The sequence below is a fragment of the Pseudomonas sp. URMO17WK12:I9 genome (assembly GCF_900230165.1).
GTDB classification, from domain to species: domain Bacteria; phylum Pseudomonadota; class Gammaproteobacteria; order Pseudomonadales; family Pseudomonadaceae; genus Aquipseudomonas; species Aquipseudomonas fulva.
In genome coordinates, this window is sequence record NZ_OCMQ01000004.1 from 55,921 (window position 1) to 113,591 (window position 57,671).

A 57,671-nucleotide genomic window follows, 5' to 3' on the forward strand; every position below is an offset into this window, starting at 1 on the left:
CAGTCGCAGATGGGCGAAGAATAAGACGCCCCTACAAAAAAACCCGCCAATGGCGGGTTTTTTTATGAGCGCAGTGTTTACGCTTCGGCAGTCTTCGCCTTGGCGGCGGCATCCTTGATCAGGGTCTGCAGCTCACCCTTTTCGAACATTTCCAGCACGATGTCGCTGCCACCGACCAGCTCACCACCGACCCACAGCTGGGGGAAGGTTGGCCAGTTGGCATATTTGGGCAGGTTGGCGCGGATTTCCGGGTTCTGCAGGATGTCGACGTAGGCGAACTTCTCGCCGCAACCCATCACTGCCTGGGAGGCACGGGCCGAAAAGCCGCACTGCGGCGCATTCGGCGAGCCCTTCATGTAAAGCAGAATGGTGTTGTTGGCAATCTGCTCTTTGATCGTTTCGATGATATCCATGTAGCACCTCGGCTTGACTTTCCGACACGGGCGTCGGCACGGTGACGCATTGTAACGGAAAGCCGAGCAGCATGCTCGGCCTTGCCAAGGCTCAAGCGGCTTCGACGTACACCGGAACGCCGTTGAGCGCAGCATTGCCACAGACCGAGTCACGCAGCAGCTCGTCAGTAAGATCATTGGCGCTGACGCCGGGCTGCGCCTGGGCAGTCTGAAGGCGCACACCCTGACGGTCATGCCCGAAGCCATGGGGCAGGCTTACCACCCCGGGCATCATGCTTTCGCATGCCTGCACCTGCACCTGCACCGCCCCTGCTCGCGAGCGCACCCTGACCTGCTGGCCATCCTGCAGTTGGCGCTGACGCAGGTCATCAGGGTGCATCAACAAGTGATGGCGCGGTTTACCTTTCACCAGCCTGTGATAATTGTGCATCCAGGAGTTGTTGCTGCGTACGTGCCGCCGCCCGATGAGCAGCAGTTGCCCGGTTTCTGGCGGCGCCTGCCGGGCCAGACGCTGTAGATCATCAAGCAGCAGGCGCGGCGCTGCCTCGACGGTTTTGCTCGCAGTGCCCAGGCGATGTGCAAGGTTGGCCTGCAAGGGGCCCAGGTCCAACCCGTGCGGGTGTGCATCGAGGGTCTGGAGTGACAGCTGCCAGGGCGTCGCCTGCCCATAACGCCCGCTGCGCAAGGCTTTGTCGATCATCTGCGCTGGCGCTACGGTCGGCGACAGTTCACGCCCGGCGCGTCGCGCATACGCCTTGGCCAGGCCGACGAAGATTTCCCAGTCGTGCAGGGCGCCATCGGGCCTGGGCAGAATCGCTCGGTTGAACCGGCTCACATTGCGAACTGCCAGCAAGTTGAAGGTGGTGTCGTAGTGATCGTTTTCCAGGGCTGAAGTCGATGGCAGGATCAGATCGGCATGGCGCGTGGTTTCGTTGATGTACAGGTCAATGCTGAGCATGAAATCGAGCCCCGACAGTGCGCTGTCCAATTGCCGCCCGTTGGGCGTGGACAGCACGGGATTGCCCGCGACCGTGACCAAAGCCCGGACCTGCCCCTCACCCGGGGTCAGCATCTCCTCGGCAAGCGCCACTACCGGCAGTTCCCCGGCATATTCGGGCAGGCCGGACACCCGACTCTGCCAGACGTTGAAGTGACCACCCGACGTGCTCGCCACCACGTCCACCGCAGGTTCGGTACACAGTGCCCCGCCCTTGCGATCAAGGTTACCGGTGACCAGGTTGATCATCTGTACCAGCCAGTGACAGAGGGTGCCGAACACCTGGGTCGATACCCCCATGCGGCCGTAACAGACCGCCTTGTCCGCCGCGGCGAAATCACGCGCCAACTGACGAATGTCCTGCGCCGGGATGCCGCACAGGCTGCTCATGGCCTCGGCTGTCATGGGAGCCAGGGCGGCGCGGACATCGGTCAGCCCTGTAATCGGCAGATGCGAGCCGCGCGTCAGGCCTTCTTCGAACAACGTGTTGAGCAGCCCGCACAACAAGGCCGCGTCGCCGCCGGGGCGAATGAATAGATGACTGTCTGCGATCGCCGCAGTTTCACTGCGCCGCGGGTCGATCACCACCAGACGTCCACCCCTGGCTTGCAAGGCCTTGAGGCGTTTCTCCACATCGGGGACAGTCATGATGCTGCCGTTGGAGGCCAACGGGTTGCCGCCCAGCACCAGCATGAAGTCCGTGTGATCGATGTCCGGAATCGGCAGGAGCAGCCCATGGCCATACATCAGGTGGCTGATCAGGTGCTGAGGCAGTTGGTCCACAGACGTGGCAGAAAAGCGATTGCGGGTTTTCAACAGCCCTAAAAAGTAGTTGCCATGGGTCATCAACCCATAGTTGTGCACACTCGGGTTGCCTTGATACACGGCAACCGCATTGTTGCCGTGGGCCTGCTGCACGTCCCACAGGCGCTCGGCGGCGAGGTCAAATGCCTCCTCCCACCCAATCGCCTGCCACTGCTCGCCCACGCGCCGGTGGGGTTGGCGCAGCCGATCAGGATCATTCTGGATATCCTGCAGCGCCACCGCCTTGGGGCAGACATGCCCCCGGCTGAAAGGGTCCTGAGGGTCGCCCTTGATGGACTCGATCCGGGCAGGTTCGCCAGGCGCGTGGCTCACCACGATGTTCAAACCACAAATGGCTTCACACAGGTGACAGGCGCGGTGGTGCAGGGTACGGGTCATGGCCGCATGCCTCGTTGTCTTGATGGCTCGACTATGAACTGTGCCCTGCGCAGGGGCCAGCGTGCTTCGTGGTGTGAATTGGCCTTTATCACCCACACGGCAGACCCAGCCCGTTTGCCAATGCACCCTCAAGCCGTGTACAAACAGCCGTAGCAAATAAAACACAGCAATACAGTGCCCTGCGAAACCCCTTGCAACAGCGCCGGGGGCGCCAAGTGGTTTCACCCCTTGGTTTCAGGCGACATTTAATTATAGTATTGCGCCTTTCCCTATTCGTCCGCCCCGTGCGGCTTACGCCGCAGGTCACCGCCGTTGTCAAAAAAAACCGCACGGTCGGCCTGCATACTGTTGCAGATAAGGTAGTCAATCATGAGCGCTAGGCACTTTCTCTCCCTGCTGGACTTCACCACCGACGAATTGCTCGGGGTGATCCGCCGCGGCATCGAGCTGAAGGACCTGCGCAAGCGCGGCGTGCTGTTCGAGCCGCTCAAAAGCCGTGTGCTGGGCATGATCTTCGAAAAATCTTCGACCCGCACCCGCGTGTCCTTCGAAGCCGGGATGATCCAGCTTGGCGGCCAGGCCATCTTCCTGTCCCCACGCGACACCCAGCTGGGGCGAGGCGAGCCAATCGGCGACAGCGCCATCGTCTTGTCGAGCATGCTCGACGTGGTGATGATACGGACCCACGCCCACAGCACCCTGACCGACTTTGCCGCCAAGTCCCGCGTACCGGTGATCAATGCCCTGTCGGACGAGTCGCACCCGTGTCAGCTTCTGGCCGACATGCAGACGTTTCTCGAGCACCGGGGGGCGATCGAGGGCAAGACCGTCGCCTGGATTGGCGATGGCTTCAACATGTGCAACTCCTACATCGAAGCGGCCCGGCAGTTCGGTTTCCAGCTGCGCATCGCCTGCCCCGAGGGGTATGAGCCCGATCCCCGGTTCATGGCCATCGGCGCTGAGCACGTGCAGATCGTGCGCGATCCCCGCGAAGCGGTAAAAGGCGCCCACCTGGTGACCACCGATGTCTGGACTTCCATGGGTCAGGAAGAGGAAACTGCTCGTCGCCTGGCGCATTTCGCGCCGTACCAGGTCACCCGCGACATGCTCGACCTGGCAGCACCTGACGTCTTGTTCATGCATTGCCTACCCGCCCACCGCGGCGAGGAAATCAGCCATGATCTGCTCGATGACCCCCGTTCGGTCGCCTGGGATCAAGCTGAGAACCGCCTGCATGCACAAAAGGCACTTCTCGAATTTCTCGTCGAACCGGCTTACCACCACGCATGAGTCAACCTCTACTGCTCAACCTGCGCAACCTTGCCTGCGGCTACGGCGACCAGCGCATCGTCCAGAACCTGAATCTGCATCTGAATGCAGGCGACATTGGCTGCCTGCTTGGCTCGTCCGGCTGCGGCAAAACCACGACCTTGCGCGCCATCGCGGGTTTCGAGTCGGTGCACGAAGGCGAAATCCAACTGGCCGGCAACGTCATTTCCAAGGCGGGGTTTACCCTGGCGCCGGAGAAGCGTCGCATCGGCATGGTGTTCCAGGACTACGCCCTGTTCCCCCATCTGACGGTGGCGCAGAACATCGCCTTCGGTATCGCCAAGCACCCACGCCAAGCTGCGGTCATCGACGAGATGCTCGACCTGGTCAAGTTGGGTGGGTTGGGTGGCCGTTACCCCCACGAGTTGTCCGGCGGCCAGCAGCAGCGGGTCGCACTGGCACGGGCGTTGGCCCCAGAGCCGCAATTGCTGCTTTTGGACGAGCCGTTTTCCAATCTTGACGTGGAGCTTCGTCGCAGGCTCAGCCATGAGGTGCGGGACATCCTCAAGCAGCGCGGCACCAGCGCCATTCTGGTCACCCATGACCAGGAAGAAGCGTTCGCTGTCAGCGACCAGGTTGGGGTGTTCAAGGAGGGCCGGCTTGAGCAGTGGGATACGCCCTACAACCTGTACCACGAGCCGCAGACACCTTTCGTGGCCAGTTTCATCGGCCAGGGCTATTTCATCCGTGGCCAGATGACCAGCGTGGAAGCCGTCAGCACCGAACTGGGCGAGCTGCGAGGCAACCGTGCCTATCGCATGGCGCAGGGCAGCTCGGTGGATGTGTTGCTGCGCCCGGATGATATCGTGCACGCTCCCGAAAGCCCGTTGCGCGCTGTCATCGTGGCCAAGAGCTTTCTAGGCGCCTCAACGCTGTATCGCCTGCAACTCCCCACCGGCAGCCAGCTCGAAGCGATCTTCACCAGCCATGTGGATCGTCAGCCAGGCGAAGAGGTGGGCATTGCGGTAAAAGCCGACCACCTGGTGGTGTTCCCGGTGCCAGGTAGCATCGCTACCCAGACGGTGCAGCAGGCAACAGGGGTTCGTCGCCACAGCGGGCCAAACTGACCAGGCCCGGGCTACGTCTTGAGCGGACGCGCTACCGGCTCGATCCGAGCGGGTAGCGAGGGTGAATGGGCGCTGGCATCACGTTCTGCCGATACTGGCAAAGGTGCCCTGAGTATGCTCGGCCAAAGTCGTTGCCGCCAGTTCTACCTCCAGCCCACGTCGTCCAGCACTCACATGGATGGTCGCAAAACGCTGCGCCGCCTCGTCGATGAAGGTGCGCAGACGCTTCTTCTGCCCTAAGGGGCTGATCCCACCTACCAGGTAACCCGTTGCTCGCTGCGCCTTGACCGGATCGGCCATCTCGCACTTTTTGACGCCCGCCGCATGCGCCAAGGCCTTGAGATCGAGCGTACCCACCACAGGCACCACCGCCACCAGCAGCTCTCCTTTTTCGCTACAGGCCAGCAGCGTCTTGAACACCTGCTTTGGGTCCAGGCCGAGCTTATCTGCAGCTTCCAGCCCATAGGACGCTGTCTTGGGATCATGCTCGTAGCTGTGAACGTGATAGTGCGCGTGATGCTTTTTCAACAGATCCAGAGCGGGTGTCATACGAAGTTCCGGTGTAAGACAGATCGGCAGCTACTTTAGGTCAATTCCTACATCCCAGCCAATAAGCCCAAGCGCCCCGCTCTACAAAGGGGCGTCACGCTGGCGGCGGTTGCCCAAAACGTGACTGACCGTTCACTTTCGACCTTTGACATCAGCGTTTCTTGTCTATATTTTTTCGTTTCTGAATACCGGGGGTGCACCTTCACGGTGCATCTCATACCCGCCCAGGACCATCCGGAAGGTCCGGGCCTTGCTGTCGAGCCCCGCGCGACTCACAACAAAAACAACGAGGTCATACATGACAATTGCCCAAGGCCAACCCACGCTGTCCAGCCAGTGCCTGGCCGAATTTCTCGGTACTGCGCTGCTGATCTTCTTCGGTACCGGCTGCGTCGCCGCGCTCAAGGTCGCAGGCGCAAGCTTCGGACTCTGGGAAATCAGCATCATTTGGGGGGTGGGGGTCAGCATGAGTATCTACCTCACCGCAGGGATCTCCGGTGCCCACCTGAACCCTGCCGTCAGCATCGCGCTGACCCTGTTCGCCGGCTTCGAGCGGCGCAAGCTGCCTTTCTACATACTAGCCCAAGTGTGCGGTGCCTTCTGCGGCGCGGCACTGGTCTACACCCTCTACAGCAGCCTGTTCTTCGATTTCGAACAAGCGCACACCCTGCTGCGCGGTAGTGAATCCAGCCTGGAACTGGCGGCGGTGTTCTCGACCTACCCACACCCCTCCCTGTCCACGGCGCAAGCGCTGCTGGTTGAGGTGGTCATCACGGCGATCCTCATGGCCGTCATCATGGCCCTGACCGACGACAACAACGGCCTGCCACGCGGCGCGATGGCGCCGCTGCTGATCGGCCTGCTGATCGCGGTGATTGGCAGTGCCATGGGGCCGTTGACCGGCTTTGCCATGAACCCGGCACGCGATCTGGGCCCGAAAATCATGACGTTCCTGGCAGGCTGGGGCGAAATCGCCTTTACCGGCGGCCGGGATGTGCCTTACTTCCTGGTGCCGATATTCGGCCCTATCATCGGCGCCTGCCTGGGTGCTGCCACCTATCGTGGCTTGATTGCCCGCAACCTGCCTGCACCAGCGCCCACGCCCGCGACAGGCGACGGTCGCCAAGGCGATACGCAAATCAGTTGAGCACGGCAGCCAGACCCGCCACGACCCCTATTTTGCAAGGCCAACACCATGACAGACACTCAGGACAAGCAATACATCATCGCCCTGGACCAGGGCACCACCAGTTCGCGTGCGATCATCTTCGACCGTGACGCCAATGTGGTCGGCACCTCACAGCGTGAGTTCGTGCAGCATTATCCGCAGGCAGGCTGGGTCGAGCACGACCCCATGGAAATCTTTGCCACCCAGAGTGCGACCATGGTCGAGGCACTGGCCCAGGCTGGCATCAGCCATGCCCAGGTCGCGGCCCTGGGTATCACCAACCAGCGCGAGACGACCGTCGTCTGGGACAAGGAAACAGGCCGCCCGGTGTACAATGCCATCGTCTGGCAATGCCGGCGCAGCACCGAAATCTGCGCCCAGCTCAAGCGCGACGGCTTTGAGGACTACATTCGTGAAACCACGGGCCTGGTCACCGACCCGTACTTTTCCGGTACCAAGCTCAAGTGGATCCTGGACAATGTCGACGGCGCCCGGGAACGCGCCGAACGTGGCGAGCTGCTGTTCGGCACCGTCGATACCTGGCTGATCTGGAAGTTTTCCGGCGGCAAGGTGCATGTCACCGACTACACCAATGCCTCGCGAACCCTCATGTTCAACATCCACACGCTGCAGTGGGATGAAAAACTGCTCGACATCCTGGGCATTCCTGCGCAAATGCTGCCAGAAGTGCGCTCCTCCTCCGAGGTCTATGGGCACACCAAAAGTGGCATCGCCATCGCCGGCATTGCCGGGGACCAGCAATCGGCACTGTTCGGGCAGATGTGCGTGGAACCGGGGCAGGCGAAGAACACCTACGGCACCGGTTGCTTCCTGTTGATGAACACGGGCGACAAGGCCGTCACGTCATCCCATGGCCTGCTGACCACCATTGCCTGTGGCCCGCGCGGTGAAGTGGCCTATGCCCTGGAAGGGGCCGTGTTCAACGGTGGCTCGACGGTCCAGTGGCTGCGTGATGAGCTGAAGATCGTCAATGACGCGTTGGATACCGAGTACTTCGCCAGCAAGGTAAAGGACAGCAATGGCGTCTACCTGGTGCCTGCCTTCACCGGCCTCGGCGCCCCCTACTGGGACCCTTATGCCCGCGGTGCGCTATTTGGCCTGACCCGTGGCGTCAAGGTGGATCACATCATCCGCGCAGCATTGGAGTCCATCGCCTACCAGACCCGCGACGTGCTCGATGCCATGCAGCAGGACTGCGGCCAGCGCCTGTCCGAACTGCGCGTCGACGGCGGCGCCGTGGCCAACAATTTCCTCATGCAGTTCCAGGCCGATATCCTCGGCACGTGTGTCGAGCGCCCCAAGATGCGTGAAACCACGGCGCTGGGTGCAGCCTACCTGGCGGGCCTGGCTTGCGGTTTCTGGAGCAGTCTGGACGAGCTGCGCAACAAGGCGATCATCGAGCGGGAGTTCAGCCCGCAACTGGATGAAACGCAGAAAGAGAAATTGTACGGCGGCTGGAAAAAAGCCGTCGATCGCACCCGCGATTGGGAAGATCACGACGCCTGATCGCTTTAGGCAACGGCGCAGTCCGCTCCCAGGTCAGCGCCGGATCCACCCTTCGGACGCCACGCTGGTCGTCATCCCCGTCCTACGGCATCATTGCAGCATTTGTCAGGCTGCTCCGAAGGACGTCCATGAATTTGCCTCCACGCCAACAACAAATCCTCGAACTGGTCCGCGACCGCGGCTATGTCAGTATCGAGGAAATGGCGCAGCTGTTCGTCGTTACCCCGCAGACGATCCGCCGCGACATCAACCAACTGGCAGAGCTCGACCTGTTGCGCCGGTACCACGGGGGCGCAGCCTACGATTCAAGCGTCGAAAACACCGCCTATGCCATGCGCGCCGACCAGATGCGTGATGAAAAGCAGCGCATCGCCGAGGCTGTCGCGCGGCAGGTGCCCGATCATGCCTCGCTGTTCATCAATATCGGGACCACCACCGAATCCATCGCCCGCGCTTTGCTCAACCACAGCCAACTGAAGGTCATTACCAACAACCTGCACGTCGCCTCCATCCTGGCGGCCAAGGATGACTTCGAGGTGCTGGTGGCGGGCGGCACCGTGCGCCGTGACGGCGGTGTCGTAGGCCAGGCGAGTGTGGACTTCATCAATCAGTTCAAGGTCGATTACGCCCTGGTCGGCATCAGCGGCATCGATGAAGACGGGAGCCTGCTGGATTTCGACTATCAGGAAGTGCGCGTGTCCCAGGCGATCATCGCCAATGCTCGGCAGGTGATTCTGGCTGCGGACTCCAGCAAGTTCGGGCGCAATGCCATGGTGCGCCTGGGGGCCATCAGCCTGGTCGACTGCCTGGTGACTGACCAGGCACCGACCCCTGCCCTGGTCCAACTGCTCAATGACCACAAGGTACGTGTCGAAGTGGTTTAGAAGATCGGCGCCGGCGCTGTGAGCATGGGCGCCCGACACACGCTGACTTTTTCGTTAATGTTCATTTGCTTGTCACCTGATCAGTATTTTCTATGAATACGGACTGGCGAGTCGCCTGCGCTTGCGCTAGTATTTTCGGAAACGAACATAAATGTTCACTTTCGATACGAACTGCTCCAGGAGGCCTTCCCTGTGTCCCAGCCCGATTCGACCAGCGCTCCCGTCGCCGACTGCTATGACCTGGTGGTGATAGGCGGTGGCATCAACGGTGTGGGCATCGCCGCCGACGCAGCCGGCCGCGGCCTGAAAGTCTTCCTGTGTGAAAAGGACGACCTGGCCAGGCACACCTCGTCAGCCAGCAGCAAGCTGATTCACGGAGGTCTGCGCTACCTCGAGCATTACGAGTTTCGTCTGGTACGCGAGGCCCTGGCCGAACGCGAAGTCCTGTTGGCCAAGGCACCGCACATCGTCAAACCCATGCGCTTCGTGCTGCCCCATCGCCCCCATTTGCGCCCTGCCTGGATGATCCGTGCTGGCCTGTTCCTGTACGACCACCTGGGCAAGCGCAAGCGGCTGGGCGCCTCGCGCAGCCTGCGATTTGGCGCTGGCTCCGCGCTCAAGCCGGCCATCACCCGTGGTTTCGAATATGCCGACTGCTGGGTCGATGATGCTCGCCTGGTGGTCCTCAACGCCATGGCTGCCCGTGAACATGGCGCGCACATTCACACCCAGACGCTGTGCCTGGGCGCCAAACGTGTCGGCGCCCTCTGGGAAGTGGAAGTGCAACACGCCGACGGCAGCACCCGGACGGTGCGTGCCAAGGGCCTGGTGAACGCCGCCGGCCCATGGGTTGCGCAGTTCATCAAGAACGACCTGAAACTGGACGCCCCTTATGGGATCCGTCTGATCCAGGGGAGTCATCTGATCGTCCCTAGGCTGTATGAAGGCGAGCACGCCTACATTCTGCAGAACGAAGACCAGCGCATCGTTTTCTGCATTCCGTACCTTGATCGTTTCACACTGATCGGCACCACCGACCGTGAATACACGGGCGATCCTGCCAAGGTGGCGATCACCGATCAGGAAACCGACTACCTGCTCAACGTGGTCAACGCCCACTTCAATCATCAGCTTCAGCGCAGTGACATTTTCAGCACCTATGCAGGCGTTCGCCCTCTGTGCAATGACGAATCGGACAACCCATCGGCCGTTACCCGCGACTACACTTTGGCACTGTCGGCCGCCCACGGTGAAGCCCCCCTGCTCTCGGTCTTCGGTGGCAAGCTCACCACTTACCGCAAGCTGGCCGAATCGGCCATGGCCGAACTCAAGCCGTTCTTCAGCCAGATGGGCGGTAGTTGGACAGCCGAATCAACCCTGCCGGGCGGTGAGGACATGACCACGCCGCAGGCACTTGAAGAAGCCTTGCTTGCTCGGCATACCTGGCTTGCCCCGGCCATTGCCCAGCGCTGGGCACGCACCTATGGCAGCCGCGTCTGGACGCTTCTGGCAGGCGTTGAAGGCCCGCAGGACCTGGGTCAGGCCATCGGTGCAGGGCTGTTTGCCCGCGAGGTGGATTACCTGCGCGAGCATGAGTGGGCTACCAGCCTTGAAGATATCCTGTGGCGTCGTACCAAGCTTGGGCTGTTCACCACCGAAGCCGAACAGAACACCCTTAGCCAGTACCTGGAAAAGGCAACGCAGCGCAGTCACGCTGCCTGACCCAGATGTACCGCCTGTCAGCACATGCTCACAGGCGGCTGTAGGCCTCGACGGCCAGCTCGTGGTAAAGCGCCTGCTCGTGCGCATCGAGCTCAGCCTTCAAGGCAGCAGCCTGTTGAAGATAGACCTGCTCCCCGTGTTCGCCGACGGTGCGCTCGGCGGTTTCGAGCCGTTGGTGAAACGGTGCAGCCAGCGCCTCGAAACGTTCGCGGTAATGACTGCGTACAAACGACTGCCAGAACTCGCGTTGCGCCAGTGCCGCGGCCAGTACATCCAAACTCTCGCCCGCCAGTACCCGCTCTCCGGCCAGCCTGATCTGCCGACTGCTGACATCGCTGAATTCCGGGTAATTCATGTAACTTGGTTGAGCCGGTAACCCCAAGCGGTTCGCCAGATTGACCCGGTAAGCCAGGTACACCTCGATGTCATCCACCCTCGCATAGGGATCGCGCCGCATACGCTCGATATGCCGAGCGGCGATACTGTCCACCTGGTCCAGACGATACAGCGAACGCCCAAGGCGCAGGAGTTCGCGCTCAGTCTGCCCGGCACTCGCCCCAGCCGTATGAACGGCAATAAGCGTTCTCACCTCAAGTTGACTGAGCAGTAGCAACAAACGGTCTTCGCAGGTCTGCGGGCCTTGGGTCTGCAGGTAGACCGATTCGCGGACATCCGTACTTTCAGCACACAATTCGAGAATGCGCCATATGCGTGCGCGGTAGTATGGCGGGCGTTCATGGAAATCGTCAGATTCGGCAAAGTCGGCAAGGAACCGGAAGAGATCGGCCGAGCCCTCATCGTCAAGCAAGGCGTTCCAGATGCCTTCATATCGATGGCGAATGTCTGGCTTGGCCGGTCCAATCCAGCTGTCTCGCAGCTCGTCGTCAATGGACACCTGGGCATGGGTGCGCGGCGCGAGCGAGCCCTCGTTTACAGTGGCGAGTGCTTGCTGACTGGCTTCGTCCAACGGATTGTCGTGCAGGGACATTTGCTGGATGTGTTCTCCGAGCATCTGCAGATGCTCGTTGACCTCACGAATCTGGTTTTCCCGGATGTCCATCAGGCCGCGCCACAGTAATTGATGGCGCTGCGGGATGTTCAACAGGCCTGTGTTGCGCAGTGAAATCGTACGCAGATGACGTAGGGGAGACAGGTTCGGTATTCTGCCGATCGGATTACCGCTCAAGCTAATGTACTCAAGGTGGGTCAGTCTGGTCAGTGCCGTGTCACTGTCAGGTCGAAGTACGATTCGATTGTCATCGAACCGCAATACCCGCAACTGCTCCAGGTCACTGAGGCCGGTCGGCAGCTGCGTCAACTGGTTGCCGCGCAGATCGAGCACCTGCAGGTGCGGGAAGCGCTTGAGAAAGTTGTCGCTGACGTTGATAAGCGCCAAGTTGCGCAGGCTCAATTGCCGCACGTGATTGAAATCGATGTCGTCAGGCAGGTCAGGTAGCGTGCCCACCTGCTCGCCCTGTATACGCAGCACATACTCATCGTTCCCGGACCCAACTGTCTTGCGTCGCCAAGCGCGGCGGATCTGGGTGGCAACCCTGCGTCGGCGGCGCCCATCGATGAAACCATTGCGTTGGCTCTCCCAGGAGGCGAGGGACTCACGCAAACGTGCCAGTCGCCCTTCGAGATCGCTCAAGTGGTCCCATAAATTCACGTCGCGCTCGGTCAATTGCTCCAGGTAGGCGTCCATCTGGCTCTCGGTCAGCGTCGGGTAGATGCGGTGTATGCCCCGGCGTAGTGCTTGCCGGCTGCTCTCCCCTCGCCCGCTGAGGGGGTAACCAATACGACCATCCTGGAGTCGGCGAGGCGGGTTGAATCGGCCACCCAGAGCCACCATGCCCAGTGACTGGGCCGTTTTGCCCCGATCGACAGCCGCCCTGTGCAGCAGGTTTTCCGCCAATTCGACAGCCGTAACCGATGAACCGCCGAAGGCGGTTTTCTGGGTTTCATCCAGGGTCTGCAGCAAACACGCCAGCAGTCCTTGATCCACGGCCTGAATCGAACGTGCCTGCAACTGATATCCTCCGCTGGTCTGCACGATCACCTCGGTGCGCTGTGCGTCAACTGGGCCGTGGGAGGCCACGAGCTTGCCCTGGGCCTCACCCAGGCGCACCTCGATACGCATCGACACAGGCCATGGCGATGTTTCATCGATCAGCGCCAGCGCCAGGCGCAGTGTGTCCAGGTTGGTGGCCTGCTCATGCTCGAAGCCCAACAGCGCGCGATCGATGCGGCTTTCACGCACTGCCCAACGCGCCCGCTCAGCAAGCGGCAGGGGGACCTTGCCGCTCATCAGCGTTTCAAGTTGTTCTGTGGTCGCGCATTCCACGATTTCTTGCGCAAGTGGCACTGACAGGCCGGTGAAGTCGCGAGTGAGCGTATCCACGCCAACGCCTGGCTCGCCCACTGAATGCGTCAGCGCTTGCTCGACCAACAGCTCTGATGTCGGCCCCTGCCCATACAGCAGGTGCCGTGCCTGCGCTTCTCTGAACCGCGCTGGCGCCGGTTCCTCGTGTACCCGCAGGCTGCGCAAGTGTTCGGGCGTCAGGCCGGTGATATGCACCAGCGCGTCGGCGTCCACGTCCGACACTTGCTCAAGATCGGCGCCAAAGCTGCGTATCAATTCCCCCGGATGCTCCAGGTAGTGGGCCGACGCCGGCATCTTTTTTAGCCGCAATCCCCTGTTGCCGGCCATGACCGGCGTGAGGCCGTCGACCAAACCGATGCGCTCGAGCGCGCCGCCGAACAATGGCTGCGCAGCACCCAGAAGCGCGCCCGTGGCCACGACCTGGGCCACATTGAACACATGCGCCAGCGCTTGCTGCCTGTCGCCTATCTGCCAAGTCTCGTAACCGTCATAGATTTCGCGCACGACGTCCACCGCAGCCGCAACAAATAAAACTTCGCCCAGGCCGGGGACGAACAGCGCGGCCAGGGTAAGCGCATCCAGCCCTGCCCCTTTCAAGGCGTCGATGCGCTCGTGCCGCTCAAGTTGAGTCAGGTCGCCTGTGGGAACGGCAAGTACCCGGGCATCATCGATCATTGCATCGAGCAAGCGCTTGCGCAGGCAGGCAAAGACAGAGCCTTCTATTGCGAAATGCCGACCATCGAGGGCGAGCGGTGTAGGACCAGTCGAGGATTTGTTCAACTGCGCCAGCTGGGCCAGAAACGCAGGCCGCTCGCGCTGAGCAATCAAGCCGGCAAAGTACTGTGTATATCGACGCTCACGCAGCCGCATGCCGAGGTGTTCGTACAATCCAGTCCAGTTCGCATGCCGCCCGATGGGCTCGGCCGGGTCATTGGAAAACCAGCTTATCAGGCCGTGCACGGGCCCATTTGCCGCCGCGCGAAGCTCAATGACCAGGCAACGCTGAACGCGCTTACCCAAGACGAATAGCTCGAACGCCTGGAACAGTTGAGCCACGGCCGGTACCGTCGGCTTGCGGGCTATCAGCGGCAGAAGTGTGAGGTAGTCTTGATCGGTCAGCTGCCCTTTGAGCCTGGCCATCCTGACTGCAACATCAAGCGCCGCGCGTAGGCGCTCCTCGAAAATCTGTTCCACTGCACGCTGCCCAAAATCGGCGGGTGCCGGGGGACGCGCCTTGGGGAACAGGCACGTATGCAGCTGCTGCTGGTACCGCCCGCCCAGATCCAGCTGCCGGCAGAGGCGAGCAAACGCTTCGAAGGAAAGCGGCAGTACAGTGCCGTCTGCCTTCTGCAATTGAGCGCGCCGGTGCAGGCCGGGATGGGTCTCGCTTTCATGAAAGTTGTGTAACGCGGCCATCAACAGCGATTCATTGCTGTAAATCACCTTCATGGGTGTGTGCAGCCGAGGGGCGGCACTGGGCATCGCAAGCCTGTCGTGCACCACCACCCGAGCGGTATCCACATTCACCTCGCCCAAGCCCATGGCTCGCAGCGCCTCCTGAAGCAATGGGCGGGCAAAGGTCTGCAGCCCAGGCAACGTTTTCAGACGCACCTTGACCGCCTCGCAGGACAACTGTTCAAGCTCGAGCGCACGATGGAACGTGCTGAGCAGGTCTGGATCGGCGCTGGTCAGCCAAGCCGGCAACGCGCTCGCCACGAGCGCATCAACGGAAACGTGAGGTAGTGCGTTATCTGCCACGGATCTTCCTCTGGTCTGGGAAATGCCGCAGCAGAACATCGAGCTGTCATGGACAGGTGTTACATATACATATGGCTAGGTGCACAATGGTGAGCACTCATTCGGATAACCGAACATAAAAATGACGGTAATTCGAATTTCCGACCCTGCTGAAAAACTCGAATTAGTCGAACAAGGCTAACGCCCTTGCTTTCAGCGGGGCTAACATGCTTCACGGACCTTGGCACGACTTCTGCTCATATCCATTCAACCGGATGCAACCGCTGCCGTATCCGTTGAACGAAAGAGTCCGCCAACGGCTCCATAAAAAAAACAAACACGTCGAGGAAAATTTGATGCGTATCGTTCGTCAATTGCTGGGCGCCGCCATCGCGGCTGCTGTGATCGCTTCGCCGGCCATGGCCGAAGAACTCACCGGCACCCTGAAGAAGATCAAGGATTCAGGCACCATCACCCTGGGCCACCGCGACTCCTCCATCCCGTTTTCCTACCTGGCCGGCAAGCCAGAGCCCGTCGGCTACTCCCACGATATCCAGCTGGCCGTCGTCGAGGCCCTGAAGAAGCAACTGGGTACCGACATCAAGGTCCGCTACAACCTGGTCACTTCCCAGACCCGCATCCCGCTCGTACAGAACGGCACCGTCGACCTGGAGTGCGGCTCCACCACCAACAACGTCGAGCGCCAGCAGCAAGTCAGCTTTTCGGTGGGTATCTTCGAGGTTGGCACCCGTCTGCTGACCAAGGTCAAGGACGGCCAGCCGGCCTACAAGGACTTCGCAGATCTGGCTGGCAAGAACGTGGTGACCACCGCGGGCACCACCTCCGAACGCCTCCTCAAGGCCATGAACGCCGACAAGCAGATGAAGATGAACGTGATCTCCGCCAAGGACCACGGTGAAGCCTTCAACATGCTCGAGAGCGGTCGCGCTGTGGCCTTCATGATGGACGACGCGCTGCTCGCTGGCGAAATGGCCAAGGCTCGCAAGCCGTCGGACTGGGTCATCACCGGTACGCCGCAATCCTACGAAATCTACGGTTGCATGGTGCGCAAGGGTGATGAGCCCTTCAAGAAGGCCGTGGATGACGCGATCATTGGCTACTTCAAGTCCGGTGAAGTCAACAAGAGCTACGACAAGTGGTTCCAGCAGCCAATCCCGCCTAAAGGCCTGAACCTGCAGTTCCCAATGAGCGACGAGCTCAAGAAGCTGATCGCCGAGCCGACCGACAAGGCGGCGGACGAGAAGAAATCCTGACCCCCAGCCTGGAGCCTGCCGCGCTGCAAGGCGCGAATTAAACGGGCAGGCTCCCCGTTAGTGTCTAACCTTTCATCCGAGGGCAGTTTGCCCTCGGATGCTGGAAGGTGCCTGTGAAACAATCGTCTGAGGGGAAATCCCGATGAATTACAACTGGGACTGGGGCGTATTCTTCAAGTCCACTGGCGTGGGCAGCGAAACCTATCTGGACTGGTACATCACCGGCCTGGGGTGGACCATCGCCATCGCCATTTCCGCCTGGATCATCGCCTTGCTGCTGGGGTCGATCCTGGGCGTGATGCGAACCGTGCCTAACCGGCTCGTTTCCGGTATCGCAACCGCATACGTCGAGCTGTTCCGCAACGTGCCTTTGCTGGTGCAGCTGTTCATCTGGTACTTCCTGGTGCCGGACCTGCTGCCAGAGGGGCTGCAGGAATGGTTCAAGCAGGACTTGAACCCGACCACGTCGGCCTTGATCAGTGTGGTCGTGTGCCTGGGCCTGTTCACCGCCGCGCGCGTGTGCGAACAGGTTCGCACCGGCATCCAGGCCCTGCCGCGTGGCCAGGAAGCCGCCGCGCGAGCGATGGGTTTCAGCCTGCCGCAGATCTACACCAACGTGCTGCTGCCACAGGCCTACCGCATCATCATTCCGCCACTTACCTCCGAATTCCTGAACGTGTTCAAGAACTCCTCGGTGGCTTCGTTGATCGGCCTGATGGAGCTGCTGGCGCAAACCAAGCAGACTGCCGAGTTCTCGGCGAACCTGTTCGAAGCGTTCACCTTGGCCACGTTGATCTATTTCACCCTCAACATGGGCCTGATGCTGCTCATGCGTATCGTCGAGAAGAAAGTGGCCGTACCTGGCCTGATCTCTGTGGGGGGCAAGTAAATGGACCTGGATTTCAGCGAAATCATCCCCGCCCTGCCCGCCCTCTGGGATGGCATGGCCATGACCCTGCAATTGATGGTGATGGGCGTCATCGGCGGCATCGTGCTGGGCACCCTGCTGGCGCTGATGCGCCTGTCGTCGAATAAACTGCTGTCCAGGCTGGCCGGCGCCTACGTCAACTATTTTCGTTCGATCCCGCTGCTGCTGGTGATCACCTGGTTCTACCTGGCGGTGCCGTTCGTGCTGCGCTGGATCACTGGGCAGGATACGCCGGTGGGGGCCTTCACCTCCTGCGTGGTCGCCTTCATGATGTTCGAGGCGGCCTACTTCTGCGAAATCGTGCGTGCCGGTGTGCAGTCGATCTCCAAAGGCCAGATGGGCGCAGCCCAGGCGTTGGGCATGACCTATGGCCAGACCATGCGCCTGATCATCCTGCCCCAGGCCTTCCGCAAGATGACGCCGTTGCTGCTGCAGCAGAGCATCATCCTGTTCCAGGACACGTCCTTGGTCTACACGGTAGGCCTGGTCGACTTCCTCAACTCGGCACGCTCCAACGGCGACATCATCGGGCGCTCCCACGAGTTCCTGATCTTCGCCGGCATCGTGTATTTCATCATCAGCTTCTCCGCTTCGTGGCTGGTCAAGCGCCTGCAAAAAAGGATCACCGTATGATTTCCATCAAGAACGTCAACAAGTGGTACGGGGACTTCCAGGTGCTGACCGACTGCAGCACCGAGGTCAAGAAAGGTGAAGTGGTGGTGGTATGCGGTCCCTCGGGGTCGGGCAAGTCCACCCTGATCAAGTGCGTGAACGCGCTGGAGCCTTTCCAGAAGGGCGACATCGTGGTCGACGGCACTTCGATCGCCGACGCCAAGACCAACCTGCCCAAGCTGCGCTCGCGCGTGGGCATGGTCTTCCAGCATTTCGAGCTGTTCCCGCACCTGACCATCACCGAAAACCTGACCATTGCCCAGCGCAAGGTGCTGGGCCGCAGTGAGGCCGAAGCCACCAAGAAGGGCCTGGCCTTGCTCGACCGCGTCGGCTTGAGTGCCCACGCCAAGAAGCATCCCGGGCAGTTGTCCGGCGGTCAGCAGCAACGGGTCGCCATCGCGCGCGCATTGTCCATGGACCCGATCGTCATGCTGTTCGACGAGCCTACTTCGGCCCTGGACCCGGAGATGGTCAACGAAGTGCTGGACGTGATGGTCGAGCTTGCCCACGAAGGCATGACCATGATGTGCGTGACCCACGAAATGGGCTTTGCTCGCAAAGTGGCCAACCGCGTGATCTTCATGGACAAGGGCAACATCATCGAGGATTGCCAGAAGGAAGACTTCTTCGGCAACCCCGAAGGCCGTCACGAACGCACCCAGCACTTCCTGAGCAAGATCCTTCAGCACTGATCCTGCCTCATCGAGCCGCTCGGCCCCGCCGCCCTTGCGGGCAGCGGGCGCTGGTCGTGACGAGGTCACTGTGATGAAATGCGACCCCTCGCTCCTGTTACCTGCCAAGCCTGCCGTGAAAGCCCGCCTTGTTCGCCAACTGCTGTTACCACCGCTGATCGTCCTGCTGATGATCGGGCTGGGCATGGCCGGGTTCCTGATCAGCGAGAGCAACGGCATACGGGTGCTCAGTGAAAATGGCGAACGCCAGTTGGAATTGCATGCACGCACGGTCGAAAGCGAGATCAGCAAGTACACCTACCTTCCCAGCCTGCTGGAACTCGAAGACAGTGTGTCGCACCTGCTGACCGACCCTGATGGAGGTTCACGGCAAACCGTCAACGAATATCTCGAAGGCCTCAACCGGCGCAGCCGCAGCCGCGCGATCTTCGTGCTCGACACCCAGGGGCGGGTGCAAGCCACCAGCAACTGGCGCGATACCGACTCCTTCCTGGGTGAAGACCTGTCGTTTCGCGCGTATTTCCAGACCGCCGTGCGTGGCGAACCGGGGCGTTTCTACGGCATCGGCAGCACCACGGGCGAAGCCGGTTACTACCTGGCCCATGGGCTCGAGGAGCATGGCAAGATCATCGGCGTGGCCGTGATCAAGGTGCGCCTCGATACCTTGGAGGAACGTTGGCAGCGCGCCCGCCTGGAAGCGTTCGTCAGCGACGAGAACGGGATCATCATTCTTTCCAGCGATCCGGCTCGACGCCTCAAATCAGTCCGTCCGCTGACCCCGCAAACCAAGGAGCGCCTGGCGCGCAGCCTGCAATACTACTGGTGGCCGCTCAACGAGTTGCAACCGCTGGGGCGCGAGACCCTGGCCGACGGGGTGGAAAAGCTGACCTTCCCGGCCAACAGCGAAACGGCCCAGGGCAACCCGCATGAGGTGGCCTACCTGGCCCAGACACGTCGCCTGGTCGATACGCCTTGGCACTTCACGCTGCTGACGCCGCTTCAGGACCTGCGCCGCGAGTCCATGGTGCAAGGTATTCTGGTTGGCGTGGCGTTTGCCTTGCTGACCATTCTGGGCATCGCCTGGAACGAGCGACGCAAAGTCATCGCCACCCGCCTGGCAGCCCGCGAGGCGCTGGAGCAAGCCAATAGCCAGCTTGAGCGTCGCATCGCCGAGCGTACGGCCGACCTGCGGGCCAGCAATGAGCGGCTCAAGGGGCAGATACGCGAGCGCCGTCATGCCGAGCAGACCCTGCGCCAGGCCCAAGACGAACTGGTGCAGGCTGGCAAACTGGCGGCCATCGGGCAGATGTCCACCAGTATTGCCCATGAGCTCAATCAACCCTTGGCGGCGCTGCGTACCTTGTCGGGCAATACCGTTCGGTTCATCGAACGCGGCGCTCTGGATACCGCCAGTACCAACCTGCGCACCATCAATGGCCTGGTCGACCGCATGGGCCGCATCACCGCCAGCCTGCGTTCATTCGCCCGACGCAGCGACGACAGCGGCCAGGCCGCAGTGGCCAAGGCGGTCGAAGCCAGCCTGCAGGTGCTGGCAGAACGCATCAATAGCAGCCACCTACAGGTACACCGCGATTACGAAGACCTGCAGTTGGCCATCGACCAGACCCGCCTGGAGCAGATTCTGGTTAATCTCATCGGCAACGCCCTGGATGCCATGGCTGTCCAGCCCCAGCCGGCCTTGTGGCTCGAAGGCGAACTGCAAGGTGACAAATACCGCTTGCAGGTGCGCGACAACGGCCATGGTATCGATCCGGAGGCACGCAAGCATCTTTTCGAACCGTTCTTCACCACCAAGCCGGGCGACGATGGCCTTGGCCTGGGCCTGACCCTCTCGGCCAGCCTTGCTGCGGCCGCCAAGGGCAGCCTCAGTGTCGAGCATCCTGCCAGCGGCGGCACAGCCTTCGTGCTGATCCTGCCCTTGGCATCCACCCCCACCGAATCGGCAGACTTTCCATGACCCAAGCGCCCCTTACCGTTCTGATCGTCGAAGACGACCCCCATGTCCTTCTTGGCTGCCAGCAGGCACTGGCGCTGGAGGACATCGGTTGCGAAGGCGTGGGCAGTGCCGAACAGGCGCTCGAACGCATTGGCGATGATTTTGCCGGCATCGTGGTCAGTGACATTCGCCTTCCGGGTATCGATGGCCTAGAGCTGCTCAACCGTCTCAAGGCACGCGATCGCAGCCTGCCAGTCGTCCTGATCACCGGGCACGGCGATATCGACATGGCCGTCGGCGCCATGCGCAACGGCGCGTATGACTTCATGGAAAAGCCCTTCTCGCCCGAGCGGCTGGTCGATGTGGTGCGCCGTGCGCTCGAGCAGCGCGGTCTGTCCCGCGAAGTGTCGGCGCTGCGCCGCCAGCTTGCCGGGCAAAGCAGCCTGGAAGGGCGCATCATCGGGCGCTCGCCCGCCATGCAGCACCTGCGCGAACTGATCGCCAACGTGGCGGACACTTCTGCCAATGTGCTGATCGAGGGTGAAACAGGCACCGGTAAGGAACTGGTGGCCCGCTGCCTGCACGACTTCAGCCGTCGCCAGGGCCAGCCCTTCGTGGCACTGAACTGCGGTGGCCTGCCAGAGAACCTGTTCGAGAGCGAGATATTCGGCCACGAAGCCAACGCCTTCACCGGTGCTGGCAAACGCCGCATCGGCAAGATCGAGCACGCCAACGGCGGCACGCTGTTCCTCGATGAAGTGGAAAGCATGCCGATCAACCTCCAGATCAAACTGTTGCGGGTGTTACAGGAGCGTACCCTGGAACGGCTCGGCTCGAACCAGAGCATTCCAGTGGATTGCCGGCTCATTGCGGCGACCAAGGCCGACCTCGACAGCCTGGGTCAGAGCGGGCAGTTCCGCAGCGACCTGTATTACCGTCTGAACGTGGTGACCCTCGAACTGCCACCGCTACGCGAACGCCGCGAAGACATCCTGCAGCTGTTCGAACACTTCCTTCAACAATCGGCCCTGCGGTTCGACCGAGAGACGCCCACTCTGGACAGCCAGACCCTGTCACGGCTGATGGCCCACGACTGGCCGGGCAACGTTCGCGAATTGCGTAACGTGGCCGAGCGCTATGCGCTGGGTCTGCCCGCCTTCAAGAAAGGCCCTACGGGCACCAGCAGCCAAGGGCTGGGCTTTGCCGAAGCTGTGGAGGCCTTCGAGCGCAACCTGCTCAGTGACGCCTTGCAGCGCACCGGCGGCAACTTGAGCCAGGCGAGCCAGGAGTTGGGCATGGCGAAGACCACGTTGTTCGACAAGGTCAAGAAATACGGGCTTGGTTGAGTTACCCAGGCGCTGCACCGTCTCAGTCGATAGGCAAGGCACGGTCGACAGCGGCGGCAACATGAGGGAAACTCAACTCCATGATGTTCACCCTCAGCCTTACCCCCGGAGTCAGCTGTGCTGGAGATTCGCCACCTGAAAACCCTTCATGCCCTGCGCGAGGCAGACAGCCTGGTCGAAGCGGCCGAGCGGTTGCACTTGACCCAGTCGGCCCTGTCACACCAGTTCAAGGAGCTGGAAGAGCGCCTGGGCCTGACGTTGTTCGTGCGCAAGAGCAAGCCCATTCGCTTCACCAGCGCCGGGCTGCGCCTGCTGCAACTGGCCGACGCCACGCTTCCCCTGTTGCGTGGCGCCGAGCGCGATATCGCCAGACTGGCGGGGGGCACGGCCGGTCGCTTGCACATGGCCATCGAATGCCACAGCTGTTTCCAGTGGCTGATGCCCACCATCGATCAGTTCCGTGATGCCTGGCCTGAAGTGGAACTGGACTTGGCGTCAGGCTTCGCGTTCGCGCCCTTGCCCGCCTTGGCCCGTGGCGACCTGGACCTGGTGGTGACCTCCGATCCCCTGGACCTGGCCGGCATCACCTACGTTCCTCTGTTCACCTACGAAGCCATGCTGGCAGTGGCCAACCAACACCCGTTGGCCAGCAAACCCTACATGGTGCCCCAGGACCTGGCGGACCAGACCCTGATCACCTACCCGGTGGAACGCGACCGTCTGGACATCTTCACCCGCTTCCTGGAGCCAGCCGACATCGAACCTGCGGCCGTACGCACCTCCGAGCTCACGGTCATGATGATGCAGTTGGTGGCCAGCGGCCGGGGCGTGTGCGGCATGCCCCATTGGGCCTTGCACGAATACAGCTCTCGCGGCTACGTCAAAGGCAAGCGCCTGGGCGAAAAAGGCCTGTTCGCGACACTCTACGCGGCCGTGCGCACCGACATGCTCGATGCGCCCTACATGCGCGATTTTCTACTGACGGCCAAGGACACTTCGTTCGCCACCCTCGACGGTGTCAGCGCGGTACGCTGAGCAACTGGTGGTATAGCGGCAGGATCAGATCACGGGTCAAGGGCGCCAAGGGCATTTCTGGCGTCTGGTCAGCGGCCAGCCAGGTGATCTCCTCGATTTCGGCCGCCGGCATTACCGCTGCCGCGCAGTCCACCCGGAACAGCTCGGCCTGCACCTCGAACCCCGGCTCATTGGCGGCCGGGGCACTGAACTGGCCAAGGCGCACGGCCTTGGCGGGGTCGATCTGCAGGCCCAGTTCCTCGAGCAGCTCCCGGGCAAGCGCCTGAACCGGGGTTTCGCCTGCATCGATCTTGCCGCCCGGCTGCATGAATGCCTGGGTGCCGCGCTTGCGCACCAGCAGGGTGCGACCTTGCGGGTCCAGCAATAATGCGGCGGCAATGCGGATGATATTGGCCATGGGTGATCTCCCTGAAAATGGGCGGCGAGCATCCCATGCCTCCCCGACCGTGACAAGGCCACTGCCAGGCTCGGACACAGGCGGACGAACGGTCACTTGCCAACCTGGCCTGTACCCTTCATAACCTTCTCATGACGCTTCCTGCCGCGAACCATCCAGTACTTGAGCTGTTCCATCCAGGCGTTGCGGCCTGGTTCTCAGGCCATTATCCGTCGGTGACCGATGCCCAGGCCCAGGCCTGGCCGCTCATCCAGGCGGGACAATCCGTGCTGCTGGCAGCGCCGACCGGCTCAGGCAAGACGCTCAGTGCATTCCTGGCAGTGCTCGACGCGCTGTTTCGCCAGGGGCTGGAGCAGGGCGGCACATTGCACGCCACCACGCAAATCGTCTATGTATCGCCCTTGAAAGCCCTGTCCAACGACATCCGTTTGAACCTGCAAGTACCGCTGGAGGGCATCCAGCGCGCGCTCCAAGCGCAAGGGCACGCAGCCCCCACCATCACCACGGCGGTGCGCACCGGTGATACGCCCCAGAAAGAACGTATCGCCATGCGCAAGCAGGCGCCGCACATTCTAGTCACGACCCCGGAGTCCCTGTACGTGCTGATGGGTTCGGCCTCTGGACGTGAAGGCCTGCGCACGGTGCACACCGTCATCGTCGATGAGATCCATGCCCTGGCCGGCAACAAGCGCGGTTGCCACCTGGCGCTGACCCTCGAACGCCTGCAAGCGTTGTGTGACCGTCCGCTGCGACGCATCGGCCTGTCTGCCACCCAGCGTCCGGTCGAACGCGTGGCGCAGTTTCTGGTGGGCAGCGGGCGGGCCTGCGCCATCGTCGATGTGGGGCACGCGCGTCAACGTGACCTGGCCATCGAAATCCCACCCGTGCCACTGGGGGCGGTGCTCGACCAGGATGCATGGGGGCTGGTGTACGATCGTTTGGCCGAACTGGCCCGTGCGCATCGCACCACCCTGGTGTTCGTCAACACCCGGCGGCTGGCTGAGCGTATCACCCGTCACCTGAGCGATCGGCTGGGCGCGGCGGCGGTGGCCGCTCACCATGGCAGCCTGTCCAAGGAGAGGCGCCTGAGTGCCGAGCAGCGCCTGAAGGCCGGCGAGCTGCAGGTGCTGGTGGCCACTGCCTCGCTGGAACTTGGCATCGACATCGGCGACATCGACCTGGTGTGCCAGGTCGCTTCACCCGGCTCGATCGCAGCGTTCCTGCAGCGCGTGGGGCGTGCTGGGCATCAGGTGGACGGGGTGCCCAAAGGACGGTTGTTCGCGACATCGCGAGACGACCTGATCGAGTGCGTGGCGCTGCTCGATTGCGTGCGCCGCGGCGAGCTGGATGAAGTACAGGTACCGCAGGCGCCGCTGGATGTACTGGCCCAGCAGATCGTCGCCGAGGCCAGCAACCAGACCTGGCACGAGCGAGCGCTGTTCGACTGCCTGCGCCAGGCCATGCCGTTCGACACGTTGGCGTACGAACATTACGACGCCTTGCTCGGCATGCTTGCCGAAGGCTACAACGGCCGCCAGGGCGTGCGCGGCGCGTACCTGCACCGCGATGCGGTCAGCGGCATGGTGCGAGGGCGCCGTGGCAGCCAGCTCACCGCTTTGACCAGTGGCGGGACGATTCCCGACAATGCCGACTACGCCGTCATGCTCGACCCCCAGGCGCTGAACATCGGCAGCGTCAACGAAGACTTCGCCGTGGAGAGCATGGCTGGCGACATCTTCCAGCTGGGCAATGCGTCCTATCGCATCCTGCGCGTGGAGGCCGGGCGAGTCCGGGTCGAAGACGCACACGGCCAGCCCCCCACGATCCCGTTCTGGCTAGGCGAAGCCCCTGGGCGCAGCCGCGAGCTCAGCGCTGCCGTGGCCAGGCTGCAAGGGCAGATCGATGACCGCCTGCAACACGCCGGTGGCTCGCTGCCGCACGTGCTGGCCTGGCTGCAAGCCACCTTCGAACTGGACGCCAGCTGTGCCGAACAGTTGCTCGACTACCTGGCCCGTACGCGGCAGGTACTGGGCGCCCTGCCCTCCCAGGACACCCTGGTGATGGAGCGCTTCTTCGACGAGTCAGGCGGCACGCAGCTGATCATTCACTCGCCGTTCGGCAGCCGCATCAACCGCGCTTGGGGGCTGGCCCTGCGCAAGCGGTTCTGCCGTACCTTCAATGTCGAGCTGCAAGCGGCAGCCAGTGAAGATGCTATCGTGCTGTCGCTGTCAACCAGCCACAGCTTCGCCCTCGACGAAGTGTGGCGCTACCTCGACAGCCGCAGCGCCGAGCAGGTGCTGATCCAGGCCGTGCTCGACGCCCCGATGTTCGGTGTGCGCTGGCGCTGGAACGCGGGTGTGGCGATGGCCTTGCCGCGTTTTGCCGGTGGTCGCAAAGTTGCGCCGCAGATCCAGCGCATGAAAAGCGAGGACCTGATCGCCTCGGTATTCCCCGATCAGATCGCCTGCCTTGAGAATCTGCCCGGTGAACGGCAGGTGCCGGACCACCCACTGGTTCGTCAGACCCTCGACGACTGCCTGCACGACGCCATGGATAGCAAGGGCTGGCTGGTGTTGCTGCGGCGCATGGAAAGCGGTGCCGTGCGCCTGCTGGCATGCGACCTGTCGGCGCCCTCGCCGCTGGCCTCAGCCATTCTCAACGCCAGGCCTTACACCTTTCTGGATGATGCCCCGATTGAAGAGCGTCGTACCCAGGCGGTCCTTAATCGCCGCTGGGCGGATGTGCAGTCAGGCGATGAGCTGGGTGCACTGGATGCGGATGCGATCGCGGCGGTGGCAGCCGAGGCTTGGCCGCAGCCGGTCAACGCTGATGAAATGCATGAAGCGCTGATGAGCCTGGGCGCCATCAGCCAGACAGAAGCCCAGGCAGGCTCACGCTGGCGTACGCTGCTTGACCAGCTGGCCAAGCGGGGCCGGGCCGTCTACCTGCCTGAGCAGGCGTTGTGGCTGGCCCGTGAGCGCTTGACGCTGTTGCAAGCCGTCTACCCCGATTGCCCTCTGGTGCCTGCCGTCGAACCGCTGCCTGGCTTCGATCAACCCGTGGACCACGGCCTGGCGCTGCCCGAATTGCTGCGTGCCCGGCTGAGCGGCCATGGGCCTGTCACCGTCGCCCAGCTTGCGGCGCCGCTGGGCAAGCCCATCGCTGAGGTGGAACAGGCCTTGGCCCGGCTCGAGGCCCAAGGCCATGTGCTACGGGGCCATTTCAGCCCGGATGCAGTAGCCACACAGTGGTGCGAACGCCACCTGCTGGCGCGTATTCACCGCTATACCGTCAAACGCCTGCGCCGGGAGATCGAGCCCGTCAGCCTGCAGGACTTCATGCGTTTCCTGTTTCACTGGCAACACCTTGATCCGGGGCAACGGTTGCAAGGGCCGCAGGCGCTGCCTGCTGTGCTGGCCCAGCTGCAGGGATTTCCAAGTGCGGCCGGGGCGTGGGAAGCCGACGTGCTGCCGGCGCGCGTACGCGATTACAGCCCCAGCTGGCTCGACGAGGCTTGCCGCAGCGGGCAGTTCGCCTGGAGCCGGTTGGCAAACACCGTGTCAGCCAGCACGGTGGCCAGCACGCCTGTGGTGTTGCTGCCTCGCGAACACCTGCAGCTGTGGCGAAGCCTGGCCCCACCCCCGAGTCTCGACACCTTGGGACCACGCGCCCAGCGGGTGCATGACGCCCTGAAAACCCGGGGTGCACTGTTCTTCGACGAATTGGCCCAAGAGGCCCGCCTGCTCCCCAGCGAACTGGAAACGGCCCTGCAGGCGCTGGTCGGTGCAGGCCTGGCCAATGCCGACAGCTTCACCGGGCTGCGCAGCCTGATCACCCCGGCCGCTCGGCGCACCACGCGTCGGCCTCGCTTCGGTCACCTGCCCTTGTCCAGCAGCATGGCCCATGCAGGGCGCTGGGCCCTGCTGGCGCGCAGCGAAGCCGAGCTGGATCAGGATCAGCGCATCGAACACCTTGCTCGCCTGCTGCTGCAGCGCTACGGGGTGATGTGCTGGCGCCTGTTGGCGCGTGAGAGCGATGTGCTGCCGCCCTGGCGTGATCTGCTGCGCTGCTACCATCGCCTGGAGGCGCGTGGGGAAATACGGGGCGGGCGCTTCATTGCCGGATTGTCCGGCGAACAGTTCGCCTTGCCCGAAGCCGTGGCAATGCTGCGCCAGATTCGCCGGCAAGCGGCGGACGGCACACTGGTGGTGGTCAGCGCCAGTGATCCGCTGAACCTGATCGGCACGTTGCTGCCGGGGGCCAAGGTACCTGCCACCAGCGGCAACCGGCTGCTCTACCGCGACGGCGTGCCGGTGGCTGCGCGGGTGGGCAAGCGTTACGACTACCTGGTCGAGGCTTGCGCGGCGCAGCAGACGCAGTGGCGGCAGTTGCTGCTGCGCGACACGGCCTTTGCAGGGACGGACAAGTTGGCTATGGTCGGGGCTCAACCCAGGCCGTGAGCCTGACCGAGCCATCGCAAGGACCCTGTATGAGCCTGTCACTTCTCAGCCGTTATGCGGTGTTCGCCATCTGCATCGTGTTTACCCTGGCAACCCTGCCATTGATCCACCACCAATGGCTGTGGCCCTTCACCCTGACAACCGGCCTGCTCAGCCTGATAGGCCTGTTCGACCTGTTGCAGAAACGCCACGCCGTGCGTCGCAACTACCCGATCCTGGGCAACATCCGCTACCTGGTGGAAACCATTCGCCCGGAAATCCGCCAGTATCTGCTCGAAGCAGACAGCGACGCCCTGCCCTTCTCCCGTGCCCAACGCTCGCTGGTCTACTCCAGGGCCAAGAACCAGGTCTCGGACAAACCGTTCGGCACCCTGATCGACGTCTACGCGTCCGGCTTCGAGTTCATCGGCCACTCCATGCGCCCGGCGCCGTTGGCTGACCCGGCAAGCTTTCGCATCACCATCGGCGGCCCGCAGTGCAGCCAGCCGTATTCAGCTTCGATCTTCAACATTTCCGCCATGAGTTTTGGCTCGCTCAGCGCCAACGCCATTCGCGCATTGAACCAAGGCGCGAAACTGGGCAACTTTCACCACGACACCGGTGAGGGCAGCATCAGCCCCTACCATCGCGAGCACGGCGGTGATTTGGTATGGGAACTGGGCAGCGGGTATTTCGGGTGCCGCACCTCGGACGGACGTTTCGACCCGCAGGCATTTGCCGCGCAGGCACGCAGCCCGCAGGTGCGCATGATCGAGGTCAAGATGAGCCAGGGCGCCAAGCCTGGGCATGGCGGCATACTGCCCAAACACAAGGTCACCCAGGAAATTGCCGAAACCCGCGGCGTCCCGCTGGGCGAGGACTGCATCTCGCCATCGCGGCACAGCGCGTTTTCCACGCCAATCGAAATGATGCAGTTCATCGCCCAACTGCGTGAACTGTCGGGCGGCAAACCCGTGGGGTTCAAACTCTGCCTGGGTCACCCGTGGGAGTTCATGGGTATCGCCAAGGCCATGCTGCAAACCGGCATCCTGCCTGACTTCATCGTGATCGATGGCAAGGAAGGCGGCACCGGGGCCGCCCCCGTGGAGTTCACCGACCATATCGGGGTGCCGCTGCGCGAAGGCCTGTTGTTCGTGCACAACACCTTGGTGGGCTTGAACCTGCGCGACAAGATCAAGCTCGGAGCCAGCGGCAAGATCGTCAGCGCCTTCGATATCGCCAGCGTCCTGGCCATCGGTGCGGACTGGGCCAACGCCGCGCGGGGGTTCATGTTCGCCATCGGCTGCATCCAGTCCCAGAGCTGCCACACCAACAAGTGCCCGACGGGTGTGGCCACGCAGGATCCGCTGCGCCAACGTGCCCTGGTGGTGCCGGACAAGGCCGAACGGGTGCTGAACTTCCATCGCAACACCCTGCGTGCCTTGGCCGAGATGCTGGCTGCAGCTGGGCTGGAACACCCGTCGCAGCTCGAAGCCAAGCACTTGGTGCGGCGCATTTCAGCCACCGAGATCAAGCTGTTCTCGCAAATGCATGTGTTCCTCAAGCCGGGCGAGCTACTGACCGGTGAGGTCGATGGGCAATTCTATTCGCGCATGTGGCAACTGGCCCGAGCGGACAGCTTTGAGCCCAACAGCGAGGTAGCCGCCTGAATGCTTGAGCGCGGCCCTGCCGCGCACCCGCTTTATTCCGCAGTTTCCACAAAATTTTCACATACCCGGCGCAACGTCTAAGCTTCAGGCAAGCAAGACGAAAATACCTGGCTGGATAGACGATTATGGGCGCACTGTGGCAAACGGAACCAAACACCAAGCAAGCACCCGAACAAACGCCTGCCGAGACGCCAGAACCCAAGTCCCCTCGTCAGCGCCGGCTATGGTGGCGTCTGATCATCCTGATTCTGCTGGTGGGCGCTGGCGCTGTCGGCTTCGCGGCCTATGAAGAGTTCCGCACGTCCGAGCTGCAATCGCGCGAGTTCAGCAAGCTGGCGAGCACCCTGACCTACTCGCTGCAGCCCGGTCCCAGCGATGCGATCGTGTACCCAGGCGAAGGACCGTTCGATAAGCGCCTGGGCTATAGCTCGCTCGGCGAGTTCCTGCCGCGCCTGCTCAAGCGCGATTACCTGATCAGCCAACAAGTGCGATTCTCGCCGGCGCTGGTCAATTACGTCGATCATGGGCTGTTCGCGCCCTATATCGAAAAGGTCCAGGCAGGTCTGGCGATTACCGATTGCCGGGGCGACATGCTCTACCAGTATCAGTATCCCCAGTACCTGTACCCGGACTTCGCCTCGATTCCCTCGGTCGTGGTCAACAGCCTGCTGTTCATCGAGAACCGCGACCTGCTCGATACCCGTGATCCGCGCAACAACCCGGCAGTGGACTGGCCGCGTTTCGCCAAGGCTGCCTACAGCCAGATCGCGCGCTACCTGGCCCTGCCTGGCCAATCCGCCGGCGGCAGTACCCTGGCCACCCAGCTGGAGAAGTACCGCCATTCACCCGACGGGTTGACCGTGTCGGGCGCCGAGAAGATCAGGCAGATGATTTCTGCCAGCGTGCGCGCCTATCAGGGCGGGCCGGACACCACCGAGGCGCGCCAGCGCATCGTGCGTGATTACCTCAACAGCGTGCCGCTGTCCGCCGTGCCGGGTCATGGTGAAGTCCACGGCATGGCCGAAGGCCTGCGCGTGTGGTATGGAGCAGACTTCGAGCACGTCAACCGCGCGCTCAATGACACCGCCACGGATGCGCAGAGCCTGGCGGCCCGCGGCCTTGCGCTGCGTCAGGTGCTGTCGTTGATGATTGCCCAGCGCCGGCCATCGCACTACCTCTCCAAGGGGCGCGTGGAACTTGCCGAGCTGACCGACGCCCACGTTCGTGTGCTGGCAGCGAACCAGATCATCCCTCAGGCGCTGGCCGATGCCGCGTTGGCCAGCAAGGCCGTCTACCGTGACTGGGTCGCGCAGCCGACCATCGTGCCTATCGTCACCAACAAGGGCATCAGCCTGGCCCGCAACCGTCTTTCGGCCATGCTCAACCGCCCGCTGTACGACCTCGACCGTCTGGACCTTTCCGCCACCAGCACCTTGCAGGCTGACCTGCAGCTGCAAGTCAGCGAGTACCTTAAGCATCTGGCCGACCCGGCCTTCGCCGCGCAGATCGGCCTGATTGGCGAGCGTTTGCTGACTGCCAAAACCACCGACCAGGTCAGCTACAGTTTCACCCTGTTCGAACGCACTGCCGATGGCTCACGCGTGCGGGTCCAGACGGACAGCACCGACCAGCCCTTCGACATCAACGAAGGCAGCAAGCTGGAACTGGGTTCGACCGCCAAGCTTCGGGTGCTGACCACCTACCTGGAAATCGTCGCCGAGCTGCATGACAAGTACGCCGGCAAGCCTGCGGCTGAGCTGAAGAAAGTCGAGGTCGCCGACCTGGACGTCATCAGCCGCTGGTCACTGGACTGGCTGATGCAAAACAGCAGAAACCAGAGCCTGGACGCGATGCTCGACGCCGCCCTTGAGCGCAAGTATTCGGCCAGCACTGGCGAATCCTTCTTCACCGGCGGCGGCATGCACGTGTTCAATAACTTTCGCAAGGAAGACAACGGCCGCAACCCTACCCTCAAGGACGCCCTGCGCGAATCGATCAACCTGCCGTTCATCCGCCTGATGCGCGACGTGGTGCGCTACGTCACCTATCAGCAGCCCTTGAACAGGGTGCCGCTGCTCAAGGACGATGCTGACCCGCGCCGGCAGGAGTACCTGGCAAAGTTCGCCGACAAGGAAGGGACCAGCTACCTGATGCGTTTCTGGCGCAAGTACCAGCGCAAGACCTCGCAGCAACGCCTGGACACCTTCCTCGACGGCATGCGCGTGACACCCCAGCGCCTGGCGGCCGTGCACCGCTACCTGTTCCCTGAGGCTGGCCAGGCCACGTTCAACGCCTTCGTGCGGGCCCATAGCAAAGACAGCAAGCTCGCCCAGAGCAAACTGACCGACGACCGTCTGGTACAGATGTACGATGCCTACGGCCCGGGGCGGTATAACCTGCCTGACCAGGGCTTCATCGCCAAGGTCCACCCGCTGGACCTGTGGCTGCTGGGCTACCTGCTCAAGCACCCTGCATCGACCTTGAGCGAAATGATCAACGCCAGCCGCTTCGAACGCCAGGAGGTCTACAGCTGGCTGTTCAAGAGCCGTCACCAGGGCGCACGGGACAGCCGCATCCGGACCATGGTGGAAATCGAGGCGTTTCTCGACATTCATCAGCGCTGGAAGCGGGTGGGCTATCCCTTCGATCACCTGGTCCCGTCGCTGGCGACCGCTATTGGCAGCTCCGGTGACCGGCCTGCCGCGCTTTCCGAACTGGTGGGCATCATTCAGAACGACGGTGTACGGCTGCCGACACTGCGCATCGATACCCTGCACTTTGCAGCGGACACGCCGTACGAGACCAAACTGATCAGCGACCCGGATCGTGGTGTGCGGATACTGCCGGTCGAGGTAGCGCGCGCGCTCAAGGGCGCCATGTCGCAAGTGGTGGACGCAGGTACCGCGCGGCGCATTTCCGGCAGCTTCATGCTCAAGGATGGCACGCCTCTGGTCATGGGCGGCAAGACCGGAACGGGCGACAACCGCATCGAGAGCTTCGGCGCCGGGGGCCGCCTGATAGGCTCACGGTCGCTTAACCGCACCGCGACGTTCGTGTTCTTCCTGGGCGATAACCACTTCGGCACCTTGACTGCCTTCGTGCCCGGACGCTCGGCGGAAGCCTTCAAGTTCACCTCTGCGCTGCCGGTGCAGGTGCTCAAGGGCATGGCGCCGATCCTCATGCCCTACTTGCAGCCGGGCAACCCTAACGAATGCATCCCCCCGCAGCAGGCAAGCGTAGTTGCCCGTTCACCTGAGGATGTATCGAACGGGTAGATAAGAATCATCAGCATTTGTGGTTTGCCGAAGATACATCTTGAGTACTATCTTGAGATATATCTTGAACAGGCACTTTCCAGCATGCGCGATTCCGAAAACTTCGAACGCAAACCCGGCCGCGGCGAACGCGGCCCTCGGGTGTTCGCCCCAGGCGATCTGAAACTGCTGCTGCTCTCACTCTTGGGCGAACAGCCAGGACACGGCTACGACCTGATCAGGCAAATCGAAAAACGCTTCGATGGCAGCTATACGCCGAGCCCAGGGGTGATCTATCCCACGCTCAACTTCCTGGAGGAGGCCGAACTCATCCAGGGTCAGCCTCAAGGCAGCAAGCGGCTGTACACCATCACCGACACGGGCCGCAGCGCCTTGACCGAGCAGGCCGTGGCACTGGACGGGTTACGCGTGCGTATCGAAGTCAGCAAGCATGCCCTGCGGGGTCACGACCGCCCCGCTGAGATTCACGAGGCCGTGGGCAATCTGCGCCACGCCTTGCACATGCACCATGGCCGCTGGACACCTGAGGAAATCGAGCGCGTCCGCGACTTGCTTAACGTGACCGCCAAAGCCATCGCTGGCGGCCCCCATGCCCCTGACCAGGAGAGCGCTGATGAGTGAAGCCATCCACCGCGTCAACCACGAGATTCGCCAGCGCCGCCTGAACGTGCTGCGTGTGACCGACCTGACCCCGCGCATGCGCCGCGTGACACTGGGCGGCCCCGAGCTACAGGGCTTCACCAGCCTGGGCACGGATGACCATATCAAGCTGCTGTTTGCCGAGACTGCCGAGCAGCAGCACGCCATTGATGCCCGCACGCTCAATCGGGAAGGGGGCGAGCGGCCCACCATGCGTGAGTACACCCCCCGGCGCATCGACCTGCAAGCCAACGAACTGGACATCGACTTCGTGCTGCACGGCGATGGCCCCGCTTCGACCTGGGCGGCGCAGGCGGCGCCGGGGCAAACCCTGGATATCGCCGGGCCACGTGCCTCGATGGTGGTACCGGACATCTTCGAGGCCTACCTGCTGATCGGTGACGAAACTGCCTTGCCGGCCATTGGCCGCCGTCTTGAAGCCCTGCCTGCGGGACGACGGGTGGTGGCCGTCATCCAGGTTCACGATGAGCAGGAGCGTCAGCCCTTGCCCAGCCAAGCTCAGGTGGACGTGACCTGGTCCGTACGAGGTCGGGACGACCTGGTGGCCACGGTCGAGGCCTTGCCATTACCCGAGGGGACCTTGTACGCCTGGGTAGCGCTGGAGAAGAACCTGACGCGTCAGGTCAAGACATTGCTGATCAGCAAAGGTGTGGCGCAGGACGCTCTCAAGGCTGCCGCCTACTGGCGCGCCGAAGGTTCAGCAAGCGACGACTGAAAGGCTGTGGCCAAGGCCAGTCAATCAAGGCCAACGGGGCTGCGGCGGCCCTGGCAATGCCCGTCGCGGCGCTCAAATCCCTGGGCTGCTGCGCAGACTTGATGGCTGCCTGATTTGCCTGATTGACGGCACGCCCTGCCTCATCCCGCTCTCCACCTGTCAAGCATGAGCAGCACCCCGGCGATTGCCCAGAACCCTGCCAGCACACCCAGCGCATTGATCATCACCTGGGCATACCCCAGGGTGGCAACATCGATGAAGGGATAGGCGTAGACGCCAATCTCACTGCCACGCCACAACGCATAGGCGAAATAGGCGGCAGGATAGAACGCCCATAGCCCCAGGTGGTGCAGCCGCAATCGGCCCTTGGGCACCTCGAACCACCAGTACAAGGCGTAAAGCGCTGGCATGACGTCATGCAACAGCTCGTCTGCCAGCCATTGCCAACCCTCGGGCTGCCACAGATGGCGCAACAACAGGCTATACGCCAGCGCCACCAGCACGATGCTCGCCGCCACCGCCGAGCTGACCACAGGAGACAGGAAAAAGCGCCTGCTCGCCCCTTCCCGGCCAAATGCGGCATAGCTCAGGACAGTGGCCACCAGCGTATTGGTCAGCACCGTGAAGTAGCCGAACACGTTGATCAGTCCACCTATCAGGCTCGCCTGCTCCTGCCATCGCCCCCAGAGCACCAGGTATACCTGCACGCTCAGGCCTAGCCAGCCCAGCATGGCCATGGTGCTCAACCACGGGTGACGCTGCATGTCAGGCCTGGCGCTGCAGCTTGATGTACAGCTGCTCGACCTTCTCGCGGGCCCACGGGGTCTTGCGCAGGAAGGTAAGGCTCGACTTGACCGTCGGGTTGCTCTTGAAGCAGCGCACATCGATGCGTTCGGCCAGCCCCTGCCATTGATAGTGGGCGACCAGCTCGGTCAGGATCTGCTCGAGGGTCTTGCCGTGCAGCGCGTTGTGTTGGGCAGTGCTCATGCCAAGGCTCCGGTACAAAGATGCGCACCTTACACCAGTGCAGGCATCGTCGCGCACCCTGCACGGGACAAATAAGGCTGGCGGCGTGCGGCAAGGCTATGCTGAAATAGAGATGTTATATTGTAACAATAAACATCTCTGCCAAGGACCGCTACCGCTCATGGTGCACTCACCGCTTCGCCTTTCTCCCCTCGCACTAGCACTTTGCATGGTTACCTCAAACAGCCAGGGGGTTGAACTCTCGCCTCAGGTCATCACTGCAAACCCGCTGGGCAGCGCCCAGTTGGCCAGCCCCAGCACGGTGCTGGAAGGCACTGACCTGCTGCAACAACAGCACAGCAGCCTGGGGGAAACCCTGAACCGACAGCCAGGTGTGGCCTCCACCTGGTTCGGGCCAGGGGCGAGCCGCCCAATCATTCGAGGCCTGGACGGGGATCGCATCCGCCTGCTGCGCAATGGCGTCGGCGCGCTGGATGCCTCGTCGTTGTCCTACGACCACGCCGTGCCCCTTGACCCCGTCACTGTCGAACGCATCGAAATCGTCCGGGGCCCCGCTGCCCTGCTCTATGGCGGCAACGCCATTGGCGGCGTGGTGAACACGTTCGACAACCGCATTCCCGATACCCCTATCGACGGCATCCAGGGCGCCGGCGAGCTGCGCTACGGTGGCGCCGACACCACACGCAGCAGTGCCGGCAAGCTGGAGGCCGGCAACGGTGCCTTCGCCCTGCACGTGGATGCCAACGCCCGTCAGTACAATGATTTGCGCATCCCAGGCTTTGCACGCAGCGCCCAGGTCCGCGATGCCGATGCACCCGGCAGCAAGCATCGCCTGGAAAACAGCGACGGCCGCCAGGACGGCGGCGCACTGGGCGGTGCCTACCACTGGGACCACGGTTATGCCGGCCTGTCCTACAGCCGTTATGACACCAACTACGGTTCGGTGGCTGAGCCCGGCGTTCGGCTGGACATGGAGCAGGACCACTATGCCTTCGCCTCGCAGTTTCGCGACCTGGACGGCCCGTTCAGCTCGGTGAAGCTCGATGCCGGGTATACCGATTACCAACATCGTGAGATCGAAGAAGGCGAAGTTCATACCACGTTCAAGAACAAGGGCTATGAAGCCCGTGTCGAGGCCCGCCACCAACCCTTGGGTCCCGTGGAAGGGGTGCTGGGAGCGCAGGTCAGCCGGAACGAATTCTCAGCGCTGGGCGAAGAAGCGTTCGTGCCGCATACCGATACCGACAGCTTTGCACTGTTCCTGCTGGAGCAATGGCACGCCACTGACCGGCTGGATTTGAGCCTCGGGGCACGGATGGAGCACACCCGCGTCGACCCGGACGGCAAGGGCAACGCGCAGTTCGCAGACGCCGACAGCGCCAGCAGCTTCAACGCCTTCAGTCTGTCGTCAGGTGCCGTGTACCAACTGGACCCGATCTGGTCGCTCGCCGCCAACCTGGGCTACACCGAGCGGGCGCCGACTTTCTATGAGCTCTATGCCAACGGCGCACATGTGGCTACCGGCGCCTATGAAGTGGGCGATGCCAGCCTGAACAAGGAAAAGGCAGTTTCGGGCGATCTGGCACTGCGCTTTGACAACGGCACGCACAAAGGCAGCGTGGGCGTTTTCTACAGCCATTTTCGCAACTATATCGGCCTGATCGGCACCGGCAACCTGCGCGAAGGTCACGATCATGATCATGAAGGCGAAGATCATGACCACGACCATGACCACGACGGCATTCCCGAATACCAGTACCAAGGTGTTCGGGCCCGGTTCTACGGCATCGAGGCGCAAGACCGGTGGCAGCTGGCGCAGAACCGCTATGGCAGCTTTGCGCTCGAATTGTCGGGTGACTACACCAGGGCCAAGAACCTCGATTCCGGCGAGCCCCTGCCACGAATCGCCCCGCTGCGCCTGAACAGCGGCCTGGTCTGGGAGCTCGACCGCTGGCAGGCGCGAGTGGACGTTGAGCATGCCGCCGCTCAACACCGCAAACCGGCCAATGAAACCCGCACCGATGGGTATACCACCCTGGGCGCCAGCGTGGGCTATCGGTTCGACGTGGGCCACAGCCAGTGGCTGGCGTTCGTGCGGGGTGAGAACCTGACGGATCAGACGGTGCGTTATGCCAGCTCGATCCTGCGTGATATCGCACCGGCCCCGGGGCGTAGCGTGGAAGTCGGCCTGCGCACTACCTTCTGAGGGAGCCCGCCTGCCACGACGGGTAACATGGGGCGCCACGCGCCCCATTTGAGTGCACTGTTACCCAAAGGGTAACAATGCACTGCGACATTTTGTCTTTTTTTCCCACGCTTTACCCTATATCCTCCCCGCCCCAAGCTGAATCGCTTCACCCATTTACCCCCTTCGTCAACCCATTGCCAGGGCCTGCCTGTCGATGCGCTTGCCGTTTTTCCAACAATCAGAAGACAGCGCTACCTCATGCTTCAACTGCCAAAATCCAGCTACCTCGGCTTCGCCCTAGCGGCCATGGCCAACGCAGCCTACGCTAACGAGCCGTTTGCCAGTGACTCTCCCTGGATGTTCGGTGATTGGGCCGGGCACCGTACCGCCTTGCTCGACCAAGGTTATGACTTCACCTTGGGCTACACAGGCGAAATGGGCAGCAACCTGCGCGGTGGCTACGACCACAACCGCACGGCCCGCTACAGTGACCAGTTCACCTTCGGCAGCCACATGGACCTGGAAAAGATCTTCGGCTGGCGCGACGCCGAGTTCCAGCTCACGGTCACCGAGCGCCATGGCCAGAACATCAGCAACGACCGCATCAATGACCCCCGCGTCGGCGGCTTCACCTCGGCGCAGGAAGTGTGGGGCCGCGGTCAGACCTGGCGCCTGACGCAGCTGTGGGTCAAGCAGAAATATTTCGACGGCGCGCTGGACGTCAAGTTTGGCCGCTTTGGCGAAGGTGAAGACTTCAACAGCTTCCCCTGCGACTTCCAAAACCTGGCCTTCTGTGGCTCTCAGGTGGGCAACTGGGTAGGTGGCATCTGGTACAACTGGCCCGTCAGCCAGTGGGCCCTGCGCGTGCGCTACAACCTCAGCGACAGCCTCTTCGCGCAGGTTGGCGTGTTCGAGCAGAACCCGTCCAACCTGGAGTCGGGCAACGGCTTCAAGCTCAGCGGCAGCGGCACCCAAGGCGCGGTGATGCCAATCGAACTGGTATGGAGCCCACGTATCAAAGGCATGAAAGGGGAATATCGCGCCGGGTACTACTACAGTAATGCCAAGGCAAGCGATGTACTCAAGGACAGCGACGGGCAGTCGGCAGCGATCAGCGGTGCCGCCTACCGCAGCAGCTCAAGCAAGCACGGCGTGTGGCTGGGTGCTCAGCAGCAGGTGACTGCGCTGGCATCGGACGCCTCGCGTGGCTTGAGCGTATTCGCCAACGCCACGATGCATGACAAGAAAACCAATGCCATCGACAACTATGTGCAGGCTGGACTGGTATTCAAAGGGCCGTTCGACAGTCGGGCCAAGGACGACATCGGCCTTGCAGTCGCCCGTGTGCATGTCAACCCGGCCTATCGCAAGAATGCCCGGCTGGCCAACCAGGCCGCGGGGCTTTACGACTATGACAACCCTGGCTTCCTGCCAGTACAGGACACCGAATACAGCGCCGAGCTGTACTACGGCATTCACCTGGCCGACTGGCTCACGGTGCGACCGAACCTGCAATACATCCGCCACCCCGGCGGCGTGTCGCAGGTCGACAACGCCCTGGTCGGCGGCTTGAAAATCCAGAGCACTTTCTAAAAACACATATCAAACGGAGAACATGCGATGAGCACTGAAGGTGCCAACAAGGGAAGCCGCTGGCTACCCCGCCTGATCGGCGTCCTGCTGTTGTTGATGGGGCTGGCACTGCTGGCCGGTGGCATCAAGCTCAGTCAGCTGGGCGGGTCGCTGTATTACCTGATCGCCGGCATCGGGTTTGCCGTGTCTGGCGCCCTCCTGCTGGCCCAGCGCCGCATCGGCCTGGGTGTCTACGCCGTCGTGTTGCTGGGCAGCACGGTCTGGGCACTGCTCGAAGTGGGCCTGGACTGGTGGCAACTGGTACCGCGTCTGGCCATCTGGTTCGCCATCGGTGTAGTGCTGTTGCTGCCTTGGTCGCGCCGACCGTTGATCGGGCCAGCCAGCAAAGCCAACACGGCCCTGCTCACCGTTGCCGTGGTGGCATCGGGTGCCTGCGCCGTCGCCAGTCAGTTCACCCACCCCGGTGAGGTGTATGGCGAACTGGGTCGCGACACCAGCGAAATGGCCAGCACCGCCCCGGCCATGCCCGACGGCGAGTGGCATGCCTACGGCCGCACCGAGCACGGCGACCGTTACTCGCCGCTGCGCCAGATCACCGCGCAAAACGCCTACCGCCTTGAAGAGGCCTGGCGTATCCGCACCGGCGACTTGCCCAGTGACAAAGACCCGGTGGAACTGACCAACGAAAACACGCCGCTCAAAGCCAATGGCATGCTCTATGCCTGCACCGCCCACAGCCGCGTGCTGGCCTTGGACCCGGACACCGGTGCTGAAATCTGGCGTTATGACCCGCAGATCAAGAGCCCGGTGGGCACCTTCAAGGGTTTCGCCCACATGACGTGCCGTGGCGTTTCGTACTATGACGAAAACCGCTACGTAAGCCGTGACGGCAGCCCTGCGCCGACCATCAGCGATGCTGGCAAGGCCGTGGCTCAGGCCTGCCCGCGCCGTCTTTATCTGCCAACTGCCGACGCGCGCCTGATCGCCATCAATGCCGACAACGGCAAGGTCTGCGAAGGCTTTGCCAACCAGGGCAGTGTCGACCTGACCACCGGCCTTGGGCCATTCACGCCAGGTGGCTACTACTCCACATCGCCTGTGGCCATCACGCGCGACCTGGTGATCATTGGCGGTCACGTGACCGACAACGAGTCGACCAGCGAGCCGTCTGGCGTGATCCGCGCATACGACGTACACGACGGCCGCCTGGTGTGGAACTGGGACAGCAACAACCCGGACGACACCGCGCCACTGGCACCGGGCAAGATGTACAGCCGCAACTCGGCCAACATGTGGTCGATTGCCAGCGTCGACGAAGACCTGGGCATGATCTACCTGCCACTGGGCAACCAGACGCCGGACCAATGGGGTGCTGACCGCACGCCAGGCGCCGAGAAATACAGCGCCGGTGTGGTCGCCCTGGACCTGGCGACCGGCAAGGCCCGCTGGAACTACCAGTTCACCCACCATGACCTGTGGGACATGGACGTGGGCAGCCAGCCTACCTTGGTCTCCCTGAAGACCGACGATGGCGTCAAGCCTGCGGTCATCGTGCCGACCAAACAGGGTAGCCTGTACGTGCTGGACCGTCGTGACGGTACGCCGATCGTGCCGATCCGTGAAATCCCGACCCCGCAAGGCGCGGTCAAGGGCGATCACACCTCGCCGACCCAGGCCCGTTCGGACCTCAACCTGCTCGGCCCTGAGCTGACCGAACAGGCCATGTGGGGCGCCACGCCGTTCGACCAGATGCTGTGCCGCATCCAGTTCCGCGAGCTGCGCTACGAAGGCCAGTACACCCCGCCATCGGAGCAGGGTTCGCTGATCTACCCAGGCAACGTGGGTGTGTTCAACTGGGGCAGCGTCTCGGTCGACCCGGTACGTCAACTGCTGTTCACATCGCCCAACTACATGGCATTCGTCTCCAAGATGATCCCCCGTGAGCAGGTTGCGGACGGTAGCAAGCGCGAGAGCGAGACCAGCGGCGTGCAACCGAACACCGGTGCACCCTATGCCGTCACCATGCACCCGTTCATGTCGCCGCTGGGCGTGCCGTGCCAGGCGCCTGCCTGGGGCTATGTGGCCGCCATCGACCTGTTCACCAACAAGGTGGTCTGGAAGCACAAGAACGGCACTACCCGCGACAGCACGCCGGTCCCAATCGGCCTGCCGGTTGGGGTACCCAGCATGGGCGGCTCGATCGTCACCGCCGGCGGCGTAGGCTTCCTGAGCGGTACGCTGGACCAGTACCTGCGCGCCTATGACGTCAACAACGGCAAGGAATTGTGGAAAGCCCGCCTGCCAGCAGGCGGCCAGGCCACGCCAATGACCTATACCGGCAAGGACGGCAAGCAGTACGTGCTCATCGTGGCCGGTGGCCACGGCTCGCTGGGCACCAAGATGGGCGACTACATCATCGCCTACAAACTCGCCGAGTAACCGGCACGGTGTCACCAAAAGCGGAGCCTTGCAGGCTCCGCTTTTTCATGCGCGCACGCCACTGCCCGGCAGCGGCTTGAAACCCTTCCTGCCTTGCCCCATCTAAGCACCATAGTCATTCACGCAGGTGCCCCATGAGCGACCAGCAGGATTACCCTGAACACGCCGACGATTCCAACGAAGTCGAACATACCAGTAGCCAGCCGATAACCGGCCATGCCTTGGCCCTGCCTGGACAACAGCTGCCGGACAAGGTCTATGTGATCCCCATTCACAACCGCCCGTTCTTTCCGGCGCAGGTGCTGCCGGTCATCGTCAACGAAGAGCCGTGGGCCGAGACGCTGGACTTGGTGGCCAAGTCTCCCGACCACTGCCTGGCGCTGTTCTTCATGGACACGCCGCCTGAAGACCACCGCCATTTCGACACCAAGGCCCTTCCGGAGTACGGCACCCTGGTCAAGGTGCACCATGCCAGCCGGGAAAACGGCAAGTTGCAGTTCGTGGCCCAGGGCCTGACGCGGGTACGTATTCGGACCTGGCTCAAGCACCATCGCCCGCCCTATCTGGTTGAAGTCGACTACCCGCGCCAACCGGCCGACCCGACCGACGAGGTCAAAGCCTATGGCATGGCCCTGATCAACGCCATCAAGGAGCTGCTGCCCCTCAACCCGTTGTACAGCGAAGAGTTAAAGAATTACCTCAACCGCTTCAGCCCCAACGACCCCTCCCCGCTGACCGACTTCGCCGCCGCGTTGACCTCGGCGACCGGCAGCCAGCTTCAAGAGGTGCTCGACTGCGTGCCCATGCTCAAGCGCATGGAAAAAGTGCTGCCCATGCTGCGCAAGGAAGTTGAAGTCGCTCGCCTGCAAAATGAAATTTCCGCCGAGGTGAACCGGCAGATTGGCGAGCATCAGCGCGAATTCTTCCTCAAGGAGCAACTGAAGGTCATCCAGCAGGAACTGGGGTTGACCAAGGATGATCGCAGCGCGGACCTCGAGCAGTTCGAACAACGGCTCGAAGGCAAGACCCTACCGGACCAGGCACGCAAGCGCATCGACGAGGAGATGGGCAAGTTGGCGATCCTGGAGACAGGCTCACCCGAATACGCCGTGACCCGAAACTACCTGGAGTGGGCGACAGCCCTGCCCTGGGGTATCTACGGGGACGACAAGCTCGACCTCAAGCACGCCCGCAAGCTGCTCGACCAGCATCATGCGGGGCTGGACGATATCAAGGAACGTATCCTCGAGTTTCTGGCCGTTGGGGCATGGAAAGGCGAGATCAGTGGCTCGATCGTGTTGCTGGTGGGCCCGCCAGGGGTGGGCAAGACCAGCGTTGGCAAGTCCATCGCCGAATCGTTGGGCCGCCCATTCTATCGCTTCAGCGTGGGCGGCATGCGCGACGAAGCCGAAATCAAGGGGCATCGCCGCACCTACATCGGGGCCCAGCCAGGCAAGCTGGTGCAAGCCCTGAAGGATGTCGAAGTGATGAACCCGGTCATCATGCTCGACGAAATCGACAAGATGGGGCAAAGCTACCAAGGCGACCCGGCCTCGGCGCTGCTGGAAACCCTGGACCCCGAGCAGAACGTCGACTTCCTCGATCACTATCTGGACCTGCGCCTGGACCTGTCCAAGGTGCTGTTCGTCTGCACCGCCAATACCTTGGATTCCATCCCCGGTCCACTGCTCGACCGCATGGAGGTCATCCGCCTCTCCGGGTACATCACCGAAGAAAAACTGGCCATCGCTAAACGCCATCTCTGGCCCAAGCAACTGGCCAAGGCGGGTGTGGCCAAAAGCAGCCTGAGTATCACCGACAGCGCCTTGCGCCTGGTGATCGAAGGCTATGCCCGGGAAGCCGGCGTACGACAGCTGGAAAAACAGTTGGGCAAGTTGGTGCGCAAGGCCGTGGTGAAGCTGCTTGAAGACCCCACCGCCAAGCTCAAAATCGGACCAAAGGATCTGGAAGGCGCATTGGGCATACCGGTGTTCCGCAGTGAGCAGGTGCTGGCGGGCAAAGGTGTGATCACGGGCCTTGCCTGGACCAGCATGGGCGGTGCCACACTGCCAATCGAAGCGACGCGCATTCACACGCTCAACCGCGGTTTCAAGCTGACCGGCAAGCTCGGCGATGTCATGAAGGAATCGGCTGAAATCGCGTACAGCTATGTCAGTTCTAACCTCAAGCAGTTTGGCGGCGACCCGGCCTTCTTCAACGAAGCGTTCATTCACCTGCATGTACCCGAGGGTGCTACCCCCAAGGACGGTCCGAGTGCCGGCATTACCATGGCCAGCGCGCTGCTGTCCTTGGCACGGGATCAGGCACCGAAGAAAGGTGTGGCCATGACCGGCGAGCTGACCTTGACCGGGCAGGTGCTGCCCATTGGTGGGGTGCGTGAAAAGGTCATCGCGGCGCGCCGGCAGAAGATCCACGAGTTGATCCTGCCCGAGCCTAATCGCGGCGATTTCGAGGAACTGCCCGACTACCTGCGTGAAGGGTTGACGGTGCATTTCGCCAAACGCTTTGCCGACGTCGCCAAAGTGCTTTTCTGAAGTACAGGAGCAGGGGCTGTGCTGCAGCCCCCTGGTTCATCCTTCCCTCGGTATGACTACCGTGCCGCTTAATCGGTTATCCTCGGGCACTCGACAACCCGTGGAGCCCCTATGTCCACCTCACGCCTGCTTGCCCCGTTGGGGCTGACTCTGCTAACCGCCTGCGCCCAGCACGGGCCCGAGCCTGTCACCCTGGATGCTGACAGTGAGTGCCCGATCTACCTGGAAAAAGGGCAGGTGTTGAACCTGACCCTTCCCAGCAACCCTTCCACTGGCTACCGCTGGCGAGTGGAAGCCGCCGCTACGCCTGTGCTCCTCAGCCTCGGGCCCGAGGTCTACAGCGCGCCCGATCAGGAGGATGTGGTCGGCAGCGAAGGCCTCTCGACGTGGCGTTATCAAGCCGATCAAAGCGGCAAGGCCGCCTTGAAGCTGGTCTATCAACAGCCTTGGGCCAGGCAGGTGACGCCAGTGCAAACCTTCGATTGCAATGTTGTCGTGCGCTGACGCTTTGCGTTGATGTACGTGGGCGAATCTGCCGTACATACGCAGGATCCAGGCCAATCGGCGCCACGCTGGCATGGCAAGATCACCCGCCATTCGATAAAATGCGCGCCCCGTTTCACCCAGCCTTGAGCCCGCCGTGACCACAGATCCCGATCGTCTTTTCGCCCAACCGTTGGCGCAGGTACCCGACTTCGTTTTCAACGAGGACGTGGTGCGCGTGTTCCCGGACATGATCAAGCGCTCCGTGCCGGGCTATCCGACGATTGTCGAGAATGTGGGCGTACTGGCCGCACGCTTCGCCATGCCCGGCACGGCGTTGTATGACCTGGGCGCCTCGCTCGGTGCGGTTACGCAGGCTTTGCGCCGGCACGTGCGCGGGGAAGGTTGCCGCGTAATCGCCGTGGACAATTCCGCCGCCATGGTCGAGCGCTGCCGCGAATACCTCGCAGCCCAGGACTCGATGTTCCAGGAATTGTTGCCTGTCGAGGTGCTGGAAGCGGACATCCTCAACCTGGCGTTCGAACCGGCCTCGGTGGTGGCGATGAACTTCACCCTGCAGTTCATCGCACCGCCGCAGCGACTGGCGCTGTTGACCCGCATCCGCCAGTCACTGCTGCCCGGCGGTGCCCTGATCCTTTCGGAAAAGCTGTGCTTTGCCGACGCCACTGCGCAGGCGCTGCTCAACGACCTGCACCTGGACTTCAAACGCGCCAACGGCTACAGCGAACTGGAAATTGCCCAGAAGCGCAGCGCCATCGACAACGTGATGAAGCCTGACACCCTGGAAACCCACCGCCAGCGCTTGCTCGATGCAGGGTTCTCGACGGTGGTGCCCTGGTTCCAATGCCTTAACTTTGCCTCGTTGATAGCCCTACCATGATCGATCTTTCCCCTCTGGCGCGCCGTCTGGCGGGCACCCCCCTGGCTGAATGGTCGCAAGGCCTGCAGGCGCAACTCGATGCCAAGCTGGAAAAAGGTCATGGCGACCTGGACCGCTGGCGTGGTGCGCTGCACGCGCTACCGGCCCTGCAGCCGAGCGAAATCGACCTGGTAAACGGACTGCGTCTGGACTGCGACTGCGATGATGCCAGCCGCGTGCAAATGCGCCAGGCATTGATGGGGCTGTCGCCCTGGCGCAAAGGCCCCTTCGATCTGTTTGGCGTGCACGTCGATACCGAATGGCGCTCGGACTGGAAATGGGCTCGCGTTGCGCCGCACCTGGACCTCAAGGGCAAGCGGGTACTGGACGTTGGCTGCGGTAATGGCTATTACCAGTGGCGCATGCTGGGCGCTGGCGCCGACATGGTCATCGGGGTCGACCCGAACTGGTTGTTCTTCTGTCAGTTCCAGGCGGTACAACGGTACTTGCCGAACCTGCCGGCCTGGCACCTTCCTTTTGCGCTGGAAGACCTGCCTGCCAGCCTCGAGGGCTTCGACACTGTGTTTTCGATGGGGGTGTTCTATCACCGTCGCTCGCCTATCGAGCACCTGCTGGCGCTCAAGGACTGCCTGGTCAAGGGCGGCGAACTGGTTTTGGAAACACTGGTGATCGAAGGCGACGTGCAACAGGTGCTGGTGCCCGAGGACCGTTACGCGCAGATGCGCAACGTGTGGTTCCTGCCCTCGGTCCCAGCCCTGGAGCGCTGGCTGCGCCGGGCTGGGTTCAGTGATGTTCGCTGCGTGGATGTCAGTGTCACGAGCCTGGAAGAACAGCGCAGCACCGAATGGATGCGCTATCAGTCGCTCAGTGATTTCCTCGACCCCAGCGATTCAGGCAAAACCATCGAGGGCTTGCCTGCCCCGCGTCGCGCCACGCTGGTGGCGCGCAAATAGCCGTTGGCTCAACGCGAGGCCGCGAGAATCAATGCCTTCATTTCTGATACGGCGGCCTTGAAGCCCACGAACAATGCGTGGGCGACCAGCGCGTGGCCGATGTTCAGTTCGTTGATGCCCTTGATGGCCGCCACGGCCTCAACGTTGTGGTAGTGCAGGCCATGGCCGGCATTGACGATCAAGCCTTGGCCGATGCCAAACGCCACGCCATCGACAATGCGCTTGAGCTCTTCAGCCACTTCGGTAGGTGATTGCGCGTCGGCATAACGGCCGGTGTGCAGCTCGATGGCCGGCGCGCCTACCCGGTGCGAGGCCTCGATCTGGCGCTCGTCGGCATCGATGAACAACGACACCTCTGCGCCGATCCGCGACAGGCGCTCGACCGCCGCTTTGATTCGCGCTTCCTGGCCTGCCACATCCAACCCACCCTCGGTGGTGAGTTCCTGACGGGTTTCAGGCACCAGGCAGATGTGCGCCGGGCGGATCTTTTCGGCAAAGGCCATCATCTCTTCGGTGACGCCCATTTCGAAGTTCATGCGCGTCTGCAATACATCCTTGAGCAGCAACACGTCGCGCTCCTGGATGTGGCGGCGATCCTCGCGCAGGTGCACGGTGATGCCGTCGGCACCCGCCTCTTCAGCATCCAGCGCCGCCTTGACAGGGTCTGGGTAACGCGTACCCCGGGCCTGGCGCAGGGTGGCCACATGGTCGATGTTCACGCCGAGAAGCATGCGGTTGCTGTGAGTCACGAAAGGCTCTCCTTGGATTGAGCCCTACAGCATACGTCGTGATCAGCGCTTGCGAAACAGTTCGCGGCTGACCAGCGGCTTGCCACCCAGATGAACGGCCAGGGCCTGGCGCATCAAGCGCTTGGCCGCCAGCAAAGCACCTGGCATTTCCCAGTCTGCCTCGGCCAAGGCCAGCAACTCGGTGCCACCGAACAGCCCAGGCTGGGGCAGTTCGACCCGCTCCAGCCCAGCGTCCACGCGCAGGCGGTACCGCCCCTCGGCGGCAATGGGCTGCTCGTTGACATCCATGTGCAGCGAGAAGGCGTAACCCAGCTCATCGAGCAGCCGCCATTCAAAGGCCCGCAACAGCGGCTCGAGCGGACGGCCGGCCAGAAGAGCTTGCAGGGTTTGCGCATAGTGATCAAACAACCCAGGCGAAGGTGCCTCTGCCGGGAGCAGGCGCATCAGCAACTCATTGAGGTACAAACCGCTGAACACAGCGTCCCCGTGCAGCCAGGGTGCCATGCCGACCGTTTCCAGCCTGCCAACGTTCTTCAGCTCCCCTCGCCCGCGCAGCTCAAGCTCCAGTGGCACAAAGGGGCGCACCAGGCTGCCACCCTTGCCCCGCGCGCGGCGCAATACGGCACGTACGCGCCCCTGGGGGGTGAAGAAGTCCACCAGCGCGCTGGTTTCCTTGTAGGCGCGGCTGTGCAGCACATAGGCTGGCTGACCGACAGGTTGTTCCATGAAATTCACCAGCCCGCGTGAGGCAGACGTTGTCGAGAACGCCCCGACCGGGGCGCTCTCGCATCAGGCTGCGTAAGCCTTAGAGGTCGCCGTAGCCCAGCGAGCGCAGGGCGCGCTCGTCATCGGACCAGCCGCCTTTGACCTTGACCCAGAGGTTGAGCATGACCTTGGCGTCAAACAGCACTTCCATGTCCTTGCGCGCATCGGAACCGATGCGCTTGATGCGCTCACCCTTGTCGCCGATGATGATTTTCTTCTGCCCGTCGCGTTCGACCAGGATCAGCGCATGGATATGCAACACATGCCCCTGCTGCTTGAACTCCTCGATTTCCACTGTGATCTGGTAAGGCAGCTCGGCGCCCAGCTGACGCATGATCTTTTCACGCACCAGCTCGGCAGCCAGAAAGCGGCTGCTGCGATCGGTGATCTGGTCTTCCGGGAAGAAATGCTCGTTTTCCGGCAGGTGCTTGGCGATCAGCGCTTCGAGCGATTCGAGGTTGTGGCCCTGCTGCGCGGAAATGGGCACGATCTCGGCGTTGGGCAGCTGGCCTTGCAGCCACTGAAGGTGCGGAATGAGCTCGGCCTTTTCATCCATGCGGTCAGTCTTGTTCACCGCCAGGATCACCGGGCCGGTCACGTACTGAACGCGCTCGAGCACCAATTGGTCCTCATCCGTCCACCGGGTGCGGTCCACTACGAAGATCACCACGTCGACGTCCTTCAAAGCGGCCGAGGCGTTGCGATTCATGTAGCGGTTCAGGGCCTTGTCGTTGGCCTTGTGCATGCCGGGGGTATCGACATAGATGGCCTGCACCGGGCCCTCGGTCTTGATGCCGAGCATGTTGTGACGCGTGGTCTGCGGCTTGCGCGAGGTGATGGCCAGTTTCTGGCCAAGGATGTGGTTCAACAGGGTCGACTTGCCGACGTTCGGGCGACCGACGATAGCGACGTAGCCGCAACGGGTAGTGGTGTTCTCAGTCATTGCCATTCTCCACGCCCAGGGCGATCAATGCGGACGCAGCGGCTACCTGCTCGGCGATACGCCGGCTGACACCCTGACCACGGCTCTTGTTGTTCAGCAGCACGACTTCGCATTCGACGAAGAACGTACGGCAGTGAGGTTCGCCCTGGATATCCACCACTTCGTAACGCGGCAGCTCGCAGCTGCGCGATTGCAGGAACTCCTGCAGGCGGGTTTTAGGATCCTTGTTGGTATCGACCAGGGTCAGCCCTTCGAACTCGTTGGCCAGCCAGGCGAGCACGCGCTCGCGGGCCGTGTCCATGTCGGCGTCCAGGTAGATGGCCCCGATCAAGGCCTCCAGCGCATCGGCCAGAATGGACTCGCGGCGAAAGCCCCCGCTTTTGAGCTCGCCCGAACCCAGGCGCAGGTATTCGCCCAGGTCGAACCCTCGGGCCAGACGGGCCAGGGTCTCACCTTTGACCAGGCGGGCACGCAGCCGTGACAGCTGCCCTTCACGGGCCTGGGGGAAGCGCTCGAACAGCGCCTCGCCGGCGACGAAGTTGAGAATGGCGTCACCGAGGAACTCCAGACGCTCGTTATTGCGCCCGGCATAGCTGCGGTGGGTCAGGGCCAGGAGCATCTGGTCCTGGTCCTTGAAGGTGTAACCGAGCTTTCGCTCCAGGCGGGTAAGGGAAGCAGTCATGCGGCCACCCGATCGTTGTTAAACGCGTTGTTCAAATCAGCATCCTGAAAGACGGTTTGGCCATGGTCACCGCACGCTGGGCGGCGAATCTCCCATCCTTGAGACACAGCCTATGTCAGAAAAGCATTCGGCGCTGTATGGACAGCGCCGAAGGGTATCAATGGATCAGTCCGACCCGCGACAAGTTGGGCAGGTGGCTGAGTTTTGGCTCAGGCCAGCTCATCCATACTGCGAAAGCCTTGCCAACGATGTTGCGGTCCGGAACCATGCCGTGCAGTTCCTTGGGAATGTTGGGGTCATCCCAGTAGCGGCTGTCGTTGGAGTTGTCGCGGTTGTCGCCCATCATGAAGTAATGGCCGGCTGGCACCGTCCATTGCTGGTCCGGCGGCATACGGTAACGGCTCATCTCCTTGCGGATCAGGTGCTCGGCAGCACCGAGCTTTTCCTTGTACAGCTGGGCGCTGCCCAGCGTCCCAGGCTCGGTACCCACCAGTTGCTCGGCGACCCGCTGACCGTTGACGAACAACTGCTTGTCGTTGGTGTAGCGGATCTGGTCACCGGGCAAGCCGACGACCCGCTTGATGTAGTTGACGTTCGGGTCGCTGGGGTAGCGGAACACCATCACATCGCCGCGCTGTGGGTCGCCCACCTCGATGACCTTCTTGTCGATCACCGGCAAGCGGATGCCATAGGAGAACTTGTTCACCAGGATGAAGTCACCCACTTCCAGCGTGGGTTTCATCGACCCCGACGGAATCTGGAAAGGTTCGACCAGGAACGAGCGCAGCACCAGCACGATGAACAGCACCGGGAAGAACGACTTGCCGTATTCGACCAGCAAGGGTTCCTTGTTCAGGCGCTCGACCACCGCCGGTTCCGGCTGGCTGACACTGCCCTGGTAAGTGGCGATCGCCGCACGTCGGCGCGGCGCCAGGAACAGAAGGTCGATCAGGCCCAACAGACCGCACACGAACACGGCAATGACGAGCAACAGCGGGAAATTTAGCGACATAGGACCTAACTATCCAACCTGAGCACGGCGAGGAAGGCTTCTTGTGGAATTTCCACGTTGCCCACCTGTTTCATGCGTTTCTTACCGGCCTTCTGCTTCTCGAGCAGCTTCTTCTTACGGCTGACGTCGCCGCCATAACATTTGGCCAGTACGTTCTTTCTGAGCGCCTTGACAGTGGTACGCGCGATGATCTGGCCACCAATGGCTGCCTGGATCGCCACATCGAACATCTGCCGCGGGATCAGTTCCTTCATCTTCTCGGTCAACGCGCGGCCTTTGTACGCAGCGTTGTCGCGGTGCACGATCAATGCCAGGGCATCGACCTTGTCACCGTTGATCAACACGTCCAGCTTGACCAGGTTGGCCGACTGGTAACGATCGAAGTGATAGTCCAGCGAAGCATAGCCACGGCTGGTGGACTTCAAGCGGTCGAAGAAGTCCAGTACCACTTCGTTCATCGGCATGTCGTAACGCACTTGCACCTGGCTGCCCAGGAACTGCATGTCGCGCTGAACGCCACGCTTCTCGATACACAAGGTGATCACGTTGCCCAGGTGTTCTTGTGGCACCAGGATGGTCGCGGTCACGATGGGCTCGCGGAAGTCGGTGACCGACGAGACGTCTGGGAGCTTCGACGGGTTGTCGACGACGATGGTTTCACCGGTCTTGAGTTCCAGCTCGTAGATCACGCTGGGCGCGGTGGTGATCAGGTCCAGGTCGTACTCGCGCTCCAGGCGCTCCTGGATGATCTCCATGTGCAGCATGCCCAGGAACCCGCAGCGGAAGCCAAAGCCCAGGGCGTCGGAGCTTTCGGGCATGTATTGCAGGGACGAATCGTTGAGCGTCAGCTTCTGCAAGGCATCGCGGAAGTCTTCGAAGTCATCGGAACTGACCGGGAACAGACCGGCGTATACCTGCGGCTGGATCTTCTTGAACCCAGGCAGCACTTCGACTTCCGGGGTGGAAGACAGGGTCAGGGTATCGCCGACCGGGGCACCGTGGATGTCCTTGATGCTGGCGATGATGAAGCCCACTTCGCCGGCTTTGAGGTCGGCGGTTTGGGTGTGCTTGGGCGTGAAGACGCCCACGCTGTCGACCAGGTGCAGCTTGCCGGTGGACTTGACCAGGATCTTGTCGCCTTTCTTGACGCGACCATGGCGCACGCGCACCAGCGAGACCACGCCCAGGTAGTTGTCGAACCAGGAGTCGATGATCAGGGCTTGCAGTGGCGCGTCGATATCGCCGGTCGGTGCGGGAATGGTGTGCACCAGGCGTTCGAGCACCTCGTCCACCCCCATGCCGCTCTTGGCACTGCAGGCCACGGCATCGGTGGCATCGATGCCGATGATCTTCTCGATTTCGTCCTTGACGCGATCGGGATCGGCCTGTGGCAGGTCCATCTTGTTCAGAACCGGCATGACTTCCAGGCCTTGCTCGATGGCCGTGTAGCAGTTGGCGACGGACTGGGCCTCGACACCCTGGCCGGCATCGACCACCAGCAACGCCCCTTCGCACGCCGCCAGCGAGCGCGAGACTTCATAGGTGAAGTCGACGTGGCCGGGGGTATCGATGAAGTTGAGCTGGTAGACCTTGCCGTCCTGGGCCTTGTAGTTGAGCGTGACGCTGTGGGCCTTGATGGTGATCCCGCGTTCGCGCTCCAGGTCCATGGAGTCGAGCACCTGGGCTTCCATTTCGCGCGCAGTCAGGCCACCGCACATTTGAATGAAACGGTCGGCCAGCGTCGACTTGCCATGGTCGATGTGGGCGATGATGGAGAAATTGCGGATATGACTCAAATCACTCACGGGTCAACACTCGGAAAAGGCTGCGAGCCGGACGCCCGCCGAAAAATAGCCGGCAATTGTACCTGAAGCTGCCAGGATGTGGGAGATTCCTCTGCCCGGCCGTCACCTGCAGCTTGGCATTGAAATGTCACTGCACATGAAAAAGGGCAGCTGTCGCTGCCCTCCTCCCGTATTCGCCGCGCTTACTCGGCGAGCTTGAAGGTGATGAAGCTGGCGCGCCCCTGGCGCAACACGCGCATGGACACGGAGCGGTTCTTCGGCAGCTCCTTGGCGATTTGCGTGAATTCCTTGGCCGAACCGATGGCCTGGTTGTTCAGGTGACTGATGACGTCACCCGGACGCAGGCCGATCAGCGCGGCCGGACCATCCTGCACTTCCTTGATGACCACGCCGCCCTTGAGCTCCAGGGATTTCTTCTGCTCGGCAGTAAGATCGGCCACCGAAACGCCCAGGCGATTGCTGCTGCGCTCGACATTGCTGTCGCCGGCACCGGCGCCGATGTCGGCATCGTCGTCTGGCAGTGCGCCAACACTGACATCAAGGGTCTGGCGCTTGCCGTTGCGAATGATGTCCAGCTTGGCCTTGGCACCATCCTTCAAGCCACCTACCAGATGCGGCAAGTCGGCAGACATGACGATCGGCTGGCCATTCATGCTCAGGATGACATCACCGACCTGCAGGCCCCCTTTGGCAGCCGGGCCATTTTCCAGCACCTGAGCGACCAGCGCACCGGCAGGCTTGTCCAGACCGAAGGATTCAGCCAGGTCCTTGTTGACCTCTTGGATGACGACGCCCAGCCAGCCACGGCTGACCTTGCCGTCCTTCTTCAGCTGATTCGAGACATCGATGGCCACGTCGATCGGGATCGCGAACGACAGACCCATGAAGCCACCGGAGCGCGTGAAGATCTGCGAGTTGATCCCTACCACTTCGCCGTTCATGTTGAACAGCGGCCCACCCGAGTTGCCCGGGTTGATCGCAACGTCGGTCTGGATGAACGGCACATAGGTGTCGTTGGGCAGGGTGCGGCCCTTGGCGCTGACGATACCTTTGGTCACCGAATGGTCAAAGCCGAACGGCGAGCCGATGGCCAATACCCATTCGCCGACCTTGAGCTTTTCAGAATCCCCCAGCTTGACGGTAGGCAGGTTCTTACCCTCCACCTTCAGCAATGCGACGTCGGTGCGCGGGTCGGTACCCACCAGCTTGGCTTGCAATTCGCTGCGGTCGGACAAGCGCACGATGATTTCGTCGGCATCGGCGATGACATGGTTATTGGTCAGTACATAGCCGTCGCTGGAAATGATGAAGCCCGAGCCCAGTGACTGCGCCTCACGCTGACGGTCACCACGCGGTGCACGCGGTTGCTGCGGAAGGTTGCGCTCGAAGAATTCGCGGAACATTGGCGGCAGGCCTTCGAGATCCGGCATTTGACCTGCGGCGATGCGACGGTCCGGAAGCTTCTGCTTGGTACTGATGTTGACGACCGCCGGCGAGGCTTGCTCGACCAGCGTCGTGAAATCCGGCAGGGCTTCTTCAGCCTGGACCGTCAGCACTTGCCCGAGCATCAGCACGGCCGCGAAGAACGATAGATAGGGTTTCAAACGAGGTATTGACATACGGCTCCCGTCACAACGAGCGGTAATTAAGAAACGACCCTGCACAACGCAGCAATGGCCAGGCTCCCAGAAGCCTGACCTATAGAAAATTTGCCGTCAGATTGCAAATGACAATGCTTTAATTTCATTTCAAAAAGCCACGCCCTGAGCGGGACCGCTCGCCATTAGCCTTTGCTCACTGGCCCGCCTGAGCGTCTTGAGGACGCATCGACAAGGCAACGCGTTCGGCCGTGCCTAGCGGAATCTCGCCAACGACGGTCACCATCATCTGGCCCTTTGGCGTACTCAGGCGTCGCGATACTGCCGATGTCGGGCCCAACTGGGTACGCACATCAGCGCCAGCCTCGCCCTTCACAGGCTCGATGAAGACAGAGAAACGCGCCAGACCGTCGTCATACATCAAGGTGCTGACCGGGCTGCCCTGCCCAGGCTCGCGGCGGATGGCGCTATTGACCACTTCGAACCCTGACGGTAGCCAATCGGAGCGCCACCCAGAGACAGCCCCACCGGCAGGCGCCGCTGCCACCACGGGCTTGCAGGCCGAACTGGGGCGCAGGTCTTCGTCGGTAGGCATGCGTGCTTCAAGCCGGGTCATCTGGAACCGCTCAAGCAGTTGACCTTTCTCGTTGAGCATCAGCGAGCGCAGCGGTAAGCCCGTTGCACGGTCCAGATGCAGCTCGTAACCGTAACGGTGCTGATCACGCGGTGAAAGTGACACGACCACCGCGTCCCGGCCTGCAACGCGAGACTTGCCGGACACGGACAGGTCGTACCAACTCATGAGTTTGAGGGGGTCAAGGCGGCGTGGCGCGCTATCGGGCGGCGCCGAAACACCTTCGGCAAGCCCGCCACTGACGCATTGTACCTTGCCATCGACGCGCACGATTTCCTGGGCGACGCCATCGAGCTGCAGCAGCCGCTCGCTGACCTTGCCCTCTTGGACACGGTGCCAGATATCGTGGGTTGAAAAGCTGCCGTTACGTTCGTAAACGAAGGAGCCCAGGTAGCTCTGTCGTTGCTCGGCCTGTGCCAGCTTGTCCAGCCACTCGTTCGCCTCGGGCGAAGAATTGGCTGCCAACGCTGGCACCGTCATGCAGCTGCCGAGCAGCAGCGACAGGAGAGGTAGCGCGCGCATGAGCCTCCCTAATTAGCGGTTTTCCAGGCTGGCGGCGCGAGCGTAAGGCAGTGCGGTTTCAGAACCCTTCAGAGCGGACTCCTGGGCATGTTGGCGCAGGTAACCTGGCAGACGCTGGTCCCAGCCAGCCTGGTTCTGCAAAACACCGTTGGCCATCGGGCCAGTCGGCTGATCGCTGCTTTCGCTGTAGCCGGCCAGCACGGCAGGGCCTTGGGCCTGCGGCACGGTCACACCCTGCTGAACAGGCTGCTGGGCCGCAAGCTGGGCACCGGTAATATCATCCTGATTGTACAGGCGCACACCTGCCAGTACGGCGAGGGTCACCGACGCGGCAACAGCCACGCGGCTTACGGTGCGCCATGGGCCTTGCTTGGCCTTGGCAGGCACGGCCTCATCGGCCAGCGCTGCGGATACCGCCGAGGCGATGTCCAGGTTAGGCAGCAGCAGCTCCTTGTGCATGGCTGCACGGGCTACCTGGTAACGGGACCAGGTAGCACGGGTTTCGGCATCGTCGACGGCATTCAACACCCGACGCAATTCCAGTTGGTCCGCTTCGTTATCCATTACCGCGGACAGCGATTCCTGCAAAGCTTCACGACTCATGGCGGTTCCTCTCTTGGCTGTAGCCGCTGTCTCAGGTTTCCTGCAGCAAAGGCTGCAAGGCTTTGTCAATGGCCTCCCGAGCGCGGAAGATACGAGAGCGCACGGTACCCACTGGACATTGCATGACGCTGGCAATGTCTTCGTAACTCAGGCCATCGAACTCTCGCAGGGTCAGCGCCGTACGCAAGTCTTCTGGCAGTTGCTGAATGGTGCGATGGACAGTGCCTTCGATCTCATCCCGCAACAAGGAGCGCTCTGGAGACTCAAGATCCTTGAGGCCATGATCGCCGTCGTAAAACTCCGCATCCTCGGAGCTCACATCGCTGTCTGGCGGCCGTCTTCCACGGGACACCAGGTAGTTCTTCGCCGTGTTGATGGCGATGCGGTACAGCCACGTATAAAACGCACTGTCACCGCGGAAGTTGCCAAGCGCACGGTACGCCTTGATGAACGCTTCTTGTGCAACGTCCTGGGCTTCGTGGGTGTCATGGACAAACCGCACGATCAACCCGAGAATCTTGTGCTGGTACTTCAGCACCAATAGATCGAAAGCTCGCCTGTCGCCGCGTTGTACGCGCTCGACCAGTTGCTGATCTTCTTCCTGGGTTAGCATGAACACTCCTCGGTGATCTCGAAGGAGCGTTGCAGCAGCCATCGCTCAGGCTTGCAACCATAGACTCGGGCTTTGCGCAAAAGTTCTCCCCTCCAAGCAAGTTTCCTGCAGACCTTGAGCGGCGTGCACGGAAGACGCGGCACGGCAGCAGCCGACAACGTCGATAATCAGGTTACGAATACGCAGGTGAGCCCAATGTCGAGCTACCACCCTGCGTCGCCGCGGCAAATTGTTGGCGTGCGGGCAGCCTTCATAGGATTTCCAGCCACGCTGGAAAGTTCCCACAATGCCTGCCGTTACCGGGCGAGCGGCATGGAAAAGGGCCACCCGAGGCTGCTATAAAGGCCACCCGGCCATTAAACGATAGTTTCACAATGCCATCGACGCATGACTATTGTGCCGTGCCCCCTCCGAAGATTACTAGTGTCCTGACATGAGCCAACAATTCCAACATGATGTCCTGGTTATCGGCAGCGGCGCAGCGGGCCTGAGCCTGGCCCTGAACCTGCCTGCGAATCTGCGCATTGCGGTGCTGAGCAAGGGTGACCTGGCCAGCGGTTCGACCTACTGGGCCCAAGGGGGCGTAGCGGCCGTACTGGACGGCGCCGATACGATTCAGTCCCACGTGGATGACACCCTCAATGCCGGCGGTGGCCTGTGCCACGAAGACGCTGTTCGCTTTACCGTGGAGCACAGCCGCGAAGCCATCGAGTGGCTGATCGAGCAAGGCGTGCCGTTTACCCGGGATGAGCCCAACGGCGTGGTCGACGCAGGCTTCGAATTTCACCTGACACGTGAAGGCGGCCATAGCCACCGGCGCATCATCCATGCCGCCGACGCCACGGGCGCGGCCATCTTCAACACCTTGCTGGCCCAGGCCAGGCAGCGCCCGAACATCGAGCTGCTGGAGCAGCGTGTGGCGGTGGACCTGATCACCGAGCGGCGCCTGGGCCTGCACGGCGAGCGCTGCCTGGGTGCCTACGTGCTGGACCGCAACACGGGCCAGGTGGACACGTTCGGCGCGCGGTTCACGGTGTTGGCCACGGGTGGGGCGGCGAAAGTGTACTTGTACACCAGCAACCCAGATGGCGCGTGCGGCGATGGTATCGCCATGGCCTGGCGGGCTGGCTGCAGGGTCGCGAACCTTGAATTCAACCAGTTCCACCCTACGTGCCTTTATCACCCGCAGGCCAAGAGCTTTTTGATCACCGAGGCCTTGCGTGGCGAAGGCGCCCTGCTTCGCCTGCCAAACGGGGAGCGCTTCATGCCCCGCTTCGACCCACGCGAGGAGCTAGCCCCGCGCGACATCGTGGCACGGGCGATCGACCATGAAATGAAGCGCCTGGGGGTGGACTGCGTCTACCTGGACATCTCGCACAAGCCTGTCGAGTTCATCAAGAACCATTTCCCTACCGTTTACGAGCGGTGCCTGGGCTTTGGCATCGACATCACCCGCCAGCCGATACCTGTGGTGCCGGCAGCGCACTACACCTGTGGTGGCGTCATGGTGGACGACCGGGGGCACACGGATGTACCGGGGCTGTATGCGATTGGTGAAACCAGCTTCACGGGGCTGCATGGCGCCAATCGCATGGCCAGCAACTCGC

Annotated in this window: 44 protein-coding genes (2 of these 44 only partly in view); 27 read left to right on the forward strand and 17 right to left on the reverse strand. The window is 62.2% G+C overall.

Annotation, left to right across the window (positions count from 1 at the left end; all coding sequences use genetic code 11):
• Positions 1 to 24, forward strand: the final stretch of a protein-coding gene (gene bfr, locus CRP40_RS10485; RefSeq protein ID WP_027915350.1) for a bacterioferritin. It extends 450 nt beyond the left edge of the window; only the last 24 of its 474 coding nucleotides appear in the window; the start codon falls outside the window, past its left edge; it ends in the stop codon at positions 22 to 24.
• A 53-nt stretch (positions 25 to 77) separates the two neighbouring features.
• On the opposite strand, the gene grxD is transcribed toward bfr, so the two are convergent.
• Positions 78 to 413, reverse strand: a complete 336-nt coding sequence (gene grxD, locus CRP40_RS10490) for a Grx4 family monothiol glutaredoxin (RefSeq protein ID WP_027915351.1) — start codon at positions 411 to 413, stop codon at positions 78 to 80.
• A gap of 91 nt (positions 414 to 504) precedes the next feature.
• Positions 505 to 2,613, reverse strand: coding sequence for a molybdopterin-dependent oxidoreductase (locus CRP40_RS10495; RefSeq protein ID WP_027915352.1), 2,109 nt, complete (start codon positions 2,611 to 2,613; stop codon positions 505 to 507).
• Between the two features lie 369 nt (positions 2,614 to 2,982).
• Here CRP40_RS10495 and argF point away from each other — a divergent pair, with 369 nt between their 5' ends.
• Positions 2,983 to 3,903 (forward strand): ornithine carbamoyltransferase, encoded by a 921-nt coding sequence (argF, locus tag CRP40_RS10500; protein ID WP_023535282.1) that lies wholly within the window; start codon positions 2,983 to 2,985, stop codon positions 3,901 to 3,903.
• Positions 3,900 to 5,009: an ABC transporter ATP-binding protein gene (locus CRP40_RS10505; RefSeq protein ID WP_027915353.1), complete on the forward strand. Its 1,110-nt coding sequence runs from the start codon at positions 3,900 to 3,902 to the stop codon at positions 5,007 to 5,009. The genes argF and CRP40_RS10505 overlap by 4 nt, the downstream gene beginning before the upstream one ends.
• 78 nt (positions 5,010 to 5,087) lie before the next feature.
• Here the strand turns inward: CRP40_RS10505 and ybaK are convergent, their stop codons facing one another.
• Positions 5,088 to 5,558: a Cys-tRNA(Pro) deacylase gene (gene ybaK / locus CRP40_RS10510; protein WP_027915354.1), complete on the reverse strand. Its 471-nt coding sequence runs from the start codon at positions 5,556 to 5,558 to the stop codon at positions 5,088 to 5,090.
• Positions 5,559 to 5,856: 298 nt separating this feature from the next.
• On the opposite strand from ybaK, the gene CRP40_RS10515 reads away from it, so the two are divergent.
• The 4 genes from CRP40_RS10515 (at position 5,857) to glpD (ending at position 10,859) form a co-directional block, all read left to right on the forward strand.
• The gene (locus CRP40_RS10515) at positions 5,857 to 6,705 is read left to right on the forward strand and encodes an MIP/aquaporin family protein (protein WP_027915355.1); all 849 of its coding nucleotides are present in this window, start codon (positions 5,857 to 5,859) and stop codon (positions 6,703 to 6,705) included.
• Positions 6,706 to 6,753: 48 nt separating this feature from the next.
• Entirely contained in the window at positions 6,754 to 8,253 is a 1,500-nt protein-coding gene (gene glpK / locus CRP40_RS10520; protein WP_027915356.1) for a glycerol kinase GlpK, read from the forward strand.
• Between the two features lie 128 nt (positions 8,254 to 8,381).
• Complete coding sequence (locus tag CRP40_RS10525; RefSeq protein WP_027915357.1) at positions 8,382 to 9,137, forward strand: DeoR/GlpR family transcriptional regulator; 756 nt, start codon at positions 8,382 to 8,384, stop codon at positions 9,135 to 9,137.
• Between the two features lie 192 nt (positions 9,138 to 9,329).
• Positions 9,330 to 10,859, forward strand: a complete 1,530-nt coding sequence (glpD, locus tag CRP40_RS10530) for a glycerol-3-phosphate dehydrogenase (RefSeq protein WP_027915358.1) — start codon at positions 9,330 to 9,332, stop codon at positions 10,857 to 10,859.
• A gap of 28 nt (positions 10,860 to 10,887) precedes the next feature.
• Here the strand turns inward: glpD and CRP40_RS10535 are convergent, their stop codons facing one another.
• Positions 10,888 to 15,000, reverse strand: coding sequence for an NEL-type E3 ubiquitin ligase domain-containing protein (locus CRP40_RS10535; RefSeq protein WP_027915359.1), 4,113 nt, complete (start codon positions 14,998 to 15,000; stop codon positions 10,888 to 10,890).
• Between the two features lie 335 nt (positions 15,001 to 15,335).
• Here CRP40_RS10535 and CRP40_RS10540 point away from each other — a divergent pair, with 335 nt between their 5' ends.
• The 7 genes from CRP40_RS10540 (at position 15,336) to metR (ending at position 22,883) form a co-directional block, all read left to right on the forward strand.
• On the forward strand, positions 15,336 to 16,253 hold the full coding sequence (locus tag CRP40_RS10540) for a glutamate/aspartate ABC transporter substrate-binding protein (RefSeq protein WP_027915360.1): 918 nt from the start codon (positions 15,336 to 15,338) through the stop codon (positions 16,251 to 16,253).
• Positions 16,254 to 16,395: 142 nt separating this feature from the next.
• The gene (locus CRP40_RS10545) at positions 16,396 to 17,142 is read left to right on the forward strand and encodes an amino acid ABC transporter permease (protein WP_023535216.1); all 747 of its coding nucleotides are present in this window, start codon (positions 16,396 to 16,398) and stop codon (positions 17,140 to 17,142) included.
• The gene (locus CRP40_RS10550; protein WP_027915361.1) at positions 17,143 to 17,814 is read left to right on the forward strand and encodes an ABC transporter permease subunit; all 672 of its coding nucleotides are present in this window, start codon (positions 17,143 to 17,145) and stop codon (positions 17,812 to 17,814) included.
• Positions 17,811 to 18,545 carry an amino acid ABC transporter ATP-binding protein gene (locus CRP40_RS10555; protein ID WP_027915362.1) on the forward strand — a complete coding sequence of 245 codons (735 nt, stop codon included), beginning with the start codon at positions 17,811 to 17,813 and terminating at the stop codon, positions 18,543 to 18,545. Before CRP40_RS10550 ends, CRP40_RS10555 begins: the two co-directional genes overlap by 4 nt.
• Before the next feature lie 73 nt (positions 18,546 to 18,618).
• The gene (locus CRP40_RS10560; RefSeq protein WP_027915363.1) at positions 18,619 to 20,523 is read left to right on the forward strand and encodes an ATP-binding protein; all 1,905 of its coding nucleotides are present in this window, start codon (positions 18,619 to 18,621) and stop codon (positions 20,521 to 20,523) included.
• Positions 20,520 to 21,848: a sigma-54 dependent transcriptional regulator gene (locus CRP40_RS10565; protein ID WP_027915364.1), complete on the forward strand. Its 1,329-nt coding sequence runs from the start codon at positions 20,520 to 20,522 to the stop codon at positions 21,846 to 21,848. The genes CRP40_RS10560 and CRP40_RS10565 overlap by 4 nt, the downstream gene beginning before the upstream one ends.
• A gap of 117 nt (positions 21,849 to 21,965) precedes the next feature.
• Complete coding sequence (gene metR / locus CRP40_RS10570; protein ID WP_023535218.1) at positions 21,966 to 22,883, forward strand: transcriptional regulator MetR; 918 nt, start codon at positions 21,966 to 21,968, stop codon at positions 22,881 to 22,883.
• Here metR and CRP40_RS10575 read toward each other — a convergent pair.
• Positions 22,867 to 23,280 carry an NUDIX domain-containing protein gene (locus tag CRP40_RS10575; protein ID WP_027915365.1) on the reverse strand — a complete coding sequence of 138 codons (414 nt, stop codon included), beginning with the start codon at positions 23,278 to 23,280 and terminating at the stop codon, positions 22,867 to 22,869. The genes metR and CRP40_RS10575 overlap by 17 nt on opposite strands.
• Before the next feature lie 131 nt (positions 23,281 to 23,411).
• On the opposite strand from CRP40_RS10575, the gene CRP40_RS10580 reads away from it, so the two are divergent.
• The 5 genes from CRP40_RS10580 (at position 23,412) to CRP40_RS10600 (ending at position 34,039) form a co-directional block, all read left to right on the forward strand.
• Positions 23,412 to 27,740 (forward strand): DEAD/DEAH box helicase, encoded by a 4,329-nt coding sequence (locus CRP40_RS10580; protein ID WP_050587339.1) that lies wholly within the window; start codon positions 23,412 to 23,414, stop codon positions 27,738 to 27,740.
• A 29-nt stretch (positions 27,741 to 27,769) separates the two neighbouring features.
• Complete coding sequence (locus CRP40_RS10585; protein WP_027915366.1) at positions 27,770 to 29,389, forward strand: FMN-binding glutamate synthase family protein; 1,620 nt, start codon at positions 27,770 to 27,772, stop codon at positions 29,387 to 29,389.
• A 125-nt stretch (positions 29,390 to 29,514) separates the two neighbouring features.
• A complete protein-coding gene (locus CRP40_RS10590) occupies positions 29,515 to 32,664 on the forward strand; it encodes a transglycosylase domain-containing protein (protein WP_027915367.1) in 3,150 nt (1,049 codons plus the stop codon).
• Positions 32,665 to 32,748: 84 nt separating this feature from the next.
• Entirely contained in the window at positions 32,749 to 33,285 is a 537-nt protein-coding gene (locus CRP40_RS10595) for a PadR family transcriptional regulator (protein ID WP_027915368.1), read from the forward strand.
• The gene (locus CRP40_RS10600) at positions 33,278 to 34,039 is read left to right on the forward strand and encodes a siderophore-interacting protein (RefSeq protein ID WP_027915369.1); all 762 of its coding nucleotides are present in this window, start codon (positions 33,278 to 33,280) and stop codon (positions 34,037 to 34,039) included. Before CRP40_RS10595 ends, CRP40_RS10600 begins: the two co-directional genes overlap by 8 nt.
• 140 nt (positions 34,040 to 34,179) lie before the next feature.
• On the opposite strand, the gene CRP40_RS10605 is transcribed toward CRP40_RS10600, so the two are convergent.
• Positions 34,180 to 34,803, reverse strand: coding sequence for a Pr6Pr family membrane protein (locus tag CRP40_RS10605; protein ID WP_027915370.1), 624 nt, complete (start codon positions 34,801 to 34,803; stop codon positions 34,180 to 34,182).
• A 1-nt stretch (position 34,804) separates the two neighbouring features.
• Positions 34,805 to 35,026: a VF530 family protein gene (locus CRP40_RS10610; protein ID WP_027915371.1), complete on the reverse strand. Its 222-nt coding sequence runs from the start codon at positions 35,024 to 35,026 to the stop codon at positions 34,805 to 34,807.
• 160 nt (positions 35,027 to 35,186) lie between these two features.
• Here CRP40_RS10610 and CRP40_RS10615 point away from each other — a divergent pair, with 160 nt between their 5' ends.
• From CRP40_RS10615 to cmoB, 7 genes are all read left to right on the forward strand, one after another.
• Positions 35,187 to 37,232, forward strand: a complete 2,046-nt coding sequence (locus CRP40_RS10615; RefSeq protein ID WP_027915372.1) for a TonB-dependent receptor — start codon at positions 35,187 to 35,189, stop codon at positions 37,230 to 37,232.
• Positions 37,233 to 37,472: 240 nt separating this feature from the next.
• The gene (locus tag CRP40_RS10620; RefSeq protein WP_027915373.1) at positions 37,473 to 38,807 is read left to right on the forward strand and encodes a carbohydrate porin; all 1,335 of its coding nucleotides are present in this window, start codon (positions 37,473 to 37,475) and stop codon (positions 38,805 to 38,807) included.
• Between the two features lie 27 nt (positions 38,808 to 38,834).
• Positions 38,835 to 41,246, forward strand: coding sequence for a glucose/quinate/shikimate family membrane-bound PQQ-dependent dehydrogenase (locus tag CRP40_RS10625; RefSeq protein ID WP_027915374.1), 2,412 nt, complete (start codon positions 38,835 to 38,837; stop codon positions 41,244 to 41,246).
• A gap of 134 nt (positions 41,247 to 41,380) precedes the next feature.
• The gene (gene lon, locus CRP40_RS10630; protein ID WP_027915375.1) at positions 41,381 to 43,801 is read left to right on the forward strand and encodes an endopeptidase La; all 2,421 of its coding nucleotides are present in this window, start codon (positions 41,381 to 41,383) and stop codon (positions 43,799 to 43,801) included.
• 111 nt (positions 43,802 to 43,912) lie between these two features.
• Entirely contained in the window at positions 43,913 to 44,305 is a 393-nt protein-coding gene (locus tag CRP40_RS10635) for a protease inhibitor I42 family protein (RefSeq protein WP_027915376.1), read from the forward strand.
• A gap of 136 nt (positions 44,306 to 44,441) precedes the next feature.
• Positions 44,442 to 45,185: a carboxy-S-adenosyl-L-methionine synthase CmoA gene (cmoA, locus tag CRP40_RS10640; protein WP_027915377.1), complete on the forward strand. Its 744-nt coding sequence runs from the start codon at positions 44,442 to 44,444 to the stop codon at positions 45,183 to 45,185.
• On the forward strand, positions 45,182 to 46,138 hold the full coding sequence (gene cmoB, locus CRP40_RS10645; RefSeq protein WP_027915378.1) for a tRNA 5-methoxyuridine(34)/uridine 5-oxyacetic acid(34) synthase CmoB: 957 nt from the start codon (positions 45,182 to 45,184) through the stop codon (positions 46,136 to 46,138). Before cmoA ends, cmoB begins: the two co-directional genes overlap by 4 nt.
• A gap of 8 nt (positions 46,139 to 46,146) precedes the next feature.
• On the opposite strand, the gene pdxJ is transcribed toward cmoB, so the two are convergent.
• From pdxJ to rpoE, 10 genes are all read right to left on the reverse strand, one after another.
• Positions 46,147 to 46,887 (reverse strand): pyridoxine 5'-phosphate synthase, encoded by a 741-nt coding sequence (gene pdxJ / locus CRP40_RS10650; protein ID WP_023535236.1) that lies wholly within the window; start codon positions 46,885 to 46,887, stop codon positions 46,147 to 46,149.
• Positions 46,888 to 46,929: 42 nt separating this feature from the next.
• Positions 46,930 to 47,613, reverse strand: a complete 684-nt coding sequence (recO, locus tag CRP40_RS10655; RefSeq protein WP_027915379.1) for a DNA repair protein RecO — start codon at positions 47,611 to 47,613, stop codon at positions 46,930 to 46,932.
• A 79-nt stretch (positions 47,614 to 47,692) separates the two neighbouring features.
• The gene (gene era, locus CRP40_RS10660) at positions 47,693 to 48,595 is read right to left on the reverse strand and encodes a GTPase Era (protein WP_023535257.1); all 903 of its coding nucleotides are present in this window, start codon (positions 48,593 to 48,595) and stop codon (positions 47,693 to 47,695) included.
• Complete coding sequence (rnc, locus tag CRP40_RS10665) at positions 48,588 to 49,277, reverse strand: ribonuclease III (protein WP_023535270.1); 690 nt, start codon at positions 49,275 to 49,277, stop codon at positions 48,588 to 48,590. The genes era and rnc overlap by 8 nt, the downstream gene beginning before the upstream one ends.
• A 157-nt stretch (positions 49,278 to 49,434) precedes the next feature.
• On the reverse strand, positions 49,435 to 50,289 hold the full coding sequence (gene lepB, locus CRP40_RS10670) for a signal peptidase I (protein WP_023535203.1): 855 nt from the start codon (positions 50,287 to 50,289) through the stop codon (positions 49,435 to 49,437).
• Between the two features lie 5 nt (positions 50,290 to 50,294).
• Positions 50,295 to 52,094: a translation elongation factor 4 gene (gene lepA / locus CRP40_RS10675; RefSeq protein WP_023535281.1), complete on the reverse strand. Its 1,800-nt coding sequence runs from the start codon at positions 52,092 to 52,094 to the stop codon at positions 50,295 to 50,297.
• Positions 52,095 to 52,276: 182 nt separating this feature from the next.
• The gene (locus CRP40_RS10680) at positions 52,277 to 53,713 is read right to left on the reverse strand and encodes a DegQ family serine endoprotease (RefSeq protein WP_027915380.1); all 1,437 of its coding nucleotides are present in this window, start codon (positions 53,711 to 53,713) and stop codon (positions 52,277 to 52,279) included.
• 175 nt (positions 53,714 to 53,888) lie between these two features.
• Positions 53,889 to 54,848 carry a MucB/RseB C-terminal domain-containing protein gene (locus CRP40_RS10685; protein WP_027915381.1) on the reverse strand — a complete coding sequence of 320 codons (960 nt, stop codon included), beginning with the start codon at positions 54,846 to 54,848 and terminating at the stop codon, positions 53,889 to 53,891.
• 12 nt (positions 54,849 to 54,860) lie between these two features.
• A complete protein-coding gene (locus CRP40_RS10690; RefSeq protein WP_023535291.1) occupies positions 54,861 to 55,451 on the reverse strand; it encodes an RseA family anti-sigma factor in 591 nt (196 codons plus the stop codon).
• A gap of 31 nt (positions 55,452 to 55,482) precedes the next feature.
• Positions 55,483 to 56,064 carry an RNA polymerase sigma factor RpoE gene (rpoE, locus tag CRP40_RS10695; RefSeq protein WP_003252049.1) on the reverse strand — a complete coding sequence of 194 codons (582 nt, stop codon included), beginning with the start codon at positions 56,062 to 56,064 and terminating at the stop codon, positions 55,483 to 55,485.
• A 433-nt stretch (positions 56,065 to 56,497) separates the two neighbouring features.
• Between rpoE and nadB the strand changes: the two genes are divergently transcribed.
• On the forward strand, positions 56,498 to 57,671 hold the 5' portion of the coding sequence (nadB, locus tag CRP40_RS10700) for an L-aspartate oxidase (protein WP_027915382.1). The gene runs 431 nt beyond the window's last position; the window shows 1,174 of its 1,605 coding nt (coding positions 1–1,174); it begins with the start codon at positions 56,498 to 56,500; the stop codon falls past the right edge of the window.

Coding starts and splice junctions, on each gene's coding strand:
- grxD (WP_027915351.1), bottom strand. CDS start 413: ATGGATATCATCGAAACGATCAAAGAGCAGATTGCCAACAACACCATT.
- CRP40_RS10495 (WP_027915352.1), bottom strand. CDS start 2,613: ATGACCCGTACCCTGCACCACCGCGCCTGTCACCTGTGTGAAGCCATT.
- argF (WP_023535282.1), top strand. CDS start 2,983: ATGAGCGCTAGGCACTTTCTCTCCCTGCTGGACTTCACCACCGACGAA.
- CRP40_RS10505 (WP_027915353.1), top strand. CDS start 3,900: ATGAGTCAACCTCTACTGCTCAACCTGCGCAACCTTGCCTGCGGCTAC.
- ybaK (WP_027915354.1), bottom strand. CDS start 5,558: ATGACACCCGCTCTGGATCTGTTGAAAAAGCATCACGCGCACTATCAC.
- CRP40_RS10515 (WP_027915355.1), top strand. CDS start 5,857: ATGACAATTGCCCAAGGCCAACCCACGCTGTCCAGCCAGTGCCTGGCC.
- glpK (WP_027915356.1), top strand. CDS start 6,754: ATGACAGACACTCAGGACAAGCAATACATCATCGCCCTGGACCAGGGC.
- CRP40_RS10525 (WP_027915357.1), top strand. CDS start 8,382: ATGAATTTGCCTCCACGCCAACAACAAATCCTCGAACTGGTCCGCGAC.
- CRP40_RS10540 (WP_027915360.1), top strand. CDS start 15,336: ATGCGTATCGTTCGTCAATTGCTGGGCGCCGCCATCGCGGCTGCTGTG.
- CRP40_RS10545 (WP_023535216.1), top strand. CDS start 16,396: ATGAATTACAACTGGGACTGGGGCGTATTCTTCAAGTCCACTGGCGTG.
- CRP40_RS10550 (WP_027915361.1), top strand. CDS start 17,143: ATGGACCTGGATTTCAGCGAAATCATCCCCGCCCTGCCCGCCCTCTGG.
- CRP40_RS10555 (WP_027915362.1), top strand. CDS start 17,811: ATGATTTCCATCAAGAACGTCAACAAGTGGTACGGGGACTTCCAGGTG.
- CRP40_RS10560 (WP_027915363.1), top strand. CDS start 18,619: ATGAAATGCGACCCCTCGCTCCTGTTACCTGCCAAGCCTGCCGTGAAA.
- CRP40_RS10565 (WP_027915364.1), top strand. CDS start 20,520: ATGACCCAAGCGCCCCTTACCGTTCTGATCGTCGAAGACGACCCCCAT.
- CRP40_RS10575 (WP_027915365.1), bottom strand. CDS start 23,280: ATGGCCAATATCATCCGCATTGCCGCCGCATTATTGCTGGACCCGCAA.
- CRP40_RS10580 (WP_050587339.1), top strand. CDS start 23,412: ATGACGCTTCCTGCCGCGAACCATCCAGTACTTGAGCTGTTCCATCCA.
- CRP40_RS10585 (WP_027915366.1), top strand. CDS start 27,770: ATGAGCCTGTCACTTCTCAGCCGTTATGCGGTGTTCGCCATCTGCATC.
- CRP40_RS10590 (WP_027915367.1), top strand. CDS start 29,515: ATGGGCGCACTGTGGCAAACGGAACCAAACACCAAGCAAGCACCCGAA.
- CRP40_RS10595 (WP_027915368.1), top strand. CDS start 32,749: ATGCGCGATTCCGAAAACTTCGAACGCAAACCCGGCCGCGGCGAACGC.
- CRP40_RS10600 (WP_027915369.1), top strand. CDS start 33,278: ATGAGTGAAGCCATCCACCGCGTCAACCACGAGATTCGCCAGCGCCGC.
- CRP40_RS10605 (WP_027915370.1), bottom strand. CDS start 34,803: ATGCAGCGTCACCCGTGGTTGAGCACCATGGCCATGCTGGGCTGGCTA.
- CRP40_RS10610 (WP_027915371.1), bottom strand. CDS start 35,026: ATGAGCACTGCCCAACACAACGCGCTGCACGGCAAGACCCTCGAGCAG.
- CRP40_RS10615 (WP_027915372.1), top strand. CDS start 35,187: ATGGTGCACTCACCGCTTCGCCTTTCTCCCCTCGCACTAGCACTTTGC.
- CRP40_RS10620 (WP_027915373.1), top strand. CDS start 37,473: ATGCTTCAACTGCCAAAATCCAGCTACCTCGGCTTCGCCCTAGCGGCC.
- CRP40_RS10625 (WP_027915374.1), top strand. CDS start 38,835: ATGAGCACTGAAGGTGCCAACAAGGGAAGCCGCTGGCTACCCCGCCTG.
- lon (WP_027915375.1), top strand. CDS start 41,381: ATGAGCGACCAGCAGGATTACCCTGAACACGCCGACGATTCCAACGAA.
- CRP40_RS10635 (WP_027915376.1), top strand. CDS start 43,913: ATGTCCACCTCACGCCTGCTTGCCCCGTTGGGGCTGACTCTGCTAACC.
- cmoB (WP_027915378.1), top strand. CDS start 45,182: ATGATCGATCTTTCCCCTCTGGCGCGCCGTCTGGCGGGCACCCCCCTG.
- recO (WP_027915379.1), bottom strand. CDS start 47,613: ATGGAACAACCTGTCGGTCAGCCAGCCTATGTGCTGCACAGCCGCGCC.
- era (WP_023535257.1), bottom strand. CDS start 48,595: ATGACTGAGAACACCACTACCCGTTGCGGCTACGTCGCTATCGTCGGT.
- rnc (WP_023535270.1), bottom strand. CDS start 49,277: ATGACTGCTTCCCTTACCCGCCTGGAGCGAAAGCTCGGTTACACCTTC.
- lepB (WP_023535203.1), bottom strand. CDS start 50,289: ATGTCGCTAAATTTCCCGCTGTTGCTCGTCATTGCCGTGTTCGTGTGC.
- CRP40_RS10680 (WP_027915380.1), bottom strand. CDS start 53,713: ATGTCAATACCTCGTTTGAAACCCTATCTATCGTTCTTCGCGGCCGTG.
- CRP40_RS10685 (WP_027915381.1), bottom strand. CDS start 54,848: ATGCGCGCGCTACCTCTCCTGTCGCTGCTGCTCGGCAGCTGCATGACG.
- CRP40_RS10690 (WP_023535291.1), bottom strand. CDS start 55,451: ATGAGTCGTGAAGCTTTGCAGGAATCGCTGTCCGCGGTAATGGATAAC.
- rpoE (WP_003252049.1), bottom strand. CDS start 56,064: ATGCTAACCCAGGAAGAAGATCAGCAACTGGTCGAGCGCGTACAACGC.